The sequence below is a fragment of the Primorskyibacter flagellatus genome (genome assembly GCF_014638275.1).
Classification (GTDB): Bacteria; Pseudomonadota; Alphaproteobacteria; order Rhodobacterales; family Rhodobacteraceae; genus Pseudooceanicola; species Pseudooceanicola flagellatus_A.
Genome location: NZ_BMFJ01000001.1, coordinates 776,979 through 832,943 on the forward strand (window position 1 = coordinate 776,979; position 55,965 = coordinate 832,943).

Genomic DNA, 55,965 nt, shown 5'->3' on the forward strand with positions numbered 1-55,965 from the left:
GCCCGCGCGAAAGAGGCCGCGGCGCTGATCCGGGCGGGGGCGATCGACGGGCTGTCGATTGGCTACCGCACCCGGCGCGCGGTGAAGAACGCGGGGGGCGGACGCACCCTCATGGAACTGGAGCTGTGGGAGGTGTCGCTTGTCACCTTCCCCATGCTGCCCAGTGCGCGGGTGGCGGCCAAGGGGGATGCCCCGGACGCCGACTGGCGCGATCTGGCGGCCGTCTTCCGGGACGCGCGGCTTGAGATGGCGGGGCTGCGGCCCGGCCCCAACCCCCTATCGGAGAGATGACGATGGACATGACCGAGACCGGACCGGCGGGCGGAGAGGCACCCTCTCCGGCGGCGGAAATGAAGACCGCGGTGGCGGGATTCGTGGCGGAGTTCAAAGGCTTCCGCAACGAGATGACTGAACGCTTGAAACAACAGGAAAGCCGACTGACCATGCTTGATCGCAAGACGACCGCGGGCGCGCGCCCCGCACTGGCCCGCGAGGCCGACACCGCCGCGCCGCACCGCAAGGCGCTGACCGCCTATCTCCGCTCCGGCGACGATGACGGGCTGCGCGGGCTGGAGCTGGAGGGCAAGGCGCTTTCCACCTCGGGCGACGGCGGCTACCTGGTCGATGCGGTGACATCGGAGACGATCCAGAGCGTGCTGCATTCCGCCGCCTCGATCCGCCAGATCGCCAATGTGGTGACGGTGGAGGCGACCTCCTACGACGTTCTGGTGGACACCACGGACGTGGGGTCGGGCTGGGTGAGCGAGACCGGTACGGTTGCAGACAGCGACACGCCGGTGATGGATCGGATCTCCATCCCGCTTTACGAACTGGCGGCGCTGCCCAAGGCCTCGCAACGCCTTCTGGATGATTCCGCCTTCGACGTCGAAGGCTGGCTGGCGGGGCGGATCGCGGACAAGTTCGCGCGTTCCGAAGGGTCGGCGTTCGTCAATGGCGACGGAACGGACAAGCCGACAGGCTTCATGACACACGCCAAGGTTGCGGAAGCGTCGTGGGAGTGGGACAAGCTGGGCTATCTCGCGACGGGCACCTCGGGGGCGTTCGATGCCACCGATCCGGCGGATGCCCTGGTCGATCTGGTCTACGCGCTCGGCGCGCGTTACCGGGCAAACGGAACGTTCGTTATGAATTCCAAGACCGCCGGCGCCGTGCGCAAGCTGAAGGACGGCGAGGGGCGGTTCCTCTGGGCGGACTCCCTCGCGGCGGGGGAACCGGCGCGGCTCATGGGTTATCCGGTGCTGCTGTCGGAGGACATGCCGGACATCGGGGCGGGCGCCTTCGCCATTGCCTTCGGGGATTTCCGCGCGGGCTATACCGTTGCCGAACGCCCGGACCTGCGGGTGCTGCGCGATCCGTTCTCGGCCAAACCGCACGTTCTGTTCTACGCGACCAAGCGGGTCGGCGGGGATGTGACGGACTTCGCGGCGATCAAGCTGCTGAAATTCGGGGTGTCGTAAGGCGCTTTCGGATCGTCGGGGGCCGGATGGTCCCCGGCGGGTGCGTGGCCGTCCGTTCGGGCGCTGACCAGCTGCTCCCTCCGTCCGCATCAGTGCCGGGCGGCCACGTGCCGGAAATCAGGGGCGAAACGAAAGGGTCAAGGGATGTTGATCGAGGAAAGTCAGGTACTTGCGGCCGTCCTGCCGGTCGAGGATTTCAAGGCGCACCTGCGGCTCGGGCGGGGGTTCGCCGGGGATACGGTGCAGGACGCGGTGCTGGAATCCTTCCTGCGCGCGGCCATCTCGGCGGTGGAAGCGCGGACCGGCAAGTCGCTGATCACCAAGGGGTTCACCTGGGAAATCCCGTCCTGGACCGATGACACGGGCGAAGTGCTTCCCGTCGGGCCCGCGGTGGCGATCACGGAGGTGGTGCTGATCGACGGCGCGGGCGCGGAAAGCGTGGTGGAGCCGACGCGCTACCGGCTGGAACGCGATCTCAGCTTTCCGGTGCTGCGGCCGCGCGGCTATGCCCTGCCGCGCCCGGTGCCGGACGGTACGATCCGGGTGCGCTTCACCTCCGGGTTCGGCGAGACCTGGGAAAGCCTGCCGCCGGACATGGCGCAGGCGGTGATGCTGCTGGCGGCGCATTATTACGAGAACCGATCGGCCACGGGGCTGGGCGAGGGGTGCATGCCGTTCGGGGTGATCTCCCTGCTGGAACGGTATCGCCCGATGCGGCTGTTCTCCGGAGCAGTGCGATGAGCCCGCGCCGGACACCCGGCCTGTCGCGCCTGCTGGTGCTGGAGGACCCGCAGCGGGTGCCCGATGCCTCCGGCGGGTTCACCGAGGTCTGGGTGCCCCTGGGCGAGGTCTGGGGCGAGGTGACGCTGCGCACGGGGCGGTCGGCCGAATTCGGGCTGCTGCCCGTGGGGCGGACCAGTTACCGGATCGTGGTGCGCGGGGCGCCGGTCGGTGTGCCCTCTCGCCCCGAGGCGGGGCAGAGGTTCCGTGAGAACACAAGGATTTACCGGATCGAAGCGGTGGCGGAACGCGACCCCGAGGGGCGCTACCTGATCTGCTTCGCGACGGAGGAGGTGGCGGCGTGACCTATGCGCTTTCGCAGTCTTTGCAACAGGCGGTCTATGCCGCGCTGACCGGGGATGCGGCGCTGACCGCGCTGGTCGGCACGGCGATCTTCGACGCGCCGCCGGCGGGGTCGATCCCGGCGCTTTACGTGTCGCTCGGCCCGGAAACGGCGGTGGAACGGTCGGACCGGACCGGATCGGGCGCGCGGCATGACTTCGTGATCTCCGTCATCACCGACGCGGGCGGCTTCGGCCAGGCCAAGGCGGTGGCGGGCGCGGTGTCGGACGTGATGGCCGCTCCGCTGGCGCCGCTGACGCGGGGGCGGGTGGTGGCGCTGAGCTTTCTGCGCGCCCGCGCCAAACGCGACGAGGCGGGCCAGCAACGGCGCATCGACCTGACCTTCCGCGCGCTACTCGACGACGATTAACCCCTTAACAGGAGTACGAAAAATGGCAGCCCAGAATGGCAAGGACCTGCTGATAAAGGTGGACATGTCCGATGACGGACAGTTCCAGACACTCGCCGGGCTTCGCGCCACGCGGGTCAGTTTCAACGCGGAGGCGGTGGATGTGACGTCGCTGGAAAGCCAGGGCGGCTGGCGGGAGCTGCTTGGCGGCGCCGGTGTGCGCTCTGCCGCGATCTCGGGCGCGGGGGTGTTCCGCGACGAGGCGAGCGACGAACGGGCGCGGCAGATCTTCTTCGACGGGCTGACGCCTGATTTCCAGGTGGTGATCCCCGATTTCGGCATCATCGAAGGCGCGTTCCAGGTGACCTCCATCGAATATGCGGGCGCGCATGACGGGGAGGCGACCTACGAGATGGCGATGGCCTCTGCCGGGGCGCTGAGCTTCACGGCGCTCTGATGGTGAACCCGCATGCAGGCGAGGTCGCGCTGGTGATCGACGGGGAGGCACATGTGATGCGGCTGACCCTCGGCGCGCTGGCGGAGCTAGAGGCGACGCTTGGGTCGGGGTCGCTGGTGGAGCTTGTGCAGCGGTTCGAAACCTCGGCCTTCACGGCGCGGGACCTGCTGGCGCTGATCGTCGCGGGGTTGCGCGGCGGGGGCTGGCGGGGCCGGGCGGAGGACCTGATGGCGGCAGAGATCGGGGGCGGGCCGCTGGCGGCGTCGCGGGCGGCGGCAGAGCTGCTGGCCCGGGCCTTCACGCTGCCGGGAGAGGGCGCATGAAGTTCGACTGGGGCGCCCTGATGCGGGCCGGGATCGCGGGCCTGCGCCTGACCCCGGCGGAATTCTGGGCGCTTACCCCGGCCGAGCTGCGGCTGATGCTGGGGACCGGCGGGCCGGCGCCCCTTGGGCGGGCTCGGCTTGAGGATCTGATCGGGCAATACCCGGATGGAGGTAAGGATGATCGAGGAATTTGAAGGGCTTGGCGACCTGCACGGCCAGGTGGAGGCGCTTGAGGTGTCGCTTGGCGGGGCGGCGGGCATGGCGGCGGGGTTCGACAGTGAACTGCGCCGGATGCGTATCGCGCTGGCCGAGACGGGCAAGGATGTGCAGACGCTGGAACGCGGCCTGTCGCGGGGTCTGCGGCGGGCGCTGGATTCGGTTGTGCTGGACGGGGCGAAGCTGTCGGATGCGCTTGGGATCGTTGCGAATTCCGTCATCAACTCCGCCTATTCGGCTGCGGTGAAGCCGGTCACGGATCACTTCGGATCAGTCATCGCGCAGGGGGTCGGGTCGATCTTCGGCGGGCTGATGCCCTTTGCGAAGGGCGGGGCCTTTGCGCAAGGCCGGGTGATGCCCTTTGCCGATGGCGGGGTGGTGCGCGGGGCGACGGCGTTCCCGATGCGCGGCGGCACCGGGTTGATGGGCGAGGCGGGGCCGGAGGCGATCATGCCGCTGGCGCGCGGGGCCGACGGGAAGCTGGGCGTGCGCGCGGCGGGCGGGCGGCCGGTGACCGTGGTGATGAACATCTCCACCCCCGATGCCGAGGGTTTCCGCCGCTCCCAGTCCCAGATCGCCGCCCAGATGAGCCGCGCCATGGCGCGCGGGCAACGCAACCGCTGAGGGGGTTTCCATGTCCTTCCACGATGTCAGATTTCCCGCCGCTCTCTCCTTCGGGTCGACCGGGGGCCCCGAGCGGCGGACGGAGATCGTCACGCTCGCCAACGGGTACGAGGAGCGCAACAGCCCCTGGTCCCAATCCCGCCGCCGCTATGACGCGGGGGTGGCGATGCGCTCGCTCGACGATATCGAGGCGCTGCTCGCCTTCTTCGAGGCGCGGCAGGGGCAGCTTTACGGGTTCCGCTGGAAGGACTGGTCGGACTACCGGTCGTGTCTGCCGAGCGTCGATATTGCCTTTACGGACCAGTTGCTTGCGCGGGGCGACGGGTTGACCGACGCGTTTCAGCTGACGAAGGACTACCGGTCCGGGCTGGAGGTCGCGCGCCGCGTCATCACCAAGCCGGTGGCGGGTACGGTCAAGGTGGGCGTCGACGGGGTGGAGCAGCGGGAGGGCGTGGATTTCACCGTCGACCTGCTGACCGGCATCGTGACCTTCGAGGAGGCCCCGGTGCATGAGGCAGAGGTCACGGCGGGCTTTGAATTCGACGTGCCGGTGCGGTTCGATACGGACCGGATCGCGACCTCCGTCGCGGCGTTCCGGGCGGGGGACATGCCCTCTGTCCCGGTGGTGGAGCTGCGGGTCTGATGGCGTTCAACGACGCGCTGGCCGCGCATCTGGCCACCGGGACGACCACCGTCTGCCATGCCTGGGCGATCACGCGGGGGGATGGCGAGGTGCTGGGGTTCACCGATCACGACCGGGATTTATCCTTTGACGGCGTGGACTTCCGCGCCGGGACCGGGCTGACCGCGATGGCGCTGCAGCAGGAGACGGGGCTGTCGGTCGACAACTCCGAAGCGATCGGGGCGCTGTCGGACGCGGCGATCCGGGAGGCGGATATCGACGCGGGCCGCTTCGACGGGGCAGAGGTCCGGGCCTGGCTGGTGAACTGGGCGGATGTCACGGCGCGGCAGGCGATCTTCGCGGGCTCCATCGGGGAAATCCGGCGCGCGGGCGGGTCCTTCACCGCCGAACTGCGCGGGCTGGCGGAGGCGCTGAACCGGCCGACGGGACGGGTCTATCAGGCGCCCTGCGGCGCGGTGCTGGGCGATGCGTCCTGCGGGGTGGACCTCTCTGCGCCGGGGTACTTTGCCGAAACCGGGGTGGTATCGGTCGACGGGGCGACGCTGGTCCTGCCCGCCCTGCCGGATTTCGAACCGGGGTGGTTCGCGCGTGGCAGACTGGTCGTTCTTGACGGCGCGGCGGAGGGGCTGTCGGGCGTGGTCAAACGGGACCACGCCGACGACGGTGCGCGCCGGATCGACCTCTGGTCCGCGCTGCGGGCGGAGGTGGCGCCGGGCGACCGGGTCAGGATCGAGGCGGGCTGCGACAAGTCCATGGACATGTGCCGGTTCCGCTTCAACAACCTGCTGAATTACCAGGGCTTTCCCGACATCCCCGGAGAGGACTGGATGACCGCCTTTCCCGCGAACAGCCCTGAGATCAACGGGGGGAGCCGGCGATGAACCCGCATGTTACCGCCGCCCGCCGCTGGATCGGCACGCCCTACCTGCATCAGGCCTCCGTGCCCGGTGTGGGGACCGACTGCCTTGGCCTGCTGCGCGGCGTCTGGCGGGAGGTGCACGGTGCCGAACCGGAACACGTCCCGCCCTATTCGCGCGACTGGGCAGAACCGCAGGGCGATGAACGGCTCTGGCAGGCGGCGATGCGGCATCTCACGGTCAAGGCGACGGACGATCCCGCGCCCGGCGACGTGATCCTGTTCCGCATGCGCGACGGGGCGGTGGCCAAGCATGTCGGCGTGCAGGCGGAGACGGGTGCGCATCCGACGTTCATCCATGCCTATGCCGGTCACTCGGTGGTCGAAAGCGCGCTTTCTCTTCCCTGGCGCCGCCGCATCGTGGCGCGGTTTTCCTTTCCGGAGGTCTGATCCATGGCAACGCTACTCCTCTCCGCCGCCGGGGCGGCCATCGGCGGATCGCTTGGCGGGACGGTGTTCGGCCTGTCTTCCGTCGTCGCCGGGCGCTTTGTCGGCGCGGTGATCGGGCGGGCGATCGACCAGCGGCTCATGGGACAGGGGGCGGAACCGGTGGAGACGGGGCGCGTCGACCGGCTGCGCATCATGGGCGCGGGCGAGGGCGATCCGGTGGCGCGGGTGCACGGGCGGATGCGGGTCGCGGGGCAGGTGATCTGGGCGACGCAGTTCGAGGAGATCGTGACGCGGTCCGGCGGCGGCAAGGGCGCGCCGCAGCCCGAGGTCCGGCGCTATTCCTACCGGGTGTCGCTGGCGATTGCGCTGTGCGAGGGCGAGATCGGCGGCGTGGGCCGGGTCTGGGCGGACGGGGCGGAGATCGCGACCTCGGAACTGTCCATGCGGGTCTACACCGGGTCCGCCGACCAACTGCCCGACCCGAAGATGGAGGCGGTGGAGGGCACCGGCGCGGTGCCCGCCTATCGCGGTACGGCCTACATCGTGCTGGAGGATCTGGCGCTGGAGCAATGGGGCAACCGGGTGCCGCAGTTCAGCTTCGAGGTGGTGCGCCCGGCCCCCGCCGACGTGGCCCCGGACGATCCGGCGCGGGCGATCCGGGCGGTGGCGATGCTGCCGGGGTCGGGGGAATACGCGCTGGCGACGACGCCGGTGCGGTTCGATCATGGCGCGGGGCGGGTTGAGATGGCGAATGTCAGCTCTCCGTCCGGACGCGCGGATTTCCCGACGGCGCTGGACCAGATGGCGGTGGACCTGCCGGAGTGCGAGCACGTCTCGCTGGTGGTGAGCTGGTTCGGGGACGACCTGCGCTGCGGGTTGTGCACGGTGCGGCCGCTGGTGGAGCAGGCAGAGCGGGACGGGTCGATGCCGTGGTCGGTCGCGGGGGTGAGCCGGGCGGCGGCGGGGCTGGTGCCGCAGGATCAGGGCCGGGCTATTTATGGCGGGACGCCCTCGGATGCCTCGGTGATCGAGGCGATCCGGGAGATGGTCGCGCGCGGGCAGAAGGTGATGGTCTATCCCTTCCTGCTGATGACGCAGATGGCGGGGAACGGGCTGGTTGATCCGTGGACCGGCGCGGCGGATCAGCCCGTGTTGCCGTGGCGGGGGCGGATCACCGGGGCCCTTGCGCCCGGCGTGTCGGGGTCACCGGACGGGACGGCGGCGGCGGAGGCGCAGGTGGCGGCGTTCTTCGGCACGGCGTCGGCTGCGGACTTCAGCGTGGGCGAGGGGGTGGTGAGCTATACCGGGCCGGCGGAGTGGAGTTACCGACGGTTCATTCTGCATCATGCGGCGCTGGCGGCAGCGGCGGGCGGGGTGGACGCTTTCTGCATCGGGTCGGAGATGCGGGGGCTGACGACCCTGCGCTCGGACTCGGGCTTTCCGGCGGTCACGGCGCTGAAGGCGCTGGCGGCGGAGGTGCGGGCGATCCTCGGCCCCTCGGTCAAGATCGGCTATGCGGCGGACTGGACGGAGTATGCGGGTTACACGCCGGAGGGGACGGCGGACCGGTACTTCCACCTCGACCCGCTCTGGTCGGATCAGAACGTCGATTTCGTCGGGGTGGACAACTATGTCCCGCTGTCGGACTGGCGCGACGGAGAGGGGCATCTGGATGCAACCTGGGGGGGAGTGCATGACCTCGACTACCTGAAGGCGAATATCGAAGGGGGCGAGGGCTATGACTGGTTCTACCATTCCGATCAGGCGCGGACGGCGCAGATACGGACCCCGATCACCGACGGGGCACATGGGGAGCCATGGATCTGGCGGGTGAAGGATTTCCGGTCGTGGTGGCAGAACGCTCATTTTGAGCGGATCGGCGGGGTACGCCAACTTGCCCCGACGGGGTGGGAGCCGATGTCCAAGCCGATCTGGTTCACGGAACTCGGCTGCGCGGCGGTGGACAAGGGCACGAACCAGCCGAACAAGTTTCTCGACGCGAAGTCGTCGGAGTCGTCTCTGCCGTATCATTCCACGGGGCGGCGGGACGATGTTATCCAGATGCAGTACCTGCGGGCCATGCTGTCCTACTGGTCTGAAAACAATGCGGTTTCGGCGGTGGACGGGCGCCACATGGTGGAGATGTCCCGCGCCCATGTCTGGGCCTGGGATGCGCGGCCCTGGCCGTGGTTCCCGAACCGGCGCGATTTCTGGTCCGACGGGGCGAACCATGCGCGGGGGCACTGGCTGTCGGGGCGCGGATCGGCGCGCTCGCTGGCCGGGCTGGTGCGGGAGATATGCGAACGGTCGGGCCTGTTCGCGATTGATGTCAGCGGATTGCATGGCGTGGTCTGGGGCTATGAGGAACCGGCGGGGGCCACGGGCCGGGCGGCGCTGCAGCCGCTCATGCTGCGTTTCGGCTTCGACGCGGTGGACCGCGACGGGGTGCTGGCCTTTGTCATGCGCGACGGGGCGGTTGACGGCGATCTGGACCCCGACCGGCTGGCGCTGGTGAAGGAGATCGACGGCACGCTGGAGGAGACGCGCGCGGCGGAGGCGGAGATGGCGGGGCGCGTGCGCGTCCGCTTCACGCTCAACGGCGGGGATTTCGAGACGGTGGCGGAGGAGGCGATCCTGCCGCGCGTCGACAGCGATACGGCGGCGGGGCAGGAGCTGCGGCTCGCCATGCTGCGGGGCGAGGGGCGGCAGGTGGCGGAACGCTGGCTGGCAGAGGCGCAGGTCGCGCGCGATACGGTGCGCTTTGCCCTGCCGCCGTCGATGGCGATGCGGGGGCCGGGGGATGTGGTGCGGATCGGGGAGGCGCCGGACCTCTGGCGGATCGACCGGGTGGAGCGGGGCGCGTCCATCATCGCAGAAGCCGTGCGCATCGACGCGGAGAGCTATCGCCCGGTCGACGTGGCGGACGAGGTCGCGCGGGTGGCGGAGTTCGTGCCGCCGGTGCCGGTGTTTCCGCTGTTCCTCGACCTGCCGCTGATGAGCGGGGAGGAGGTGCCGTATGCGCCGCATCTGGCGGTGACCGCGCAGCCCTGGCCGGGGACGGTCGGGGTTTATTCCAGCGGCGAGGATGCGGATTACCTGCTGGACCGGGTGATCGACCGGCGGGCCGTGATCGGGGTGACGACCGCACCGCTGGCCGCCGCCGCGCCGGGGCGCGTGGACCGGGGGGAGCCGCTGGCGCTGCGGCTGACCTCCGGCGCGCTGGAGTCGGTGACAGAGGCGGGGCTGCTGGCGGGGAAGAACCTGATGGCGATCGGCGACGGGACGCCCGGCGGGTGGGAGCTGTTCCAGTTCCGCGATGCGGTGCCGGCGGGGGACGGGGTCTGGCTGGTGAGCCACCGGCTGCGCGGGCAGCTTGGGACGGATGCGGGGATGCCTCCGTTCTGGCCCGCGGGGTCCTATGTGGTGCTGATGGACGGGGCGCCGGAACAGATCGGGCTGAGCCCGGCGCAGCGCGGGCTGGTGCGGCATTTCCGGATCGGTCCGGCGCGGCGTCCCTACGCGGACGGAAGCTATCGCCACGAGGTGCATGCCTTCGACGGAATGGGTCTGCGGCCGCTGTCCCCGGTGCATCTACGGGCCGAGGGCACCGGGGATCTGACGATCCGCTGGATCCGGCGCTCGCGCATCGGGGCGGACAGCTGGGACGGGCTCGACGTGCCGCTTGGCGAAGAGGCGGAGCGGTATCTGGTGCGTGTGATGGATGGCCCGCAGATCCTGCGGGAGGCCGAGGTGGGGGTGCCGGAATGGGTCTGGTCCGCGGCCGATCAGGCGGCGGACGGCGGGGCGGCAGGCCGTCGGGTCGAGGTGGCGCAGGTGTCGGCGGTGACGGGGCCGGGGGGCTGGGGGCGGCTGACGCTCTGACCCATTCGCGACGGAGATGGACCAGTTCACACCATTGCGTTTTGGGACCGGGTTGCTATCTGCTAGGGTGGCGGGAGCAGCGAAAAGGATTTCCCCATGGCGAACGTGCGCGCAAAGGTCTCTTCCGTCGATCCGGTCTGGGAGCGGATGACGCAGGAAGCGGAGCAGGCGATCCGGGACGAACCGCTGCTTGGCGGACAGATCCATTCGGCGCTGCTGCACCACCCGTCGATCGAAAACGCGCTGGCCTATCGCATCGCAATGAAGCTGACGAATTCGGAGATGTCCGAGCAGCTGATCCGCGAGATCTGCGACGAGGCCTACCGCGCCGATCCGGCGCTGGCGGCGGCGGCGCGTGCCGATATCGTCGCGACCTATGAGCGTGACCCGGCCTGCCACCGCTTCATCCAGCCGATGCTGTATTTCAAGGGTTTCCAGGCGGTGCAGAGCTATCGCGTGTCGCACTGGCTGTGGACCGAGGGACGCCGCGACCTGGCCTATTTCTTCCAGATGCGCTGTTCCGAGGTCTTTGGCATCGACATCCACCCGGCGGCCCGGATCGGGCAGGGGATCATGATCGACCACGCCCATTCCATCGTGATCGGGGAAACCGCGGTCGTCGGCAACAACGTGTCGATGCTGCATTCGGTGACGCTTGGCGGGACCGGCAAGGAAGACGACGACCGCCATCCCAAGATCGGCGACGGTGTGCTGATCGGGGCCGGGGCGAAGGTGCTGGGCAATATCAGGATCGGGCACTGCTCGCGCATTGCCGCCGGGTCGGTGGTGCTGCACAACGTGGAGCCCTGCAAGACGGTCGCCGGCGTTCCCGCCAAGGTCGTGGGCGAGGCCGGGTGCGATCAGCCGTCGCTGTCGATGAACCATCTGTTCGGGGGGTGACGCCCCCGGAAGGACGGCTCTCGGGGCGGCCTTCGGTACAGGGTGAGGACGGGTTGTCAGACCCGTCCTTTTTTTATGATGGCTCAGCCGCCCCGCTCAGTACCGGATGCGGCGGCGCAAGGCGGCGAACCCGGTCAGGCCCGCAGCGAGAAGCCAGGCGGCCGCGGGCAGGGGCACCGCGCCATCGGTGCCGCCAGCGACGGTCCAGACAGCCGAAAACTGGAAGGCGGTTGTATTCAGGGGTGACGTGGATACGCCGTTGTAAGCGGTCGTCCAGGTTCCCGAGACCAGTCGCACCACCGTTCCGTAGGCGGTGGTGCTGTCATTCGAGTACCAGGTCGTCGCCGCGGAGTTGGCGTAGGAATAGGAGGGGCCGTAAGAAATCGCCGTGATGTTGGCGACGTTCAGCGCGTCGCCCAGAATCCCGAGCGCCGCCTTGGTCGTCGCATAGTCCGTGAACACGTATGTGGTCGGAATTTCCGACTGACGGACGGTCGTGAAGGCCACATCGTAAAGCGTGCCGCCAACGTCGACGTTTTCCACGCCGATGGCCGTCGTGGTGCTGCCGGAGAGATACTGGATGGTCGCTGCTTCGCCGGAAACCGGGGCCAGAAGAAATGCGCCGAGTGCAAGCGCGGGAAGAGTAAAATTCTTGGTCATCTGCCTACCTGTCAAAAATTGGGTGTCGTCGCGCCGGACCTGACAGATGCCGACGGACGATGGTTCTAAGAATAAGGCAACGGAATAACGGAAACGGTTGCCTGTCAACGGAACTTCGGTTTCGCCCGTGCAATTGGGCGTTCTTCGGATTTCGGATGCGGCTGTTGCCTGCAGGATGGGCAGTGGTCCTGACCGGAGGCGCGCGCAGAAAGGCAGAGGCGGGTGCTCCTTGTAGCGCTTCCCGGGCTGACTCATTCCATGGTGTGCACCCTCCCCAATTCTTCCCTATCCCCAACCCTCCCCCCGAAGGAGGAGGGGATCCGTCGAGTGGGGAGGAGGTCTTTCGCGTCGGCAAGGGGGCCGTCGTGTTGGGTGGGGGCTCTTGCGCCGGAAACGGGAGGTATTGCGCGCTGTGGGCCCCTCTCAGTTCAGGCGCGGCGGCGCAGCAGGGTCAGGGCGCCGAGGCCGGACAGGATCAGCAGGCCGCCGGCGGGCAGGGGGACCGCAGGCATCACCGCATCGGTGAAGGCATCGGCGAGGACGGTCTGCACCCGCTCCGTCACATGCACGTTGTCCTGGAACAGATAGCCGAGGTCGCCGCTGCACAGAGCGGGGTTGGCTTCGGCGTCGATGCAGCCCTCGGTCGTGTTGGTGAAGCCAAGCGCGGCGGCATCGGCGAAGACGCCTTCGAGCAGGGCGAAGGTGTCGATGTAGCGGATGTCATGCGCGCCGGTGAGCGTGCCGAAGCGGGCCGTCAACGCGGCGTTGTAGGCCAGCGCGGCGGCGGTTCCGGAGGCGGCATCCCCGGGGGCGGCGTTTTCCGGCAGGCGGCCGAGGTTGGGCATTCCGAACACGACGAAATCGCCGAGCCCGGCGTCGATCAGCCGCTGCATGCCGGTGCCGATGGCCCCGACGGTATCCGCGATGACGCCGGGCGCGCTGGCGGAGTCGGGGATTTCCCGCAGATCGTTGCCACCGATGAACATGCCGACGACGGGGGTCGGCCCGAGGCTGAGACCCCCCGCGAGACTGAGCAGGAAGCTGTCGATCTGCAGGCCGAAATCGGGGATCAGGTCGCCAGCTTCGCCCTGCGCCTCGGCCCCGCCGAAAGCGTAGTTCGTCCCCCCGGCAAGCGCCGCCGTCGCGCCGAGCTGGGTCGCCCAGACATCGCCGTTGGTGAACTGGCCGTTCGGGTATCGGGTCGGGTTCGGCACAAGGCCGAAGGTCGTGATGGAGGCGTTGCCGCTGTCGCTGTAGCTGTCGCCGAAGACGATCAGGTCGCTGAAGGGGCCGATGCCGACAGCGGCGGCAGGTCCGGCGAGCAGGAGGCCGAGGGCGGTGGCAGAAAGGGTGTGACTGAATGTGCTGAACAAGGGATTTCCTCCGGTCGGATAATGGGTCCGTGGGGGAAATGTAGCACGGGACGTGCCGATCGCCGGAGCGGCGGGGTGCACAGGCGGGGCTGCGTCGGTTAGCCGGCTGAGAGGGCTGGGAAAAAAAATCCGGGCCGGAATGGGGCGGCGGCGGTGTCATTCCCGGACGGGTCCGGGAATGACGATGGCGTCAGATGGTCATTCTGTCACGGTGACCTTCACCATGCGGTCGGGTTCGCCGGACACGGCGCCGTTCTGGCCCTGGCCGCGCTTGATCGCGTCGACGATCTCCATCCCTTCGGTCACCTGGCCGACCACGGTGTACTGGCCATTCAGGAAGTGGCCCGGTGCGAACATGATGAAGAACTGGGAATTGGCGGAGTCGGGATCCTGCGACCGCGCCATGCCGACGACGCCGCGGTCGAAGGGCGTGTCGGTGAATTCGGCGGCGATGTCGGGCAGGTCCGATCCGCCCATGCCGGCGCGGCGCATGTCGCCGCCGTCCCTGGCGAACTGCACGTCCCCGGTCTGGGCCATGAAGCCTTCGATCACCCGGTGGAACCAGACGCCGTCATAGGCGCCGGATTCGGCGATGGCGGTGATCTGGGCGACGTGGTTGGGCGCGAGATCCTCGAACAGGTCGATGTGGACCGTGCCGTTGGCCTGCCCCGCGATTTCGACGTCGAGGCCGGTGGCGAAGGCCGGGGAGGCCGTCAGCACCAGCGCGAGCAGCGCGTTACGCATCGGCGGCCACCTTGACGGAGATCATGCGGTCCGGGTTCGCGGGCGGCTCGCCCCGGGTGATGGCGTCGACATGCTGCATGCCGTCGATGACCCGGCCGTAGACGGTGTACTGGCCGTTGAGGAAGTTGTTGTCGGAGAAGTTGATGAAGAACTGGCTGTTGGCCGAGTTCGGGTTGGAGGAGCGCGCCGCGCCAAGCGTGCCGCGGTCATGGGGCAGCTTGGAGAATTCGGCGGGCAGGTCGGGCAGGTCCGATCCGCCGGTGCCGGCCATGCGGGGGTTGTAGTCCTTTTCCATGTTGGCGTGCTGGACGTCGCCGGTCTGGGCCATGAAGCCGTCGATCACGCGGTGGAAGGCGACGTTGTCGTAGGCGCCTGCGCGGGCGAGTTCCTTCATGCGGGCGGCGTGCTGGGGGGCGACGTCGGGCAGAAGCTCGATCGTGACGGTGCCGCCCTTGAGTTCCATGAGGATGGTGTTTTCGGGGTCTTTGATGTCGGCCATTTGGTCCTCCTGTTCCGGGTTGGGGGAAGGTGTATGCGGGGTTGGGGGGAATGTGAAGGGCGGGGGCGTCCAAGACGGGAGGGCCGGGGCCTGTCCGCCGGGCGGGCGAGCATCGGATGTGGTCGTCACTTTATGGCGTCTTCACGTCGAACGATCGTACGGCGCGGTCGGCAGACAAGCGCCCGCCCGAGGGGGCGGACGGGCGCTGGACCGGCGGCACTGCGTGCCTTGTTCCGGTCCGGGTGCATCTGCCGGGCCGGGGCGGGTCGTCCAGCCCGTTGGACTGCCCCAATCCGCGCCCCGGACCGCCCATTGTTTCGCCCTTTTCCGCCGGTGGCGCTACCAGTGTTGACGGCCCATGCTGCGCACGCGAAAAGGCGCGCGACCATATTTCTCAGGAGTTTACGGCATGGGGTGGAAGACGCTCGACGACATGGACCTTACGGGCAAGCGGGTCCTGCTGCGGGTCGACATCAACGTGCCGGTGGAGAACGGGAAAGTGACCGACGCGACCCGGATCGAGCGGATCGTGCCCACGGTGGAGGACATCCTGTCAAAGGGCGGCAAGCCGGTGATCGTCGCGCATTTCGGGCGGCCCAAGGGCAAGGTCGTGCTGGACATGTCGCTGCGCCAGGTGCTGCCGGAGCTGCGCCGCGCGCTTGGCCATCCGGTCGCCTTCATCGAAACGCTGGAAGCCGCCGAGAACCCGACGCAGGAACAGGCGGAGGCCGAAGTCATCCTGCTGGAGAACATCCGATTTCATGCGGGGGAGGAGGCGAACGACCCGGCCTTCGCCGCGCGGCTGGCGAAGCTGGGTGACGTGTTCTGCAACGATGCGTTCAGCGCGGCGCACCGGGCGCATGCCTCGACCGAGGGGGTGGCGCATCTGATGCCCTCCTGCGCCGGGCGGCTGATGGAGGCGGAACTGGTGGCGCTGGAACGCGCGCTTGGCGATCCGATGCGCCCGGTGGTGGCGGTGGTCGGCGGAGCGAAGGTTTCGACGAAGCTGGACCTTCTCGGCAACCTCGTCAGCAAGGTGGATCATCTGGTGATCGGCGGGGGCATGGCGAACACCTTCCTCGCCGCGCAGGGCAAGGCGGTCGGCAAATCGCTGTGCGAGCATGATCTGGCCGACACGGCGCGGCAGATCCTGCGCATCGCCGAGGCGACGGGCTGCGAGATCGTGCTGCCCGAGGATGTGGTCGTCGCGCGGGAGTTCAAGGCGGGCGCCGCCTCGGAGGTGGTCGCGGCGGAGGACTGTCCGGAGGATGCGATGATCCTCGACGCCGGGCCGGAGGCGGTGAAGAAGATCGGCTACGTTTTGCAGGGCGCGCGCACGCTGATCTGGAACGGCCCGCTCGGTGCGTTCGAGATCCCGCCGTTCGACACCGCGACGAATGCGGCCGCCGCGCGGGCGGCGGAGCTGACGGAGAAGGGCCTGCTGGTGTCGGTCGCCGGGGGCGGGGACACGGTGGCGGCGCTGAACGGGGCCGGAGCGGCGGAGAAGTTCACCTATATCTCCACCGCCGGGGGCGCGTTCCTTGAGTGGATGGAAGGCAAGGTGCTGCCCGGAGTTGCGGCTCTGGGCGGGTGAGCGCTTCCGTTAGTGCCAAAAGGCTGGCCAGACGGGGCGGCGGTGACTAGAACCGGGGCGAGGGTCCGAGGGACCGCGCATTTTTCAAAGAGACGGGTTTCGACATGAGCAAAGACCAGCAGAAACAGCAGATTGCCGCCGGGAAGGGCTTTATCGCCGCGCTCGACCAGTCCGGGGGATCGACGCCCAAGGCGCTGAAGCTCTACGGGATTTCGGAGGATGCCTATTCCGGCGAGGCGGAGATGTACGGGCTGATCCACGACATGCGTGCCCGGATCATCAAGTCGCCCGCCTTCACCGGCGACAAGGTGGTCGGGGCGATCCTGTTCGAACGTACCATGGACGGCGATATCGACGGCATTCCGACCGCGCAGTACCTGTGGGAGAAGCGCCATGTCGTGCCGTTCCTGAAGGTCGACAAGGGTCTGGCGGACGAAAAGGACGGCGTGCAGGTGATGAAGCCGATGCCGGATCTGGATGCACTGCTTGAAAAGGGTGTGGCGAAGGGGATCTTCGGGACCAAGATGCGGTCGGTCATTTCGGCGGCCAACCCTGCCGGGGTCAAGGCGGTGGTGGCGCAGCAGTTCGAGGTGGGCAAGCAGATCCTCGGACATGGCCTCGTGCCGATCATCGAGCCGGAGGTGACGATCTCCATCGCCGACAAGGCGGAGGCGGAGTCGCTGCTGCTGGCGGAGATCGGCGCGGCGCTGGACGCGCTGCCCGAGGGGCAGGACGTGATGCTGAAGCTGACGCTGCCAGAGCAGGACAACCTCTACAAGCCGCTGGTCGATCATCCCCGCGTCATCAAGGTGGTGGCCCTGTCGGGCGGCTATTCGCGCGAGGAGGCCAATGCGCGCCTGTCCCGCCAGACCGGCATGATCGCATCCTTCTCGCGCGCGCTGACCGAGGGGCTTTCGGCGCAGCAGTCCGATGCGGATTTCGACGCGGTACTGGCGGAGACGATCGAGGGGATCTATCAGGCGTCGGTCGCCGGGTGACACGCGCCGGGGGGCTGCCGCCCCCCGGACCCCCTGCGGATACTTCGGGCAAGATGAAGGGAGCGGCGATGCGGTGGTTGGTGGTGGTACTGGGACTGGCGGCGGCTCCGGTTGCGGCGCAGGGGCTGGACGTGGAGTTCGACGTGCCCCGGGACGGCGAGGCCGCGGGCTGTGCCAGCAGCGTGGTCAAGGGGCTGAAGGCCGGGGGCGACGGGTTCCTGGCGGTGCGCAGCGGGCCGGGGGCCTCCTACGCGGAGCTGGACCGGCTGCACAACAAGGATGTGGTGGCCTATTGCGCCAGGAACGGCAAGTGGATCGGTATCGTCTACGGCAATCCCAAGCGGAAGGGCTGGGTGCACGGCAACTGGCTGGTGGACCTGGCGGGATAGGCCCCGTCTTTGTGATGGGGAATTAACCGGGGTTTAATCGGAAAGGGTTTCACAGGGCGAATCGCCTGTGGCATAGTGCGTGCACCACCCGTCAGAGGTGGACGAGGGCAAAATGAGCAATCTGGGGCGCCCGGCTTTTTCGGGGCTGATCTACTTCGCAGGCGTTTTCTGTGCCGGTCTGTACTTCACCTTCTCTGCCGTGCAGGGGGATATGGGGCTGTTCCGGCGTGCCGAGATCCAGGCGGACCGGGATTCCCTGGCCGAACAGCTGGACGGGCTGAAGGCGGATGTGGCGCGGATGGAGAACCTCACCAAACGCCTCTCGGACGACTACCTCGATCTCGATCTCCTGGACCAGCAGGCGCGCGACGTTCTGGGCGTGATGCGCGCGGACGAAATCGTCATCCGGTGATCCGGGTCCACCGGCCCCGCGGGGCCGGTGCCGTCGGTTTTGCGGTCAGCCCCGGCGGCGCAGGGCGCCGAGCCCGAACAGCCCGGTCAGCAGCAGTGGCAGGCCGGCGGGCAGCGGGATGGCCGGGGCGGAGCCGCCATAGACCACATCGTCCATGCCGTAGCCGTCGTTCTCCACGCCCCGGAAGGTGATGGTGGAGAAGGCCGCGTCGGAGACGAAGCCGAAGAACCGGACCTCTCCGATGCCCGCGACGGCAGGTGTCAGCGTCGCGCCGGCGACGTCGATCTCGGTCCTGACCACACCGTTGTTGAGGTCCGCGAACATGGCACCGAAGGCGAAGATCGGGCTGTCGAAGGTCAGGGTGAGGGAGGTGCCGAGGCCGTAGAGGATGTTCGCCACGGTCGATCCGTTCACGTTGAATTCGGGGAACTGGAGGGGCTGCGCGTCGATGGTGTTGCGCGGCGCGTCGTTCGGGTGGTCACTGGACAGCGAGAAGCCGCCGACGTCGACGGAATTGCCGTCGCCGTAGTAGCTGCCGGGGGTGTCGTCCTCGAAATCCTCGGTGCTGAGGGTCATGCCGGCGGTCGCCGTGGCGAAGGCGGCGGCGGTGTCATAGGTGAAGACCGCGGACTGGGCCGTGCCGGCGAGCAGGGACAGGGCGAGGGTCGTGCCCAGAAAGGTGGGGTTCGTCATCAGATGGCTCCTGTAGAAATGATTGGCGGGCCGGGGCGGAGCGCGAAGGGACCTCCCCGGAAATGTCTTGGTCGTGCGAAATGCGCAGGTCCTTCATACCGGCCGGGTTCCCTTGGGTAAACTACTTTATGCCCCGGATGCGGAGCGGCGCGTCATATTGACTCTCGTCAGAGGGCGGGACATTCTTTATTGAATAGTTCAACGTTAAACTATCGCACGGGAGGAGGCCCCGGATGGCAACCCGCAAATCCGCAGCGGCGGCGAAGAGCAACGTCTCGGCCGAGGAGCTGAAATCCTACTATCGCGACATGCTGCTGATCCGCCGGTTCGAGGAGAAGGCCGGCCAGCTGTACGGCATGGGGCTGATCGGGGGGTTCTGTCACCTCTACATCGGGCAGGAGGCGGTTGTCGTCGGGCTCGAAGCCGCGGCTGAGGAAGGGGACAAGCGCGTCACCTCCTACCGCGATCACGGGCACATGCTGGCCTGCGGGATGGACCCGGACGGGGTGATGGCGGAACTGACGGGGCGCGAGGGCGGCTATTCCAAGGGGAAGGGCGGCTCCATGCACATGTTCTCAAAGGAGAAGCATTTTTACGGCGGGCACGGAATCGTCGGGGCGCAGGTGCCGATCGGGGCGGGGCTGGCCTTTGCGGACAAGTATCTGGACAACAGCCGCGTGACCTTCGCCTATTTCGGCGACGGGGCGGCGAACCAGGGTCAGGTCTACGAGACGTTCAACATGGCCGCGCTGTGGAAGCTGCCGGTGGTCTTCGTGATCGAGAACAACCAGTACGCCATGGGGACGTCTCAGCAGCGCTCGACCTCGTCTCCGGACATCTACAAGCGGGGGGAGGCCTTCGGCATCCCCGGGCAGATGGTCGACGGGATGGACGTGCTGGCGGTGAAGGAGGCGGGGGAGACCGCGGTCGCGCACTGCCGCTCGGGCAAGGGGCCCTATATCCTGGAGGTGAAAACCTACCGCTATCGCGGGCATTCCATGTCGGACCCGGCCAAGTACCGGACCCGCGACGAGGTGCAGAAGATGCGGGAGGAGCGCGACGCGATCGAGCGGGTGCGCCACATGCTGATCGACGGCGGCCATGCGTCGGAAGACGACCTGAAAGCCATCGACAAGGAGATCAAGGACATCGTCAACAAGTCCGCCGACTTCGCCAAGGACAGCCCGGAGCCGGACGTGAGCGAACTGTGGACCGACATCTACGCCAGCGAGGTCCCGCAGGGCGAGGCGGCGGAGGCCTGACATGCCGCATTTCGAGATACATGTCAGCGACGGCGCGCGGGCGCGGGCGTTCTACACGGGTCTGTTCGGCTGGTCCTTCGCGGCCATGCCGGGAGGCGAGGAGATCGGGTACCAGCTGATCGAGGGCGCGGATATCGGCGAGGGCAAGGGCGTAACCGGCGGCATGATGAACCGCATGGGCGCGGCGCCCGCGGCCGGGTCCCCGGTGCGGGGCGGAACGATGACGTTCGACGTGGCCGATTGCGACGCCAGCTACGACTGGGCCCTTGCGCATGGCGGGGCGGAGGCGCTGCCGCCGATGGATTACCCCGGGGTGGGCCGCTGTGCCTATGTCGAGGACGGGGAAGGCAATATCGTGGGGATGATCTCTCCGCTCAAGGAGGACTGACATGGCGACCGAAGTGCTGATGCCCGCGCTGAGCCCGACGATGGAAGAGGGCACGCTGGCGAAATGGCTGGTGAAGGAGGGGGACAAGGTCTCCTCCGGCGATATTCTTGCGGAGATCGAGACCGACAAGGCGACGATGGAGTTCGAAGCCGTGGACGAGGGCGTCGTCGGCAAGATCCTGATCGAGGCCGGGACCGAGGGCGTGAAGGTCAACACGCCGATCGCCGTGATGGTCGAGGAAGGCGAGGAGGTCGGCGACGTCCCCGCGCCGACGTCCGAACCCGAGGCGAAGGACGAAGCGCCGAAGACGGAGGAGAAGACGGAGAAGGCCCCCGCAGAGGCGAAGGCGTCGGGAGGTTCCGCATCGGGTGCGGAACAGGTCCATTCGCAGGCCGGACCGGACTGGCCCGAGGGCACCGAACTGCGCCAGCAGACCGTGCGGGAGGCGCTGCGCGATGCCATGGCCGAGGAGATGCGGCGCGACGGCAATGTCTACCTCATGGGCGAAGAGGTGGCCGAATACCAGGGCGCCTACAAGGTATCTCAGGGGCTGCTGGACGAATTCGGGGCCAAGCGGGTCATCGACACGCCGATCACCGAACACGGGTTCGCGGGGATCGCGGTCGGCGCGGCCTTCGGGGGGCTGCGTCCGATTGTCGAATTCATGACCTTCAACTTCGCGATGCAGGCGATTGACCAGATCATCAACTCGGCCGCCAAGACTCTTTACATGTCCGGCGGCCAGATGGGCGCGCCGATGGTGTTCCGCGGTCCGAATGGCGCGGCGGCCCGCGTGGGCGCGCAGCACAGCCAGGACTACGCGGCGTGGTATTCGGCCATTCCGGGGCTGAAGGTGGCGATGCCCTATTCGGCCTCGGACGCGAAGGGGCTGCTGAAGTCGGCGATCCGCGATCCGAACCCGGTGATCTTCCTGGAAAACGAGATCATGTACGGCAAGTCCTTCGACGTGCCGGTGATGGAAGACTTCACCGTCCCCTTCGGCAAGGCCCGGATCTGGCGCGAGGGGAGCGATGTCACCATCGTCAGCTTCGGCATCGGCATGACCTATGCCCTCGAGGCGGCGGACCGGCTGGCGGAGGAGGGCATCAGCGCCGAGGTCATAGACCTGCGCACGCTGCGCCCGATCGACTATGACACGCTGATCGCGTCGGTCCGGAAGACCAACCGCTGCGTGACGGTGGAGGAGGGCTTCCCCGTCGGCTCCATCGGCAACCATTTGTCGGCCTACATCATGCAGAACGCCTTCGATTACCTCGACGCGCCGGTCATCAACTGCACGGGCAAGGACGTGCCGATGCCCTATGCGGCGAACCTCGAGAAGCTGGCGCTCGTGACCACGGACGAGGTGGTCGCGGCGGTCAAGCAGGTGACCTACCGATGATCCGCCTGTCCCTTCATCTTGCCGTAAATACTCCGGGGAGCGCGAGGGGCTGGCCCCTCGCCGGTGGCCCCGGTTCCCGCGCCGACAACAGGAGCTGATCCCATGCCCACGGAAATCCTGATGCCCGCCCTGTCCCCGACCATGGAGGAGGGGACGCTGGCGAAATGGCTGGTGAAGGAGGGGGACACGGTGTCCTCCGGCGACCTGCTGGCGGAGATCGAGACGGACAAGGCCACGATGGAATTCGAGGCCGTGGACGAAGGCGTGATCGGCAAGCTGCTGGTTGCCGCCGGAACCGAGGGGGTGAAGGTCAACACCGCCATCGCCGTGCTGCTTGAGGACGGGGAGTCCGCGGAGGATATCGGGTCGACCGCGAAGGCGGAGGCGGCGCCGGCGAAGGAGGATGCCACCGAGGGTGACACGGCTCCGGCCAAGGCAGAGGCGAAACCGGCGGCCCCGGCCGACGCGGCTGCGGCCCCGGCGGCGCCGAAGAAGGATGGGGAGCGGGTCTTCGCCTCTCCTCTGGCGCGGAGGATCGCGGCGGAGAAGGGGCTGGATCTGACGCAGATCGCCGGGTCGGGCCCGAAGGGACGGATCGTGAAGGCGGATGTGGAGGGGGCGAAGGCTCCGGCGGCGGGGACGGCTGCGCAGAAGGCGGATGCGCCTGCGGGCAAGGCGGCCTCGGCCAGGGTCGCGCCGGCCGGTCCGTCGACGGAGACAGTCCTCAGGATGTATGCCGACCGTGAGGTCACCGAGGTCAAGCTGGACGGGATGCGCAAGACCATCGCCGCCCGCCTGACCGAGGCCAAGCAGACCATCCCGCATTTCTACCTGCGCCGGGACATCAGGCTGGATGCGCTGATGGCCTTCCGGTCGCAGCTGAACGGCCAGCTCGAGAAGCGGGGCGTGAAGCTGTCGGTCAACGACTTCATCATCAAGGCCTGCGCGCTGGCGCTGCAGCAGGTTCCGGCGGCCAATGCGGTCTGGGCAAATGACCGGATATTGCAACTCACGCCGTCCGACGTCGCGGTGGCCGTGGCGATCGAAGGCGGGCTGTTCACCCCGGTTCTCAAGGATGCGGACAAGAAAAGCCTGTCTTCCCTGTCGGTTGAGATGAAGGACCTGGCCGCGCGCGCCCGCGACCGCAAGCTGGCGCCGCATGAATACCAGGGCGGGTCGTTCGCTATTTCCAACCTCGGAATGTTCGGAATTGATAATTTTGACGCGGTCATCAACCCGCCGCACGGGGCCATTCTCGCGGTCGGTGCGGGGGTGAAGAAACCGGTCGTCGGGGCGGATGGCGGGGTCGAGGTGGCGACGGTCATGTCCGTCACGCTCTCCGTCGACCACCGGGTGATCGACGGCGCACTCGGGGCGGAGCTTCTGGCGGCAATCGTCGACGGGCTGGAAAACCCGATGGCCATGCTGGCCTGAACGGCGCGAGGGGCCGGGGCGCGGGCCTGATCCGCGGCGCTCCGGTCGGCGTCGGGGGGGGCGGTATTGGCGTCGGGTTTTACGGAAGTTGAATGCCCGGTATTGCCTCGTCCCGCGATCAGACGGAACCGCCGGCGCACGGCCCGCATTTTCAGACCGGGGGCGTTTCGCGATGGCGCGACTGAAACCGCGCTCTTGCAATTGGGCCTTTCTTGCGACTGGATATTGGAAACGACCGGTGCCAATCTGCGCCGGTCCGGTTCTTCGGTTCGTTTCCATGGTCGGGAGCATTCATGAAACTACTTTCCACATCCGCCATTGTTTTTATCCTGACATCCGGCGCGTCCTTGGCCGCGACCTGCACCATGCCAATGCCGCTGGCTGACGGCGATACAATCACCTGCTCGGCAAGCACCCTGACCTATTTCGACCGGATTGACGCCGGATCGTTCCACGATCTCGATATAATCGTGACCGGTTCGGCGGTGGTCGGCGACGATATTTCCGCACCGCCGTCGTCAGGCGGCACTCCGGTCATCGGTGCCGGAGACCGGGCTGACATACACGTAACCGAAAAGGCAGCGGTGTCGTCCACGGGTCCGAATGCGCCGGGCATCGTGGCGGGACAAGATGTCCGCTTCATCAACAATTCCGGGACAATTACCACCGTCGGCGCGAACTCGGGCGGGATCCGTGTGGGTGTAGATGCGGAGGTCTGGAACGACAGAACAGGCATCATTCACGCGCTTGGTACTGGCTCGGTCGGGATTGAGGCGCATGACGATTCCGTCGTTGTGAACTACGGTAAGATCATCGCGGGTGGGAACGGGATCAATACCGGCGATAGTTCATATATTGCAAATGAGAGCTCAATCGAGGCCGCCGCTGTAGGGGTCCAGACGGGCAACAATTCTTTTGTGGAGACCTGGGCCTTTGTGGACGCGGGGAGCGTCGGGGTCGTTTTAGGTGATTATGCATCCGTTGCGAATCGCGGTCGTATCAGTGCCATCGGCGACGGTGTTCAGGCTGGATATTCGAGCGTGGTCTACACAACCGCCGGAATCGTGGCAGGCGCGAACGGAGTCGTCGCAGGGGATATGGCGGTTGTTCGGAACCTGGGTGGCATCTCTGCGGGGATGGATGGGATCAAAGTGGGCAATGGGGGGGGCAGTGCTGAACGTCTGAGTTACGTCTATAGCGACATCAGTATCCGCGCGGGTAAGAGAGGAGTAACGGGCGGCGACAATTTAGTGATTGAAAACCACGGGACGATTGTGGCGCAGGAAGACGCTGTCCAAGTCGGCGAGAATGCTTCTATTTACAATGGAGGCACCATCGAAAATGACGGCCCCGGCGGTGAGGATGCCCAAGACGCCATCGATCTCAAGAGCGGTAAAATACACAACTACAGAACGATCCGCTCAACTGTGGGGGCGGGTATCCATTTCCAACAGAGCACCACCGACAGCTCCATCTACAACGATGGTACGATCAGCGGAACCACAGGCGTGCTGGTCGAAAAGGACGAAGCCGCCGGTGCCAATACCGCCGCGCAGGTCATCGACAACAGCGGGCTGATCGAAGGTACGGGTGGTCTCGCCCTCGACCTGGGGGCGGGCAACGACAGTTATACGCAGAACGGCTACAGCAGGCTGATCGGCGGTGCGGATTTCGGTGCGGGCGAGGACGCGTTTATCATGCACGGAAACCCGTTCGGAATTCTCGGCGGATCGCAGAGCGCTCTTTTCGATGGTGGTGACGGAGTCGACCTGTTTCATTTTACCGTCTACAGCTTTTCGGAGCTGACCTCTCTCACCTACACCTCGGGCATCTTCAGCCTGACCTTCACCATCGGGGCGGATGAGCTTTTCCTGCGGATCACCTCGTGGGAGAACATCTTCTTCTCCGACCGCAAGTTCACGGCGGCGCAGCTGGCGGCAGAGGCGACCCCGGCGGTGCCGCAGCCGGCGGGCGCGGTGCTGATGCTGGGGGCGCTTGGCGGTCTGGGGCTGATGCGCCGCAAGGGCTGAGGCACGGGCGGGTATCGCAACGGGCGGCTCCGGGGGACCGGGGCCGTTTTCTTTTCGGGTGGGGGCGGGCGCCGGGCCGGGGGGCGTTTGCGGTACAGCGCGGTGGGCGCAGGGCGGCATGGTCCGCGTGGCATCGCCACAAGGCGCCGCACATCCCAGCCTGTCGTGTTCGCGCTCTGCCGAAAGGCGGATTACCCCATGAATTTCCGCAGCATCGCGTCGACCTCCGAACCCGGCACCGTCTTCTTGAGCATGGCAAAGCTGCCGTCCTCCACGATCTCCTGGAAGGCGTCCATGATGCGGCGCTGTGCGGCGCGCAGCAGGCCGCCGCCGAGGGAGATGCGGGCGACGCCGATGCGGGCGAAATCCTCGCGCGTGTAGCTGGCAAAGTTCCCGGCGGCGAGCGCGTTGACCGGCGTCTTCGTCATCGCGCAGATGGCGGCGAGGTCGTCGAAGGTGGGCGGGATCGGGGCGTAGAGGCAATCCGCGCCGGCCTCGTCGAAGGCGCGCAGGCGGGCGGTGGCTTCCTCCATCCCATATGCGCCGTTGAGGATTCCGTCGGCGCGGGCGACCAGAACGAAGTCGCGGGGCAGGGCGCGGGCGGCGGCGATGGCGGCCTTTATGCGCTCGATGGCGAGGTCGCGGGCGTAGGGGGTGCGGTCGGCGGGATTGTCCTCGATCGAGATACCGGCGAGGCCGATCTCCGCCGCGAGGCGCACGGTTTCGGCGACGGTGTCGGGATCGGCGCCGAAGCCGTCCTCGAAATCGCCCGAGACGGGAAGGGGCGTGGCGGAGACGAGGTCCTGGGCATGGGCCAGCGCCTGGTCCCGGGTGATGTTGCCGTCGGGCAGGCCGAGCGTGAAGGCATAGGCGGAGGAGGAGGTGGCCAGCGCCTCGGCCCCCATGGCGGCGAGCATGCGGGCGGAGCCGATGTCCCAGGCGTTTGCCAGAACGAACGGTTTTCCGGGCTGGTGAAGGGCGCGGAACGCGGGACCGGGATCGTGCATGGGAACCTCCACTGAATAACCGACCTGAGTGCGCGCAGGATTGGCCGGGGCCGGGACAGTTGCAAGGACAAAGCGTGACGGTTCGGGCGGGGCCGAAGGGTCAGCTCTCCGCGTCGCGGTCGTGAAGGGCCATGCCGGGGAAGGCGGGCAGCCAGGGTTCCCGGCGGATCGTCCAGACCTCGTAATCCGGGACAAGGGCGCCGGGGGTATCCAGGGTGCCGAGGTGGAGTTCGCAGGTGTCCCCGTCCATGGCAAAGACGGAGGACCCGCAGGTCGGGCAGAAGTGCCGCCCGCGGAAGCTGCGGGTGTCGCCGGTGATCTGCACCTGCGCGGCGGGGTACATGGCGGCGGCGTAGAAGACCGCGCCGTGATGCTTGCGACAGTCGAGGCAATGGCAGATGCCGATGCGGTCGGGCTGCCCCGTGGCGGTGATGCGGACGCCGCCGCAGAGGCAGCCACCCTCATGTCGTGAAACGGTCATTCCGGATGCTCCGGGCGGGGTGGCAGGGCAGCCTGAGCCTTTTTCGTCAGGCCGGAGCGGATGATGTCGTAGGAGACGAGAAGGCGGTCGCGGAGCAGGCGTTCTTCCGTGCCCCAGGGCAGCAGGACCCAGCTCTTGTGGAAATAGGGCGCGCGTTGCGCATCGCCGTTTTCGATCATCATCGCCGCGAACTCCGGATCCGCCGTCTTGACCGCGACGCCCGGCGTGACGGAGCCGATGCAGGCGAACATCTTGCCGCCGACCTTCCAGGCGTCGTGGCCGCCGCCCCAGGGGTCGGAGACCTCGGCGCCGGGCAGGGTTTCGCAAACGGAACGGACGAGGTCACGGGTCATGGCGGCAGGGTGGCAGGCCGGTCGCGGGGGCGCAAGCACGGCGTTTGCGCACGCAGGGCCCGGGCCGCGTGACGCTCTGTGCGGCGGCGCCGGGATGCTGGCGGAAGATTGCCGAAAGGCGGGGCGCTTCTGGCCCGCAAGAGCGCGGCGGAGAAGGATTTTCCTTTTTGTTTCAGCGACTCGGATATGATGGGGCCGTTACCAACTTTTTTCAGGACAGATTATGATCAGACAGACTCTCGGCGCGGCGCTGGCCGTGCTGCTGCTTGCCGGTGCGGCCAGGGCAGCGAGCTATTACGCCACGGGCGATTTCCAGGGCAGCGATTTCGACACGGGTGCGACCTATTCCGCGTCCGGCCCGGTGCGGTTCGCCCTGTCCTTCACGGCCGACCGGCTGGAGCCGAACCGGGTGGAAGGCACCATGAGTCACCTTACACCGTTCTCGATCTCGGGGACGGAGATGACCTTGGCCAATACCGGATTCGCCGTGGTCGGCGCGCCCGTACTGACAAACAGGCTGGCGCTGGTTCTCTACGGCCAGATGCTTGGCGGGGCCATCGGCAGCAACACGGTCGATTTCCAGGTGACGTTCGGTGCAGACGGCGCGGTTCTGCCGGATTTCGGCGACACCATCACGATGCCGGTCGCCGCTTTCTTTCTGACCAACCCCGGTGTGACAGGTGTCGGCCAGGCGCGGCAGTTTTCCGGCGTGGTGCGGATCTTGAACACGGACACCGGGGTGGTGCCAGTGCCGGCGTCGATGCCGCTGATCCTCGTGGCATTTGGCGGGCTTGCACTGGCCAGACGGCGGCGCTGAACCGGAAGGGGCTTGGCGGGGCGGGGGGAATCTGGGCTGATGGCGGCATGAGCCTCTCCGGTCCCCTTGCCGTCATCGCCGACATCCACGGAAACGCGCTTGCCCTTGCGGCGGTGCTTGACGATATCGCGGCGCTTGGCGTGACACGGGTGGTCAATCTGGGCGACGTGTTCTCCGGCCCGATGGATCCGGCGGGGGTCTGGGACCTGCTGAAGGGGCGGGACATCCTGACCGTGCGGGGCAACCATGACCGCGCGCTGGTCGACTTTGCCCCCGAGGAGATGTGGGAGACCGACCGCCTGACCCATGGGTTGTTGCCTGCCGAGGCGTTCGACTGGATCCGCGCTCTGCCGGCGGAGGCGCGGCTGGAGGGGGTCTACCTCTGCCACGGCACGCCCGGACAGGACGATGTCTACTGGGCCGAGCTGGTCGAGGGCGGCCGGATGGTGCCCGCCCCGCCGGACCGGATCGAGGCGCTGGCCGGGCCGGTGACGGAGGGGCTGATGCTTTGCGGGCATACGCATATCCCGCGGGTGGTACGGCTGCGCGACGGGCGGCTGCTGGTCAATCCCGGCTCGGTCGGCTGCCCCGGCTACACGGACGACCGGGCGCCCGCGCATGTGATGATGACCGGGACCCCGACGGCAAGCTATGCGGTGGTCGAGGCCGGGACGGCGGGCTGGTCGGTGACGCATCGTTCGGTCTGCTACGACTGGGATGCGGCGGCAGAGCAGGCGCGGGGGCACGGGCGGGCGGACTGGGCGAAGGTGGTCGGAACGGGATGGTTGTGACCTGGTTTCGGGGGCAGGACGGGAATCCCGGGGGCTGGTCCGGGGATGGCGCTTGAGTGGTGGCAGGAGCACCGCTGCGCGGACCGTTGTTCCTCCTCAATGGGCGAGCCGCCTTGTTTTTACAGATCGCTCGTTCCGCTACATGCTCGGGCGCGTGACCGGGAGGACGGGTCTTTTTTGATGACCCGCGACCGCCGATGGCCTAGACTGCCTTCAGTTTTTAAGTTCCGCCATTCGCTCACGAGATTTTCCATGCTTCGTTCCCTGATCCTTGCCGCCACCGTCTGCGCCGGTACCGGCATCGCCCATGCCACCCCTGTCACGCCCGTCACCTACGAAATGTTGAACGGCACGACGGGCAGCTATGAGTACTGGGACGAAAGCTATTCCGGCTCCGGCAATCCGCTGGTCAGCCTTTCGCCGCTTACCGGCGGGACGGGCGACCTGACCGACGGCTATATCGAGACGCGGAACTGGAACGCGCCGGGGGTGGAGAGCGCGGCAGGACCTGGGCCCTATGTGGGGTGGGAGAACTTCAGCCCGACCATCGCCTTCCAGTTCGCCCAGGTCCATGATTTCACCGGCATCACCTTCTACTTCGACACCTCCAACTCTGGCGGTGTCTCGCGTCCGCTGTCCGTCGGGGTGACCGGGGTCGGGGTGTTCGGCGTGCCGAACGAAACGGTCAATCCCGCGCCGTTCGCCTTTACCATCCCGCTGGCGGTCAGCACCGACTTCCTGATGGTGGAGATCCAGCGACGCACCTCCTGGTTCATGCTGAGCGAGGTGACGTTCGAGGCCAACATGCCCGCCGTGCCGCTGCCCGCGACGGGACTGCTGCTGGCCGGGGCGCTCGGCGCGATGGCGCTGCGCCGCCGGGGCTGAGCTTTCCGCTTGGCAGACTGCCCGTTCCGCGCTATGCCTGCGTCATGAAGACCGCACGCATCATCATCTGCTGCATTTGCGCCTGCTGAGACATCTCGCGGGCCGCTTCTTCGTTTCCTAACCCTGACGATCCTGATAAGCCGCCCGCGGACCAACCGCGAGGGACCGCCATGGTCGAGATACGCCTGACCAATTCGAAGACCCGCCGCAAGGAGGCGTTCGCGCCTTTGGACCTGGACAATGTGCGGATGTATGTCTGCGGGCCAACTGTCTATGACCGGGCGCATCTGGGGAACGCGCGGCCCGTGGTGGTGTTCGACGTGCTCTACCGGCTGCTGCGGCATGTCTACGGTGATGGCGCGGTGACCTACGTGCGCAACTTCACCGACGTGGACGACAAGATCAACGCGACGGCGCTGGCCCGGAAGGAAGCCGGGGCGGCGGGGACCCTGGAGGATCTGATCCGCAAGCGGACCGAGGAGACGATCGGCTGGTATCACGCGGACATGGACGCGCTCGGCACCCTGCGACCGACACATGAGCCCCGCGCGACCGGGTTCATTCCGCAGATGGTGGCGATGATCGGCGGGCTGATCGAGTCCGGTCACGCCTATGAGGCGGAGGGGCACGTGCTGTTTTCCGTCAGTTCCTACCCTGAGTATGGCGCGCTGTCGGGACGCACGGTCGAGGACATGATCGCGGGCGCGCGGGTGGAAGTCGCCCCCTACAAGCGCGACCCCATGGATTTCGTGCTGTGGAAGCCGTCGACGGATGACCTGCCGGGGTGGGAGTCGCCCTGGGGCCGGGGGCGTCCGGGGTGGCATATCGAATGTTCTGCCATGGCGGACGAGTTGCTGGGCGCGGCCTTCGATATCCATGGCGGCGGCATCGACCTGCAGTTCCCGCACCACGAGAACGAGATCGCCCAGAGCTGCTGTGCGCGTCCCGGCGCCGGCTTCGCCTCGGTCTGGCTGCATAACGAGATGCTGCAGGTGGAGGGGAAGAAGATGTCGAAATCGCTCGGCAACTTCTTCACCGTGCGGGATCTGCTGGATCAGGGCGTACCGGGAGAGGTGATCCGGTTCGTGTTTTTGGGCACGCATTACCGGAAGCCGATGGACTGGACGGCTGAGCGGAGGTTTACGGCTGAGAGCAAGATCGACGGCTATTTGGCCACGATCGAGCAGTTCGGCGATCTGGCGAAGGCCAAGTCGTTGCCGCCGATGCAGGCGATTGTCGAAGCCCTCTCCGACGACTTGAACACGGCACTTGCATTGACCGGTCTGGATGCTTCTGCACGGAGCACCGATGGCTCGCAGTTGGCGAGAGACATGGTGTTTCTTGGCATCCATGACTGGACTTCACTAGAAGCCGCTCTGACGGATCGTTCGTCGAGCAAAGCAGGTTTGGAAGCCTTGGCAACCCGGCTTGGTGACGCGCGAGAGACGGCGATGATCTCGAAGGATTTCGGCGAGGTGGACGCCTTGAAGTCTGCTCTGGTCGCGGCCGGCGTAGAAGTGCGCATGTCGAAAGCTGGTGTGGAACTGGTTCCGGGACCGGGGTTTGACCCCGCCAAACTGGAGGGCCTTTTGTGACGTATGCTCGAGAGAATGGTGGCCTGAAGCCCATCCTACAGCCTGTTTGCGGCGTCACCCTTGCAACGCAGGGCGGCGCCCGTCCGCGGGGGGGCGCTCGTCCTTGTGAGGTCATCGCTTTATCATGTCGTGGTAGCTCGCGCTCATTTGTCGCGCATGCGGTGACGAAGCGCCCGCCCGGGGGGCGGTCGGGCGCTGCCCGGGACGCTTCGCGTCCGTATCGGGCATGGCGCGAACCACAGGCGGCTTCCGAGGGGCTGTCCACTTTCGGGCGATTGCCTTGCAATCCCCTGCCGGGGCACCGTGGCGCTTTGCTGGATGCTTCGCGTCCGTACAGGGCCTGGCGCGGGTCCTGTAGGGAAACCACGAAACCAGAAAACGCAGGCCGGGCTTCAGCCGGGCATCCGCTTTGCCGGGGGTCCACTGCATGACCCGCGAAAAGCTCTACATCTACGACACCACGCTGCGGGACGGGCAGCAGACGCAGGGGGTGCAGTTCTCGGCCCATGAGAAGCACCAGATCTGCGCGATGCTCGACCGCCTTGGCGTGGATTATATCGAAGGCGGCTGGCCCGGGGCGAATCCGACGGACTCCGCCTTCTTCGCCGAGGCGCCGCGGACCCGTGCCACGATGACCGCCTTCGGGATGACGAAACGCTCCGGGCGGTCGGCGGCGAATGACGATGTGCTGGCCGCCGTCATCAACGCGAATACGCCAAGCGTCTGCCTTGTGGGGAAGACGCATGATTTCCACGTCACGACCGCGCTTGGCGTGAGCCTTGAGGAGAACGTGGAGAACATCCGGGCCTCTGTCGCGCATCTGGTTTCGCTTGGCCGGGAGGCGCTGTTCGATGCGGAGCATTTCTTCGACGGGTATCGGGCGAACCCCGGCTATGCGCTCGATTGCCTGTGGGCGGCGCTTGAGGCGGGGGCGCGGTGGATCGTGCTTTGCGATACCAACGGGGGCACGCTTCCGGTCGAAATCGGGCGGATCGTGACGGAGGTGATCGCGGCGGGGATACCGGGCGATCACCTTGGCATTCACACCCATAACGATACGGCCAACGCGGTGGCGGGATCACTGGCGGCGGTGGACGCGGGGGTGCGCCAGATCCAGGGCACGCTGAACGGGCTGGGGGAGCGGTGCGGCAATGCCAACCTCATTACCCTGATCCCGACGCTGCTGCTGAAGGAGCCGTACCGGAGCCGGTACGAGATCGGCACGACGGAGGCGGCGCTGGCCGGGCTGACCGCGATCTCGCGTCAGCTGGACGACATCCTGAACCGGGTGCCGGTAAAGCAGGCGCCCTATGTCGGGGCCTCGGCCTTTGCGCACAAGGCGGGGCTGCATGCGTCGGCGATCCTGAAGGACCCGTCGACCTATGAACATGTCGATCCGGGTCTGGTCGGCAATGCGCGGGTGATCCCGATGTCGAACCAGGCTGGGCAGTCGAACCTCCGGCAGCGGCTGGCGGAGGCCGGGCTGTCGGTGGCCGCAGGCGATCCGGCGCTGGCGCGGATCCTGGAGGAGGTGAAGGCGCGGGAGGACCGGGGGTATACCTACGACTCCGCGCAGGCTTCGTTCGAGCTGCTGGCGCGGGAGGTTCTGGGCCAGATGCCGGATTTCTTCGAGGTGGAGCGGTATCGCGTGACGGTCGAGCGGCGCAAGGACGCGAAGGGCCGGATGGTGTCGCTTTCGGAGGCGGTCGTGGTGGTCGACCTCGCCGGGGAGAAGCGGCTGTCGGTAAGCGAGAGCCTGGACGAGACGGGCAGCGACCGGGGGCCGGTGAACGCCCTGTCGACGGCGCTGGCCAAGGACCTTGGCCAGTATCAGGACGCGATCGCGGACATGCACCTGGTCGACTTCAAGGTGCGGATCACGCAGGGCGGGACCGAGGCCGTGACGCGCGTCATCATCGACAGCGAGGACGGAGCAGGGCGGCGGTGGTCGACCGTCGGGGTGTCGCCGAACATAGTCGACGCCTCGTTCCAGGCGCTGCTGGATGCGATCAACTGGAAGCTCTTGCGGGAGACGCGGGTCGCCGAGGTTGCAGAATGACTGTTAGCCTGCGGGCTGAGTCCGGGGCGTGCGGTGTCGCCATGGCAACGTCTTGACGGCGGAGGCGTGCGGCGTGGCGACGGGCCGGATTTCCTGCGGAACGCACGGTTTGCTTCCTGAGGTGGTTCTGTGACCTTTGGAACGGGTGATTTTCGCAGAAATGCAGGGGCTTGCGGAGATTTCGGGCCGGACGATACGCGTGATCTGCCTGGGGTTGTGTCTGGGTGGGAGTGGCGGGCCGAGGGAAGCCGGTCAGTGAGTGCTGGCCGTGATCTTCCAAGCGCACGGGGTATTCAGAATTTGCCCTTTATTCAGTATGTTGATGACACTTCCGGAGGCAGGTTCCAAGCTGTGATGCCATGCTTTCTCAGCCACATTAACGGAGCGCATTCGCATGGATGACGACCTCAACGCCTGCGCCGCGCTTGTGGAACGCGGGGACCCGGTGCGGTTCCGGGCGGCGATGGCCTCTCCGGTGGCGGCGCGGCGCGTGCTGTTTCCACTCTATGCTTTCAATCTGGAAGTGGCACGGGCGCCCTGGGTGACGCAGGAGCCGATGATCGCGCGGATGCGGCTGCAGTGGTGGCGGGACGCGCTGAGCGAGATTGCGGCGGGCGGGGTGGTCCGGCGGCATGAGGTCGTGACGCCGCTTGCGCTGGTCATCCGGGCGGAGGACGCCGTGGCGCTGGACCGTCTGGTCCAGGCGCGGGAGCGCGATGCGGATCGTGAGGACTGCGCGACGGAGGAAGAGCTCCTCGACTATATCGATGTGACCTCGGTGCCGCTGATCGCCGTGGCGGCGCGGCGGCTCGGCGGGGGCGAGGCGATGGCCCCGGCAGCGGGCCGGGCGCTTGGCCTTGCGAACTGGCTGATGGCGGTTCCTGCGTTGGAGGCGGCCGGACGGCGGCCCTTGCCCGAGTCGGGGGATGCGGCGGTGGTGCGGCTGGCCCGGGCGGGGCAGGCGGCGCTGGCAGAGCTGCGGTCTGGCTGGCGCTCGGTCCCGGCTGTCGCGCGTCCGGCGTTCTATCCGCTGGCCGGGGCCGGGGCGGTTCTGGCGAAGGCGGTGCGCGATCCCGGGCGGGTGGCTGAAGACCGGCTGGACCTCGGGCCGTTCGCGGCGCGGGTGCGGATGGCGCTGACGGCGGGGACCGGGCGGGTCTGGTAGGGGCGGCAGCGCGGAAGGTTGCGGCGGGCGTGGGTGCCGGGCTGAAGCCTGCGATCGGTTCTTTCCGGATGGATCGGGTAACAGGTGCGGGTCCGCCGTTGACCCGAGCGGATGGTTTGAGTGGTGGGGTGAAACCCCACCCTGCCGCGCTCGGGTCGGGTGGGGCGTTACTCCGCCGTCCCCTTACACCGCCTGTTCCTTGGGGCGCATCACCAGCCAGATCAGCGCGCCGCCTGCCAGCACCAGCATCGGCGCCATCGCGAGGTTGACCGCGGCCCAGCCCGTCTGCGCGTCCCCGCCGGAGCAGTTCATCAGACCGCCGGAGGAGAGGGAGGCGAAGGTGACGCCGCCGAACACGATGAGATCGTTGAGCCCCTGCATCCGGCCGCGTTCATGCGGTGCATGCGCCCCGGCGAGCATCGTGGTGGCCCCGATGAAGCCGAAGTTCCAGCCGATGCCGAGCAGGACAAGTGCGCCGAAGAAGTTCGCCAGTTCAACGCCCTGCAGGGCGACGGCCCCGGCAGCGGCGAGAATGGCGAGGCCCGCGCCCATGATCTTTTCGACCCCGAAGCGGGCGATCAGGTGGCCGGTGAAGAAGCTGGGGACATACATCGCCAGCACATGCGCCGACACCACGTCCGCCGCGTTGGATTTCTGGAACCCGCAGCCCACGACCGCCAGCGGGGTGGAGGTCATCACAAGGTTCATCAGCGCATAGGAGACCATGGCGCAGATCACCGCCACGGCGATGCGCGGGGTGGCGAGCAGTTCGGCGCGGCTGCGGCCCCGCGGCGCGTCCTGCGAGGGGATCGGGGGTTTCGGGATGTCGAGCCGGGTGAAGAGGAGGGAGCCGAAGACGTTCAGAGCGATTACCGCCAGATAGGTGCCCATGAAGGGCACGACCATGGCGTCCGCCGTCACCTTGACCAGCTGCGGGCCGATCAGCGCCGACACGAGCCCCCCGGCCATGACATAGGAGATCGCCTTGGGCCGGTAGGCGTCCGACGCGGTGTCGGCGGCGGCGAAACGGTAGAAGCCATGCGCGGACATGTAGAGCCCGGTGAAGAGCGAGCCGAGCAGGAACAGCGGGAAGGAGGCGTGGTAGAGCCCGATGGCGCCGATGATCCCGCCAAGCGTCCCTCCGCCCGCGCCGAGGAAAAAGCCCGCGCGACGGCCGTAACGCTGCATGATCGCGGAGACCGGCGTGGCCGAGAGCATGGAGCCGAGCACGATCAGCGAGATCGGCAGCGTGGCGAAACAGGGGTTCGGGGCCAGCGACTGCCCGGCGAGCCCGCCGATGGTGAAGATCATCGGCATCTGCGCCCCGAGGATCGCCTGCGCCATGACCAGCACCGCCACGTTGCGTTTCGCGCGGGAGTCGTCGGGAATATATTCTGACGTGCTCATGTGTCAGCGGTAGACCCGGCGGCGGGGGTCCGCAAGGGGCGGCGTGCGTGCGGGGGTGCTCAGACCCGGTCGATGAGATGTGCGAAGGAGCCGGAGACGTGGCCTTCGCGGATACCCATGGCAGGCAGCGCGGTGCCCTCGGCATCGGTGGCGTCGAACAGGGGGTCGCCGCCTTCGTGCAGGGTCGTGGCGTAGTGGAATTCATGCGCCGCCCATGTGCCTGCGAAGGGGCCGCCGGGCGCGGTCACGGTGCGGTAGCCGAGGTGGAGCCTGCGCGACTTGAACGAGGTGGCGAGGGGCAGCAGCCCGGCCATCTGGTGCGGCGTGCCCTCGGCATCGGTCAGCACGTCGCCCAGCACCATGTAGCCGCCGCATTCGCCGTAGACGGGTTTCGTTTCGGCATGGCGGCGCAGGGAGGTGAGGAAGCGCCCGGCGTTCGCGATGCGTGCTGCGTGCAGTTCGGGGTAACCGCCGGGCAGGAAAACGAAATCCGCTGGCGGGACGGCGTCGTCGTTGAGCGGTGAGAAGGGGTAAAGCGTGGCCCCCGCGGCCTGCCAGTCGGCCAGCATGTGGGGGTAGGCGAAGGCAAAGGCCTGATCCTGCGCGATGGCGATTGACTGGGCGGGCGGGGGCAGGCGTTTGGCGGCTCCGGCGGCGGGCAGGGGGGCGGCATTGGCCAGCAGCGCTTCGATATTCGGGGGACGGTCGCCCCTGATGCCGGTGGCCAGCGCATCGGCGGCACGGTCGAGAAAGGCGTCGAGATCGGGGCGTTCGCCCGCCTGTACCAGCCCGAGGTGGCGGGACGGCATGGCAAGGTCGGCGCGGCGCGGCATGACCGCCATCACGGGGAGCCCAAGCGGGGCGAGGGCGCGGCGCAGCATCTGCGCGTGGCGGAGCGAGCCGACGTTGTTCAGGATCACCCCTTTCACCCGGACGGCCGGGTCATGGGCGGCGAAGCCCGCGACAAGGGGCGCGACGGACTGGGCCATGCGGCCCGCGTCCACCACGAGGATCACGGGGAGGGAGAGGATGCGGGCAAGGTCGGCGACCGCGCCGCGCCCCTCCGGCGGGGCGCCGTCGAAAAGGCCCATTGCGCCCTCGATCACCAGCAGGTCGGGCGTGGCGGCGAGCGCCGTGATCCGGTCGGGCGACATGGCCCAGGCGTCGAGGTTGAGGCAGGGCGCACCGCAGGCGGCTTCGTGAAAGCGGGGGTCGATGTAGTCGGGGCCGGATTTCGCGCCGCGCACCGCGACTCCGTGGCGGGCGAGCAGGCGGAGCAGGGCCAGCGTCAGGGTCGTCTTGCCCGCCCCGGAGGACGGCGCGGCGAGGATCAGGCCGGGCACAGGGTCAGGACACTTCGGCCGGACGGCCCCGGTTCAGCGGGTCAAGGTTGCGCGGCTGTTGTCCGGCGGCCAGGCCCTGCCAGTCAAGCACCTGGCGCATCAGCACCGACCGGCCCACGCAGAGGATCGCGGGCGGTTCGAGGGCGGAGGCCGCGATGTCCGCGGTCATCCTTGCCAGCGTCGTTTCCAGCACCTGCTGGTCGGGCGTGGTGGCGTTGCAGACGACGGCGACGGGTTCATCCGCAGGGCGGCCCGCGTCAAGCAGGGCCGTCGCGATGCGTTCGACGTGTTTCATGCCCATGTAGATCACCAGCACCTGCGCGCCCTCGGCAATCGCCTTCCAGTTCAGCGAGGTCGGGGTTTCGCCGGACTGGTCGTGCCCGGTGACGAAGGTCACGGACTGGTTCACGTCGCGATGCGTGACCGGGATGCCGGCGTAGGCGAGCCCGCCGATTCCGGCGGAGATGCCGGGGATGATGCGGACGGGCACGCCGTGCTGGATGAGGGTCTGCGCCTCCTCTCCGCCGCGGCCGAAGACAAAGGGGTCGCCGCCCTTGAGGCGCAGCACCCGTTTGCCCTCTTTCGCCAGATCGACAAGGCGGAGCGAGATGTCGCGCTGTTTCGCGGAGGGTTTGCCGCCGCGCTTGCCCGCGTAGACGCGTTCGGCCTGCGGGGCCCAGTCGAGGATCGTGTCTTCGACCAGTGCGTCATAGACCACCACGTCGGCCTGCCGGAGTGCGTTGAGTGCGTGCAGGGTCAGCAGGCCGGGGTCCCCGGGCCCCGCCCCGCAGAGCCAGACCCATCCGGGTTCAAGCTGCGGCCACTGGCCCATGGGCCCGGCGGGAAGGGAGAGGGAGTCGGTCATGGGGTGTATATGGCCTGTTTGGCGGGCTGTGGGAAGGGTTTGGGGGGTGATTGGGTACAGGAGCAGGGTGGAAGCGCGCTGTAGGGTCACTGCCCGATGCGGACGTGTTGCGACTGCGGCAAGTTATGCGGGCAATCCCGGTAGGCGCGCGTAAAATCCCCGCCTTATTGGGCACCAAGCCCGGAACAAGGCACGCAGTGCCGCCGGGCAGCGGCCGACCGCCCCCCGGGGCGGCCGCTTCGTCACCGCTTGCGCGACGATTGATCAGACGGCTAACACGGAGGGATAAAGTGGCGACCACAATCGGAGCGGCGCCCCTCCGCGGACGGGCGCTGCCCTCTGGCGAGGCAGGGCGTCATCCTCGGGCTTGATCCGAGGATCTGGTGGTGGCGCGCGCGGGGGTGACCGGAGATCCTCGGATCAAGTCCGAGGATGACGGGGGGCCAGGACGGCAAAGGGGTCGTCGGGATAGCCCACGCCGACCAGATACAACCCCTGCGGCGGGCTGACCGGGCCGCAGGCGGCGCGGTCCCGCGCCTCGAGCGCCTCGCGGACGCGGTCGGGGTGCCAGGTGCCGGTGCCGACCCTTTCGAGCGTGCCGACGATGGAGCGCACCTGGTTGTGCAGGAAGGACCGGGCCCGCAGGTGAAAGCGGATCTCGGGTCCGGAGAAGGTCTCGACCTCTTCGATCCGGATCTCGTCCATCGTCTTCACCGGGGATTTCGCCTGGCAGATCGTGGAGCGGAAGGTGGTGAAGTCGTGATGGCCGACCAGATGCGCCGCCCCCGCGCGCATCAGCCCGGCGTCCAGCGGATGACCGACCTGCCAGACCAGCCCGGCGTCGTGGGTCGCGGGGGCGCGGCGCATCAGCAGGCGGAATAGGTAGCGGCGCTCCACGGCAGAAAACCTCGCGTGCCAGTCATCGGCCACGCGGGCACAGGCGCGGATGGCGACGGGGGCGGGCTTGAGGTGGTAGTTCAGCGCCTCGGACAGACGGAAGGGGTCCCAGTCCCTTGTCAGATCGCAGTGGGCGACCTGCGCGGTGGCATGCACCCCGGCGTCCGTGCGGCCCGCGGCGGCGATGGTATGGGGCCCGGGTTCGAGTTTCCCGAGCGCGGCCTCGATCGCGCCCTGCACTGAAGGCTGGTCGCTCTGACGCTGCCACCCGGCGAAGGGGGCGCCGTGATATTCGACCTGAAGGGCATAGCGTGGCATGGACGGGGTGTTAGCCTCTGGTTCAGGTCCGGTCCAGTGGGGAGGTGGCCGGGGGCGCCGCCCCCCTTGCTCCTGCGGAGCAATTCCCCCCGGGATACTTGCGGCAAGATGAAGCCGGGGCCGATTGGACTGGCGGGGCGCGGCTGCCGCCCCTACATTCGGGACCAATGGCAAGGGGACACGAGCAGTGGTGATCGGGGCGATAGCCGAGGGCGTGGCGCGGCAGGTGGAGGCCGTGGGGGACACCGTGTCGGGCGTATTCCTAGACCCGGTGATCCGGCTTGGCGTGACCGGGCTGGCGCGGTCGGGGAAGACGGTGTTCATCACATCGCTTGTCGCGAACCTGCTGGACCGGGCCCGGATGCCGGGGCTTGTCGCGCAGGCGGACGGGCGGATCGCTGCGGCCTATCTGCAGCCGCAGCCCGACGACACGGTGCCGCGGTTCGATTACGAGACGCATCTGGGTGCGCTGACATCTGCCGCGCCGCACTGGCCCGACAGCACGCGGGCGGTGAGCGAGCTGCGGCTGTCGTTGAAGGTGCGCCCTTCAGGCTTGCTCGGCGGGCTGCAGGGGCCGCGGACGGTGCATCTCGACATCATCGATTATCCCGGCGAATGGCTGCTGGACCTCGGGCTGATGGATCTGAGCTATGCCGAGTGGTCCGCCGCGACGCTGGAGCGGCTGGCGGCGCGGGAGGCGGCGGCGGGGTTCCTTTCGGCGGCGCAGGGCTTCACCGGCCGCGACGCCTGGGAGGAGCCGGATGCGCAGGCGCTGGCGCGGGCCTATACCGCCTATCTCGAGGCGGCGCGGGCGGCGGGCTATTCGGACCTGACGCCGGGCCGGTTCCTGCTGCCCGGAGAGATGGCCGGATCGCCCGCCCTGACCTTCGCACCCCTGCCGGTCGAGGAAAGGCCCGCGCGCAAGGGGCTGTGGCGGGAGATGGAGCGGCGGTTCGAGGCGTACAAGTCCCAGGTCGCCAAGCCTTTCTTCCGCGATCACTTCGCGCGGATCGACCGGCAGGTCGTGCTGGTCGACGCGCTTGGCGCGATCCACCAGGGGCCGCGCGCGGTGGAGGATCTGAGGCGCACGCTTGGCGATATCCTCGGCGCGTTCCGGCCCGGGCGGAACAGCTTCCTGACGCGGCTGCTCATGGGGCAGCGGGTGGAGAAGATCCTCTTCGCCGCAACCAAGGCGGACCATCTGCATCACGCGCAGCATGGTGCGCTGTCGGGCATCATGCAGGCGCTGGTGCGCGACGCGGTGGACCGGGCGCGCTTCGCCGGGGCGGAGACGCAGGCGATGGCGATCGCCTCGGTCCGGGCGACGGTGGAGGAGACGCTGAACCACGAGGGGCGACCGCTGGACTGCGTGCGCGGAACCTTGCTGGCCGAGGACGGGACGCGGGGGCGCATGGCGGCGATGTATCCCGGGGAGCTGCCGGAGGACCCGGGGCGGCTGCTGAACCCGGCGCGTGCGGGGGAGGCGGCCTGGCTCGACGGGGAATATGCGCTGATGAAGTTCGCACCGGCCGTGCTGCGGCTGAAGCCGGGCGAGGGCCCGCCGCATATCCGGCTGGACCGCGCGACGCAGTTCCTGATCGGGGACCGGCTGTGAGCGGGGTCACGATCCGGGTCGCGGAGCCGCTGGATGCAGGGTCCGTGGGCGCGATCCTCGGGCAGGGGGTGCGGGATCACCGCTGGATGCCGCATCTGCATTCGGAGGCCGAGAACATCGCCTTTGCCGGCCGCATGATCGACCATGGCTGGGTCTGGGTGGCGGCGGACGGCGCGGCGATCCGTGGTTTCCTGGCGCGGGAGGGCGGCTATGTGCATGCCCTTTACGTTGCACGGGGGGCGCGGGGGCGCGGTATCGGCGCGCGGCTGATCGCGGCGGCGCAGGCGGACTGCGACCGGCTGGAGCTTTACACCTTTGTCGCCAATACCGGGGCACGGCGGTTCTACGCGCGTCACGGTTTCACGGAGGCGGAGCGGTCGGACGGGTCGCGCAACGACGAGGGGCTGCCGGACATCCTTTTCGTCTGGGAGAGCGGAGGCGGGAATGGCTGACGAGAAACGGCGCGGGCCGGTGGTGATCGAGATGGAGGGCGCGGGGCCGGGCCCGGCAGAGGCCCCTCCCGTACCTGATTTGGGCGGCGCGGCAGAGGCCCCGACTGGACGCGCGATGCAGGTGGCGGCGACGTTGGCGGCGCGGCGCCCCTCGCGGCTGGCGCGGTGGTTCTGGGGGCTGCTGACAGCGCTAGTCGGGGTGGTCGTTTCGGCCTTCGCGTGGAATTTCGTGACGTCGCTGGTGGCGAGCACGCCGTGGCTGGGCTGGGCCGTGGCCGCGCTGATGGCGGCCTTCCTGCTGGTGGTTCTGGCGATCGTGGTGAAGGAGGCGGCGGCGTTTTCGCGACTGTCGCGCATGGACCACCTGCACGCGCTGGCGGAGGAGGCGCTGTCGCTTGACGATCTGGCTAAGGCGCGGGACTACGGCGCGAAGATCGCGGCGATGTACCGGGGACGGGAGGAGCTTCGCTGGCATCTCGACCGGTTCGAGGCGCGGCGGGAGGAACCCTTTGACGCGGTGACCCTTATGGCGCTGGCGGAGGCCGAGCTGGTGTCCCCGCTGGATGCGCTTGCCCTGCGCGAGGTCGAGGCGGCGGCGCGTCAGGTGGCGACGGTGACGGCGCTGGTGCCACTGGCCTTTGCGGATGTGGCGGCGGCAATGACGGCAAATATCCGGATGATCCGGCGGATCGCGGAGGTCTATGGCGGCCGCTCCGGCACGCTCGGGTCTTGGCGGCTTTTGCGCGCGGTGATGACGCATCTGGTGGCGACGGGTGCGGTGGCCGTGGGTGATGACATGGTCGGGTCGGTGCTGGGCGGCAACGTGCTGGCGCGGCTGTCGCGCAGGTTCGGCGAGGGCGTGGTGAACGGCGCGCTGACCGCCCGGGTCGGGGTCGCGGCGATGGAGGTCTGCCGGCCCATGCCGTTCGGCGCGGGGCGGCGGCCGAAGGTGACGGGCGTGCTGCGGCGGGCGTTGACGGGTCTGTTCGGGGACAAGACGGAATGAGCTGGTGTCGGCGGCTGTTCGGACGGCGGGAGGCGCCGCGCGTGGCCGACGTGTCGGATCCGGCGGTGGCGGCGGCGATGCGGATCATGCAGGCGGAGTCGCGCCCGGACCTCGAACGGATCAGCCAGGAGCTGATCGCGGCCAAGATGCGCCATGACGCGGCCACCGGGGCGGAACGTGAGGCGGCGCTGGTCGAGGTCGGGCGGCTGTCCTTCGAGAAGGCGGTGGCAGAGGCGGCGCGGCGGAAGTTCGGCGGCGATTGACCGGGTCTGTCGCCCCCGGTCATGCCGGAGGGTCTTGTGGCTCCGGGAAGTCCTCCGGGGAGATCCTCCGGTCATGCCGGAGGATGACCGTGTTCGGGCGACGAGGTCCTTGCCCTGCCGATGTGGACGCGACAGCGGCCCGGGCAGCGCCTGTCCGCCCCCGGGACAGGCGCTTCGTCACCGCAGGCGCGGGGATTGAGCGGGGGGCTTTCACGGCGGGATAAAGCGGCGACCTCCGGTGTCGCGAGCGCCTCTCCGCGGACAGGCACTGCCCTCTGTGGTGCCGGGCGCAGTCTCGTAGCTTCGGGAGATCCTCGGGTCATGCCGGGGGATGACCGTGTGCGGGCGACGAGGTCCTCACCCCGCCCGAAGCGGCCGCGCCAGCGGCCCGGATAGGCGCTGCCCTCTGTTGCGATGTGCTGTCATCCTCGGACTTGATCCGAGGATCTCGTGGCTTCCTTAGACCTCCGGGTCAAGTCCGAGGATGACGGGAAGCTCACCGTCGCACCGTCTCTCCACCTCACACCAACCCGAACCCCGGGACGTTTCGCCGCTTTACCCTCACCGGGGGCGGGCCTATAAGGCGGGCGAGATGGGATATTTCGCGATCATCCTCCGAATTAGCGGCCCGGCGCTCTGAGCAGAGACGCCGGGACAAGGCGCATGGGACACCGCGCCGCCCCTCATCCCAGACCTGACGATCAAGAGACGGACCGCAAGACATGTGCGCCGACACGCCCGATACGACACCCGACTACAAAGACACCCTGAACCTGCCGAAGACCGATTTCCCGATGCGCGCGGGACTTCCCAAACGCGAACCGGACTGGCTGGAGCGCTGGTCCCGGATCGGGGTCTACGACCGGCTGCGCAAGCTTGAGGGGCGGAAACCCTTCGTGCTGCACGACGGCCCTCCCTATGCCAACGGGCATCTGCATATCGGGCACGCGCTGAACAAGATCCTCAAGGATATGGTCGTGCGCTCGCACCAGATGATGGGGTTCGATGCGCGCTACATCCCCGGATGGGACTGCCACGGCCTGCCGATCGAGTGGAAGATCGAGGAACAGTACCGCGCCAAGGGGCTCGACAAGGACGCCGTCCCGGTCGTGGACTTCCGCCAGGAATGCCGCAAGTTCGCCGAGGGCTGGATCGACGTGCAGCGGGAGGAGTTCAAGCGGCTCGGCGTCACCGGGAACTGGGCGGATCCGTATCTGACGATGGATTTCCATGCGGAACGGGTGATCGCGGAGGAGTTCATGAAATTCCTCATGAACGGGACGCTCTACCAGGGGTCGAAGCCGGTGATGTGGTCTCCGGTCGAGAAGACCGCGCTGGCCGAGGCGGAGATCGAGTATCACGATCACAAGAGCCATACGATCTGGGTGCCGTTCCGGGTTGTGAAGGCAGGGCCTGCCTCTCCGGCGTCGGACATGCTGGGGATGAAGGTTGTGATCTGGACCACGACGCCCTGGACGATCCCGTCCAACAAGGCCGTCGCCTATAATCCCAAGATCGCCTATGGGCTTTACGAGGTCACCGGGCGGCCCGAGGAATGCTGGGCGACCATTGGCGACCGTTACCTGCTGGCCGACGCGCTGGCGGAAGAGGTGCTTGGCCGGGCGCGGCTGGAACCGTCAATGTACCGCCGCCTGCGCGATGTGAGCGCGGAGGAACTGGAGGGGCTGGTTCTGGAGCACCCCCTCGCCGGGGCCGAAGGCGCTGACGGCTTCTGGGACTACGAGGTTCCGATGATCGACGGCGACCATGTCACCGACGACGCGGGGACCGGGTTCGTGCATACCGCGCCATCGCACGGGGCGGATGACTACGAATGCTTCGTCAAGCGGAACTGGCTGGACCGGATGACCCACAACGTGGGCGAGGAATCCGAGTTCCTGCCGCATGTGCCGTTCTTCGCCGGTCTCCATGTGCTCGACGCGAAGGGCAAGGAGGGTAAGGCCAACACCGCCGTCATCGACAAGCTGGTCGAGGTCGGGGGGCTGCTGGCGCGCGGACGGGTGACGCATTCCTACCCGCACAGCTGGCGGTCGAAGGCACCGATCATCTTCCGCAACACGCCGCAATGGTTCGCCGCCATCGACAAGCCTGCCGGGGGTGACGACAGCTATGGCGAGACGATCCGCCAAAGGGCGCTGACCTCCATCGACCAGTTGGTGAAGTGGTGGCCGAAGACCGGACGCAACCGGCTGTATTCGATGATCGAGGCGCGGCCGGACTGGGTTCTGTCCCGCCAGCGGGCCTGGGGCGTGCCGCTGACCTGCTTCGTGAAGAAGGGCGCTCTGCCGACCGATGCGGATTTCCTGCTGCGGGATGCGGGCGTGAATGCCCGGATCGCGGAGGCGTTCGAACAGGGCGGCGCGGATGTCTGGTACGCAGAGGGCGCGAAGGCGCGGTTCATCGGGGATGCGGCGAACCCGGACGACTATGAACAGGTGTTCGACGTTCTCGACGTGTGGTTCGATTCCGGCTCCACCCATGCCTTCGTGCTGCGTGACCGGGCCGATGGTGCGCCCGAGGGGATCGCGGATGTCTACCTTGAAGGCACCGACCAGCACCGGGGATGGTTCCATTCCTCGATGCTGCAGGCCTGCGGGACGAAGGGGCGCGCGCCTTACCGGAACGTGGTGACGCACGGGTTCACGCTGGACGAGAAGGGCAACAAGATGTCCAAATCGCTTGGCAACACCATCGTGCCCGAGAAGGTGGTGAAGGAATACGGGGCGGATATCCTGCGGCTCTGGGTGGCGCAGGCGGATTATTCCGCCGACCAGCGCATCGGGCCGGAGATCCTCAAGGGGACGGCGGACAGCTACCGGCGGCTGCGCAACACGATGCGCTTCATGCTCGGCTCTCTCGGGGATTTCCGGGAAGAGCACCGGGTCGCGCCGGAGGAGATGCCGGAACTGGAACGGTGGGTCCTGCATCGGCTGGCGGAGCTGGATCAGCAGGTGCGGGAGGGCTATGCCTCCTTCAACTACCAGGGTGTGTTCCGCGCGGTGTTCGACTTTGCCACGGTGGACCTGTCGGCCTTCTATTTCGACATCCGCAAGGACGCGCTCTATTGCGACGGCGACACGGCTCGCGCCAAGGCGGCGCGCACCGTGCTCGACATCCTGTTCCACCGGCTGACCACCTGGCTTGCGCCGGTTCTGGTCTTCACGATGGAAGAGGTCTGGCTGGAGCGGTATCCGGGCGAGGAGTCTTCGGTGCATCTGGTCGACTTCCCCGACACTCCGGCGGACTGGCGGGACGATGCGCTGGCGGCCAAATGGAGTAAGGTGCGTTCCGCCCGGCGCGCGGTCACGGCGGCGCTTGAGATCCAGCGGACGGAGAAGGTGATCGGTGCCTCGCTCGAGGCGGCGCCGGTGGTGCATGTCGAGGATGGCGCGATGCTGGAGGCGCTGAAGACCGTGGCGTTCGAGGATATCTGCATCACCTCGGACATCTCGCTGACCGGCGATCCGGCCCCGGCAGAGGCGTTCCGCCTGCCGGAGGTGCCGGGCGTGGCCGTGGTCTTCGAGGAGGCGGAGGGCGAGAAGTGCCAGCGCTGCTGGAAGATCCTTCCGGACGTCGGCACGCATTCCCACCCCGGCACCTGCGCGCGGTGTGACGCGGCGCTTGGCTGATCTGACGGTCTGTTCCCCCGGTTCCGGGCCGGGGGAATGCGCTAAGGGTCAGGGGAAAAGGGCGTTCATCGTCGGCAGGTCGGGCAGGCCGCTTTCCGGCAATCCGGCCTTTTTCTGATAGCTCTGCAAAGCCCTGGCAAAGGCGTCGTCAAAGCTGCCCTCGGGCGTCGGGACGTCGATGCCTTCGGCGATCAGGCGTGCACGGACGCGGGTCAGGACGCTTGGGTAGATATAGACGCCCCGGTCGCCGACACGCACGGACACCAGTTCCTCGGCCGCCGTCATGCGCTGCGGCTGCAGCGCGCCGACCAGCTTTCCGGTGGCGGTGACATAGGCGTCTTCGGGGTTCTCGCGGCAGTATTTTGCGAGCTTGGCCTGGATCAGTTCGGACGCCTGCCAGGGGGTCAGATCGTAGGTGTCCTGCGCAAACACGTTGGAGCCGGAGACAAAACCGTCCGTCCAGCTGGAAAAGGCTATGATCTGGTCGCGGTTGCGGTCGTCCAGCGCCCTGGTGAAATCGGCGCAGCTGCGCAGGCCGATGCCATCGATCGCGAAAGCGCCGTTGTTGTCGGCGGCCTCAGCCGGGAGGGCAGAGAGGAGCAGGACAAGCGCGGGGCCGAGACAGAGAGAGGGCCGCGCGACGGCGGCCCTCCGTGTCGTTCGAGACAGGTCTCCGGTCAAATCGATACCCTGCGGCGGCGCATCAGGCCCAGACCGGCAAAGGCGGAGCCCATGAGCAGCAGACCGGCGGGCAGCGGCACCGCGCCGACAACTTCGGTGATCGGGGTCTGGACGATCGTGACGAAGGTATTGGCCTGTACGTTGGTCAGGGCGATGCCGGTCACGAAGGCGAGGTTGTTGTCGGGGTCGAGCATCAGGTCCGGGTCGATGCCGGTGATGGTGAAATATTCGACCGGGGTATCGAAGGTGTAGATCTGTCCCGACAACAGGGTGACGCTGGTCGCGCCGAAGGTCAGCGTGTACTGGCCGTCGCCGTCCGCCACGGTGCCGATGCTCGGCGCCTGCACGGCAGAGAAGCTCGCCCCGGTGACTTCGTAGGTGTAGCCGGTGGCGATGACCGGGTCGATGAAGATCACCTGACCGGTCACGATGTCGCTTGCGGGGATGTTGAACTCGAACCCGCCCTGCGGACCGACGTTGTCGGGCAGCAGCGGTGCGGCCTCGGACGACCCGGGGGCCGGGGGCACGGCGTTGCCGAACAGCGTGTTGGTCGTGTAGGTGATCGTCTGGTTCGGCGCCAGCACGACGTGGTTCAGCTGCGCCATGGTGATGTCGTAGACGCCGTCGGTGAAGCCGTCGTTGTCGTTGTCGCCGGCCACCGTGTTGTCCAGCGGGCTGCCGGACGCGATGCGGGAGCGGAGGCCGGAGTAGGAATCGATCTCGAAGGACTGGCTGCCGCCGGGCAGGGTCATGCCGGTGACGGTGCGGCTGATGCCGACGAAGGTATCGGTGTTGGACCCGTTGGTGGTGCTGTCGGTTTCGAAAAGCACTTCGCGTCCGGCGAGGGAGATCCGGCCACCGGCATCCGCGATGCTGCCGTCGAAATCGAGGTCCCCGTCGATGTAGCGGACGATGTCGAAGCTGTTCTGCACGTCGGCGTTGGTGATGGAAAACTGCTGGCTCAGGACCGTGCCGACCCGCGTCGAGCCTTCGAAGGAATCGAGCAGGCGCTGCGTCAGGGTGATGTTCAGCAGGTTGACGCCGAAGTTCGTGACCAGTTCCGTCCCGCTTTGCGAAACGACGGTTGCGGTGCGTGTCGCGGCGCTGCCAGCGGGAACGCGGCCGTTCACGAAGGGGAAATAGACGAAGCTTTCGAACACGGTGGTCGCCGGTCCGTTGGCGCCGATCGGGTCGTAGATCGCGCCGCCGGCCTCGGTCCCGATGAAGGCGGTGCCGAAGGAGCCGTAGGCGTCCACCTCGACCGTGAGGGTGCCGTCTCCGGTCCCGTTGGAGAGGGTGAAGGCGTTGGCGGGGGACGCGAGGATGCTCGCACACAGCAATGCGGCGAGCGGTTTCAAGGGGAATGTCATCGGAGAGACTCTCGGATATCTATGCGGGAAATAGTGGAAGAATTTGGAGTTAACGCCGGGTAATGCTGCGCCCAATTCTGCTGAGTCGTCAATCATTGTTGATCGTCCGGACAAAAATACCGCTCTGGGTTGCGGCCATTTGTGAGGGGCTCATACAAGAGGTTGTGTCTGCCGCGGTTCCGATGCGCAGGACGGTGAGAGCCGCCCGGCTTGCGGCGGATCAAGGCGCTTGTGCCGCAGGGGGATGCGGGTATCGTGCCCCCGATTGATCGGAGTGATTTGCCGGTATCTGTATGCGCGGATTCGAAAATTCCGGTTCCCTTGCGGAGATGAGCGCCGCGCCCGCGGGACCTCCTCCCGCGGCGAAACTGGTGTGCGGCGATCCGGTCGACCCGCTGGACATGCAATTCGGGGTCATCGCGCCGAAGTCCGTTCCCGACAATCTGCACGACATGGTCTTCGGGCCGGTTGCGGGTGAGGACTGCCCGACCTACGCCATTCTGAACGGCGCCAAGATCGACGCGCTGCCGCAGAGATTGGCGATGTCGGGGCTTGAACACGCCTGCCTGTTCCAGGGCGAGGCCTTCGAGGAGATGGGAGAGGTCGCGCCCTGGGTCGTGCGGATCGAGGACGGCAACCGGCTGGTCCAGCAGATGTTCACGGCGGCGGATTCTCCGCTGTTCCTGTGGGCGCAGGAGGCTTTCGTCGTGCTGCGCAGCCCGGCCCCGCTGTCAGCGCTTGTCCGGCACCTGCGGAGATACACGCGGATCCGCGACGAGGCCGGGGCGTGGTTCTACCAGTGCTTCTGGGAGCCGGCGACGCTTGGCGCATGGACGGACGGGCGGCACACGCCGTTCCTCGGCGCGGAGGAGGCGGTGATCCGGCGGGTGATCGGCATCAGCGACAACCGCCCGCTGGTGATCGACCTGCCCGAACGGGCGTGGGAGCGCGCGCCGGGCCCGCCTCTGCTGACGGCGGAGGACCGGGCGCGGTTCGATGCGGTGGTGCGGGATGCCTATGCGCGCAAGCTGGCGGGGGATCTGGTTGCTGTCACGCCGGGGCAATGCGCGGCGCTTGGCCTGTCGGGTCCCGGTCCGCTGGCGGAGAGCATCGTCTGGCTATCCGGGCAACTGGCGCATGTCGGGTTCACGCGGCGGTCGGACATCGGGCGGGTGGCGGTTTGTGCGCTCTACCTCGGCACATATTTCCTGAACGACCCGCGGCTGCAGGCCCTGGTGGCCGGGACGCTGCTGGTATCCGGCCCGGCGCCGGGCCTGCGGGCGCTGCGGCTTGAACAGGCGCTCAAGCAGGTGCCGCTGTTCCAGGTGGCGATTGCGGGGCGGGCGCTTCCTGCGGTGGTCGCGGACCTCGCCATGCTCGAGGAAACCGGCGCGCTTCCCGCGACCTGCTGGCCGGCAGCGGGGCTGGAGCGTTCGGAGATGCGCGACCGCTTCGTCGCGGAGTGCGGGGCGCAGGCCGATCTGGCGGGCCTGTCGCCGGACCGTCCGGTGCGGCTGGCGCATCTGCGGCTGGCGATGACCTGGGGGCCCTGGGTGCTGTCGGACCCGCTGCACCGCCCGCTGCTCGCCGCGCTGCATCAGCCGGACCCGGTGGCGGCGCTGCGTGCGGTGCTTGGCAGGAGGACGGCGGCATGACCGACCAGTCCGGCGAATATGCCAACGCACAGGCCGTGGCGGCGGGCCAGTCGGGGGAGGGCACGGGCGGCGGCTGCGCGGCCTGTCACCTCGGCAACTGGGTGCATGTGCGCTACGAATATACCGACAAGTCCCCGGTGACCGACGCGGTCTACGTCGTCCAGAAGCCCAACAACGGTGAGCCGGGCGGCGAGATCATCGCCGAGGGGCCGCTCACCGTCACCGAAGGCTCTGCCCATTCCTACGTGCATGTCGACCTTGGAGACTACGACGGCGAGGTGGAGGTCTATTTCTACGACGACCCCGACGACGTGATCCCCTACGAGGAGCCGAACCCCGTCAAGGACGAGCGCGGCTGGTTCGAGAAAAGCGTCGACTATATCACCGAGACCACAAAGGACGGGCTGAGCTGGGTCGGCGGCACGCTCATGGGCGATTTCAACGAGGACATGACGACCTCTCAGATCATCGCCAATACGGTGGTTACCATGGTGCCGGTGGTGGACCAGATCGGCGACGCGCGCGACCTGGCCGCCCATGCCAAGATGCTGATCTGGGACAAGCGACACAACGATCCCTGGGTCTGGGTCGGGGTGGTGGCCTGCCTGATCGGGCTGATCCCGACGCTCGGGTCGCTGGCCAAGGGGATCGTGCGGCTGACGTTCAAGAACCTCGGCAATATCGGCGAGATCCTGATCCTCATCAATCGCTGCGCCAACAAGCTGGGGTTCAAGATCAACGGCGTGCGGACGATCAACAAGGTCGCCGACGAACTCGTTGCGCGCTCGGGCGATTTCGTGAAGCAGTTCCAGGACTATCTCGACATCCTGTCCGGGCGCATCACCTCGACCGTGGGCTGGGTGAACAAGGCGGCGGTGGCGCAGCTTGTGGCGCAGATCGAGGTGGTGAAGAAGCTGGCCGCCGACAAGATCCCCGAAAGCGCGAAATACGTTGCCGACCTGCTGAGGAAGGGACTGAAGGAGGCGGCGTCCTTCGTGGCGAAAGGACAGAACCGCAGCGCCATCATCGTGCGGCGGGTGACCGAGGCGGTGATCGAAATCAAGGTATTCAAGACCTGGAAGGAGTTCGCGGAGAAGTTCAAACGCGCGGATTTCGATCCGAACGCCCCCGACGTCGGCGCCGTGCCGATCGACCTGCGGAAGTTCGAGCAGGACGAACTCGTCCGCAAGAAGGAACTGCGTGCGCTGCTGCCCGAGCTGAAGAAAGAGCTGGACGCCCTGGGGCCGGATAACCCGTTCAAGAACTACTCGACCGGGGAACTCTACGATGTGCTCAGGACTTTCGACGGAAAACCGCGCCTGCGGAACTTCGAGGAGGACCCCTGCGAAATCTACCGCGTGGTCCAGAGCGACTATTCAGCGGGCGGCGAATTCTGGTCGCCGCGCAAGCCGGCCCAGACCGAGGCCGAATGGCGCAACGGCAACGCGGTGCTTCAGGAATGGAACAGCGCGGACGGTTACGTGAAGATGAAGGCCCCGCCGCCGAAATACGGCATCATGGGCGACATCGCCGCGCAGCGCAGCAAGAAGCACCCCGATCTGCTGCTCGAGGGCGGGCAGCCGCAGATTTACTTCCCCAAGGCGGGCGGGCCGAGCGCGAAGTATGACACGATCGCGCCCTTCGGCAGCGTGGCCGAGATCGAGGCGAAGATGGCCAGGGACGGCGGGGGATACTATCCGACGCCCTGGAACGAAAAGAACCAGTCCGTCGCGCTGAAGGGGGCGGTCCGGGCCGGCACGGCGACGGAATGCGACAAGTAGGATGACACGATGACACCGCGCGAGGCGCTTTATTCCGAGGTCGATCAGACCCTGTCCGCCGGAGAACGGCTCTGGTCCGACATGGTCCGCCGGGTGATCTGGGAACTGGAGGAACCGGACCGCCCGCGCGACACCTATGCGACGATTGCGGACGAGAGGGAAACCGGGCCCGCGGCGTTGCTGGCGCGGCTGCGCGAAACCGGCAACCCCTTCGGCGCGGCCCTGCGCCGGCTTCGTCGCGCGCTGGCCGAGGGGGATTACGACGCGGCCTTCCTCTGTATCACGCAGCCGGTGGACGAGGTCTCGGACCTCAAGCATTTCGGGATCTACATCTTCGCGCTCGACGCCTTCGTGCCGATCCGGGAACGGCTGGTCGAGCTGTGGCTGCAGTCCGCCGATGTCGAAGGCTGAGGCCGCCTAAAGCTCCCGCGTCGCTTCAACCGCCTGAAGGATTCCCGTCGCCAGCTCCAGCATGGGGCAGGGGACGCCGCGCGCACGGCCGACGGCCGCGGCGGCGGCAAAGATCGGGTCGATCTCCATCGGGCGGCCCTTTTCCAGATCCTGCAGGGTGGAGGCCTTGAACGGGTTGCGCATCGCCAGGTCCAGCCGCTTGTCGGTCGGCATGGCGATGGTCGCGCCCTCCGCCGCGGCAATGGCGCGGACCTCCTCCATGATGGCGGCGGTGAAGGCGCGGATGGCGGGGGTCTTCAGGTTCTCCGCGCTGGCGGTGCGGGTGATGGCGGCGACGGAATTGAGCGCGCAGTTCGACATCATCTTGGTCCAGAGCGCATCGGCGAAGGGGTCGGTTTCCCGGATGTTCCAACCGGCGGCGCGCAGCAGTCCGGCGATGCGGGCGACGTCGCTGCGGTCCTGTCCGGGCAGGCGGCCGAGGTCGAGATAGCCCTCGATGTCGTAGGAGATCAGCCCCGGTTCCGGGTTCGACGCGCCGAGATAGGCGATGGAGCCGATCGCGCGCTCCGGTCCGATGTCGCGCCAGAGCACACCGCCGGGGTCGACCTCCCCGACGCCCTTCACGCCGCCGCTGCCATCGGGGACCGGGTACCACCAGGGAACGCCGTTCACGACCGGAAGGATGCGGCCATGCGGGGCGAGAAGACGGGCGAGGGTGCCGGAAAGCGGCGCGATCTGGTGGCCCTTCAGGGCGGTGATGACCACGTCCTGCGGTGGCAGGCTGTCGGGATCGCCGGTGGCGGTGACGGGGATCGTCTCCACCGTTCCGTCGGGGCGCCGCAGGCGCAGGCCCGCGTCCTGCATCGCCGCCAGATGCGCGCCGCGCGCCACAACGGTCACCGCGCCCAGATCGCCCTGGTTCCGGGCGTTGGTCAGCAGGGCGGCAATGACGCCGCCGATGGCACCGGCGCCGTAGACGCAGACATCGAGCGGGCGGTCGGGGAGCGGGGGCAGTGTCATGAGGGGTCTCTCGTCTGTGGGTCGCGGGCGACCTTAGGTGCAGGACCGGGCGGGGTCGAGGGGCCATCGACCGGTCCGGGGGCTCTCTGCCCCTCGCCGCGCGCCGCGGCGCCCGCCGAGCATATTTGACGGACCAGAGAGGGGGCTTTCATCTTGCCTGAAATATCCCGGGGTGAGCCCCGGACGGGGCGAGGGGCAGCGCCCCTCCGGCGACCCATTTACAAGGGGCAGGCGGCTTGGTACTCCTGCCGCGTTGAACAAGAGGGACGTGCCATGACCGGCATCCTGTGGCAGGGCGATCAGATCGGAGGGCGATGGCGCGGCGTGAACCGCAGCTGAGCCTATTTCCTGCCATCGTGGCGGCCGACCGGGCCAGCCGCATCCGAATGCGAGACCACCCATGACCGATCTGACCTACCAGACCGCCGGCGGCCTGACCGTCACCCGGCGCGAGATCCCCGCCGATTACCACAACGACACCAATCGCCTTGCCGAACAGCTCGACGCGCATCGCGGGGCGCTGTTTTCGTCGAATTACGAATACCCCGGCCGTTACACGAGGTGGGAGTTCGGCTTTGCCGAGCCCCCGGTGATGATCGAGTCGCGCGGGCGGGACATGGCGATTTCCGCGCTGAACCCGCGCGGGGGCGTTCTGCTGTCGCTGCTGCGACCGGTGATCGAGGGGCTGCCGGAGGTCGCGGCCTTCGAGGCGGGAGAGAACCGGCTGCGGCTGCGCATCCGCGATCCCGAACGGGTCTACAACGAGGAGGAGCGCTCGCGTGCGCCCTCCGTCTTCTCGGTGCTCAGGGCCATCGTCGGGCTGTTCCGGTCGGAGGAGGATCATCACCTCGGGCTTTACGGCGCGTTCGGCTATGACCTGGCCTTCCAGTTCGAGCCGATCGCGTATCACCTCGATCGTCCCGCCGACCAGCGCGACCTGGTGCTGTTCCTGGCCGATGACCTGCTGGTGGCGGATCACTACTCGGCCAGCGCCGTGCGCTATCGATATGAAATCGCCGGCAACGGGCTGAGCACCGAAGGGCTGGCCGGGGGCGGCGCGGAAGAGCCGTTCGAAACCGGGCGGCAGGACGTGCCGCGCGGCGATCATGCGCCGGGCGAATATGCGGAGCTGGTGCGGCAGGCCAAGAAGAGCTTTCTGCGCGGCGACCTGTTCGAGGTGGTGCCGGGACAGGTGTTCTATGAACCCTGCAAGGACAGCCCCTCGGCCATCTTCAAGCGGCTGAAGAAGATCAACCCGGCGCCCTTCGGTTTCATCATGAACCTTGGCGAGCGGGAATATCTGGTCGGCGCGAGCCCCGAGATGTTCGTGCGCGTTACGGGGCGGCGGGTGGAGACCTGCCCGATTTCCGGCACCATCAAGCGGGGCGCGGATGCGATCGAGGACAGCGAGCAGATCCTGAAGCTTTTGCAGTCCAAGAAGGACGAGAGCGAACTGACGATGTGTTCCGACGTGGACCGCAACGACAAGTCCCGGGTCTGCGATCCGGGGTCGGTGCGGGTGATCGGGCGGCGGCAGATCGAGATGTATTCGCGCCTGATCCACACCGTCGATCATATCGAAGGGCGGCTGCGTGCCGGCATGGACGCCTTCGACGCCTTCCTGTCCCACGCATGGGCGGTGACGGTGACCGGGGCGCCGAAGCTCTGGGCGATGCGGTTCATCGAGAAGCACGAGAAGAGCACACGCTTCTGGTACGGCGGCGCGGTCGGGGCCATCGGGTTCGACGGCGACATGAACACCGGGCTGACCCTGCGCACCATCCGCATCAAGGACGGGGTGGCGGAGGTGCGCGCCGGGGCCACGCTTCTCTATGACAGCGACCCGGACGAGGAAGAGGCGGAGACGGAGCTGAAGGCCAGCGCCATGCGGGCGGCCATTCGCGGTGACGTGCCCACCAACACCGGTGGCGGCGATGGCTGGAGAGTTGCGAAGGGCAGGGGGCGGCGCATTCTGCTCGTCGATCACGAGGACAGTTTTGTCCATACTCTTGCGAATTATTTCCGCCAGACCGGGGCGGAGGTTCTGACCGTACGGACTCCGGTCGCGGGGCCGGTTTTCGACGATTACCGTCCGGACCTCGTCGTATTGTCCCCCGGACCCGGCACGCCGGGTGATTTCGATTGCCGGGGGACGCTCGAGAATGCGCTGTCGCGGGGCATGCCGGTTTTCGGCGTCTGTCTCGGGCTGCAGGCAATTGCGGAATATTTCGGGGCGACGCTCGGTCAGCTGGAGGTGCCGATGCATGGCAAGCCCTCGCGCATCCGGGTGAGCGACCCCGGTCTGGTTTTCGACGGCCTGCCCGAGACGGTGACGATCGGGCGGTATCATTCACTGCACGCGCGGATGGACACGCTTCCCGAGGCGCTGCGGGTGACCGCGACGACATCCGACGGCATCGTCATGGGGCTGGAGCATCGCGACCTTCCGGTGGCCGCGGTGCAGTTCCATCCGGAATCCATCATGTCTCTCGGGCAGGATGCCGGGATGCGGATGGTAGAAAACGTGGTCAGTCTTCTGGTTCCACGAAATTCGGATTCTTTAACGTCAGTTTAAAGGATGAGGATAATGCCCGGGTTTTCCCGGGCATTATCATTTCGGCAAGGCCTCGCCGGTAATGGGATCTGACACAAATTGCATCTTGCGACCTTAAATCCGCGGTCATACTGCGATAGAATGTGAGTGATTGGGGGGTAATTAAACGCTGCGGTCGCAGCATCCGATTAAGAAAGAGGACCCGATGACAACTGTCGACCTGAACGCCCTGTCGCTGGAAGACCTTAAAAAACTTCGCAAGGACGTCGATTCCGCAATCAAGAACTTTGAAGAACGGAAAAAGAAATCCGCTCTGGCCGAGCTTGAGGCGAAAGCCGCCGAACTT

The 55,965-nt window shown here is 67.5% G+C and carries 54 protein-coding genes (2 of these 54 running past the window's edge); 39 read left to right on the top strand and 15 right to left on the bottom strand.

Annotated features, from left to right (window positions below; translation table 11 throughout):
* From IEV87_RS03885 to cysE, 14 genes are all read left to right on the top strand, one after another.
* Positions 1-291 carry the 3' portion of an HK97 family phage prohead protease gene (locus IEV87_RS03885; RefSeq protein ID WP_188476355.1) on the top strand. 267 nt of this gene lie to the left of the window's left edge, so 291 of the gene's 558 nt are visible here — the last part of the coding sequence; its start codon lies beyond the left edge, outside the window; the stop codon is at positions 289-291.
* A gap of 2 nt (positions 292-293) precedes the next feature.
* Positions 294-1,478 carry a phage major capsid protein gene (locus IEV87_RS03890; RefSeq protein WP_188476356.1) on the top strand — a complete coding sequence of 395 codons (1,185 nt, stop codon included), beginning with the start codon at positions 294-296 and terminating at the stop codon, positions 1,476-1,478.
* 144 nt (positions 1,479-1,622) lie between these two features.
* Positions 1,623-2,219 carry a head-tail connector protein gene (locus IEV87_RS03895; protein ID WP_188476357.1) on the top strand — a complete coding sequence of 199 codons (597 nt, stop codon included), beginning with the start codon at positions 1,623-1,625 and terminating at the stop codon, positions 2,217-2,219.
* On the top strand, positions 2,216-2,563 hold the full coding sequence (locus IEV87_RS03900; RefSeq protein WP_188476358.1) for a head-tail adaptor protein: 348 nt from the start codon (positions 2,216-2,218) through the stop codon (positions 2,561-2,563). The genes IEV87_RS03895 and IEV87_RS03900 overlap by 4 nt, the downstream gene beginning before the upstream one ends.
* Positions 2,560-2,970 carry a DUF3168 domain-containing protein gene (locus IEV87_RS03905; protein WP_188476359.1) on the top strand — a complete coding sequence of 137 codons (411 nt, stop codon included), beginning with the start codon at positions 2,560-2,562 and terminating at the stop codon, positions 2,968-2,970. The genes IEV87_RS03900 and IEV87_RS03905 overlap by 4 nt, the downstream gene beginning before the upstream one ends.
* A 22-nt stretch (positions 2,971-2,992) precedes the next feature.
* Complete coding sequence (locus IEV87_RS03910) at positions 2,993-3,406, top strand: phage major tail protein, TP901-1 family (protein ID WP_188476360.1); 414 nt, start codon at positions 2,993-2,995, stop codon at positions 3,404-3,406.
* Positions 3,406-3,729 carry a gene transfer agent family protein gene (locus IEV87_RS03915; protein WP_188476361.1) on the top strand — a complete coding sequence of 108 codons (324 nt, stop codon included), beginning with the start codon at positions 3,406-3,408 and terminating at the stop codon, positions 3,727-3,729. Before IEV87_RS03910 ends, IEV87_RS03915 begins: the two co-directional genes overlap by 1 nt.
* Positions 3,726-3,923, top strand: a complete 198-nt coding sequence (locus tag IEV87_RS03920) for a rcc01693 family protein (RefSeq protein WP_188476362.1) — start codon at positions 3,726-3,728, stop codon at positions 3,921-3,923. Before IEV87_RS03915 ends, IEV87_RS03920 begins: the two co-directional genes overlap by 4 nt.
* Positions 3,907-4,569, top strand: coding sequence for a phage tail tape measure protein (locus tag IEV87_RS03925; RefSeq protein WP_188476363.1), 663 nt, complete (start codon positions 3,907-3,909; stop codon positions 4,567-4,569). Before IEV87_RS03920 ends, IEV87_RS03925 begins: the two co-directional genes overlap by 17 nt.
* Positions 4,570-4,579: 10 nt before the next feature.
* A complete protein-coding gene (locus IEV87_RS03930; RefSeq protein ID WP_188476364.1) occupies positions 4,580-5,212 on the top strand; it encodes a DUF2460 domain-containing protein in 633 nt (210 codons plus the stop codon).
* Positions 5,212-6,093 (top strand): DUF2163 domain-containing protein, encoded by an 882-nt coding sequence (locus IEV87_RS03935; protein ID WP_188476365.1) that lies wholly within the window; start codon positions 5,212-5,214, stop codon positions 6,091-6,093. The genes IEV87_RS03930 and IEV87_RS03935 overlap by 1 nt, the downstream gene beginning before the upstream one ends.
* Positions 6,090-6,518 (top strand): NlpC/P60 family protein, encoded by a 429-nt coding sequence (locus tag IEV87_RS03940; protein WP_188476366.1) that lies wholly within the window; start codon positions 6,090-6,092, stop codon positions 6,516-6,518. The genes IEV87_RS03935 and IEV87_RS03940 overlap by 4 nt, the downstream gene beginning before the upstream one ends.
* Before the next feature lie 3 nt (positions 6,519-6,521).
* Entirely contained in the window at positions 6,522-10,400 is a 3,879-nt protein-coding gene (locus IEV87_RS03945) for a baseplate multidomain protein megatron (RefSeq protein WP_188476367.1), read from the top strand.
* 96 nt (positions 10,401-10,496) lie between these two features.
* A complete protein-coding gene (cysE, locus tag IEV87_RS03950) occupies positions 10,497-11,300 on the top strand; it encodes a serine O-acetyltransferase (protein WP_188476368.1) in 804 nt (267 codons plus the stop codon).
* Positions 11,301-11,396: 96 nt separating this feature from the next.
* On the opposite strand, the gene IEV87_RS03955 is transcribed toward cysE, so the two are convergent.
* The 4 genes from IEV87_RS03955 to IEV87_RS03970 form a co-directional block, all read right to left on the bottom strand.
* The gene (locus tag IEV87_RS03955) at positions 11,397-11,960 is read right to left on the bottom strand and encodes a VPLPA-CTERM sorting domain-containing protein (RefSeq protein WP_188476369.1); all 564 of its coding nucleotides are present in this window, start codon (positions 11,958-11,960) and stop codon (positions 11,397-11,399) included.
* Positions 11,961-12,388: 428 nt separating this feature from the next.
* Positions 12,389-13,333 carry an SGNH/GDSL hydrolase family protein gene (locus IEV87_RS03960; protein WP_188476370.1) on the bottom strand — a complete coding sequence of 315 codons (945 nt, stop codon included), beginning with the start codon at positions 13,331-13,333 and terminating at the stop codon, positions 12,389-12,391.
* 198 nt (positions 13,334-13,531) lie between these two features.
* Positions 13,532-14,077 (bottom strand): peptidylprolyl isomerase, encoded by a 546-nt coding sequence (locus IEV87_RS03965; protein ID WP_188476371.1) that lies wholly within the window; start codon positions 14,075-14,077, stop codon positions 13,532-13,534.
* Positions 14,070-14,576: a peptidylprolyl isomerase gene (locus IEV87_RS03970; protein ID WP_188476372.1), complete on the bottom strand. Its 507-nt coding sequence runs from the start codon at positions 14,574-14,576 to the stop codon at positions 14,070-14,072. The genes IEV87_RS03965 and IEV87_RS03970 overlap by 8 nt, the downstream gene beginning before the upstream one ends.
* A 409-nt stretch (positions 14,577-14,985) precedes the next feature.
* Here IEV87_RS03970 and IEV87_RS03975 point away from each other — a divergent pair, with 409 nt between their 5' ends.
* From IEV87_RS03975 to IEV87_RS03990, 4 genes are all read left to right on the top strand, one after another.
* Positions 14,986-16,170, top strand: a complete 1,185-nt coding sequence (locus IEV87_RS03975) for a phosphoglycerate kinase (RefSeq protein ID WP_188476373.1) — start codon at positions 14,986-14,988, stop codon at positions 16,168-16,170.
* Positions 16,171-16,274: 104 nt separating this feature from the next.
* Entirely contained in the window at positions 16,275-17,168 is an 894-nt protein-coding gene (locus IEV87_RS03980) for a fructose bisphosphate aldolase (protein ID WP_188476374.1), read from the top strand.
* Between the two features lie 68 nt (positions 17,169-17,236).
* Positions 17,237-17,557, top strand: a complete 321-nt coding sequence (locus tag IEV87_RS03985) for an SH3 domain-containing protein (RefSeq protein WP_188476375.1) — start codon at positions 17,237-17,239, stop codon at positions 17,555-17,557.
* Between the two features lie 112 nt (positions 17,558-17,669).
* Positions 17,670-17,969, top strand: coding sequence for an FtsB family cell division protein (locus IEV87_RS03990; protein WP_188476376.1), 300 nt, complete (start codon positions 17,670-17,672; stop codon positions 17,967-17,969).
* 45 nt (positions 17,970-18,014) lie between these two features.
* On the opposite strand, the gene IEV87_RS03995 is transcribed toward IEV87_RS03990, so the two are convergent.
* Positions 18,015-18,662, bottom strand: a complete 648-nt coding sequence (locus tag IEV87_RS03995) for a VPLPA-CTERM sorting domain-containing protein (protein ID WP_188476377.1) — start codon at positions 18,660-18,662, stop codon at positions 18,015-18,017.
* A gap of 233 nt (positions 18,663-18,895) precedes the next feature.
* Here IEV87_RS03995 and pdhA point away from each other — a divergent pair, with 233 nt between their 5' ends.
* From pdhA to IEV87_RS04020, 5 genes are all read left to right on the top strand, one after another.
* Positions 18,896-19,924, top strand: a complete 1,029-nt coding sequence (gene pdhA, locus IEV87_RS04000; RefSeq protein WP_188476378.1) for a pyruvate dehydrogenase (acetyl-transferring) E1 component subunit alpha — start codon at positions 18,896-18,898, stop codon at positions 19,922-19,924.
* A 1-nt stretch (position 19,925) separates the two neighbouring features.
* The gene (locus tag IEV87_RS04005; protein ID WP_188476379.1) at positions 19,926-20,312 is read left to right on the top strand and encodes a VOC family protein; all 387 of its coding nucleotides are present in this window, start codon (positions 19,926-19,928) and stop codon (positions 20,310-20,312) included.
* A 1-nt stretch (position 20,313) separates the two neighbouring features.
* Positions 20,314-21,714, top strand: coding sequence for a pyruvate dehydrogenase complex E1 component subunit beta (locus IEV87_RS04010; protein ID WP_188476380.1), 1,401 nt, complete (start codon positions 20,314-20,316; stop codon positions 21,712-21,714).
* 102 nt (positions 21,715-21,816) lie between these two features.
* Positions 21,817-23,148 (top strand): pyruvate dehydrogenase complex dihydrolipoamide acetyltransferase, encoded by a 1,332-nt coding sequence (locus tag IEV87_RS04015; RefSeq protein ID WP_188476381.1) that lies wholly within the window; start codon positions 21,817-21,819, stop codon positions 23,146-23,148.
* Between the two features lie 293 nt (positions 23,149-23,441).
* A complete protein-coding gene (locus IEV87_RS04020) occupies positions 23,442-25,178 on the top strand; it encodes a VPLPA-CTERM sorting domain-containing protein (RefSeq protein ID WP_188476382.1) in 1,737 nt (578 codons plus the stop codon).
* 191 nt (positions 25,179-25,369) lie between these two features.
* On the opposite strand, the gene IEV87_RS04025 is transcribed toward IEV87_RS04020, so the two are convergent.
* The 3 genes from IEV87_RS04025 to IEV87_RS04035 all read right to left on the bottom strand — a co-directional run bounded on the left by IEV87_RS04025 (position 25,370) and on the right by IEV87_RS04035 (position 27,019).
* On the bottom strand, positions 25,370-26,185 hold the full coding sequence (locus tag IEV87_RS04025) for an isocitrate lyase/PEP mutase family protein (RefSeq protein ID WP_188476383.1): 816 nt from the start codon (positions 26,183-26,185) through the stop codon (positions 25,370-25,372).
* Positions 26,186-26,285: 100 nt separating this feature from the next.
* Positions 26,286-26,666, bottom strand: a complete 381-nt coding sequence (locus IEV87_RS04030; RefSeq protein WP_188476384.1) for a GFA family protein — start codon at positions 26,664-26,666, stop codon at positions 26,286-26,288.
* Positions 26,663-27,019: an MmcQ/YjbR family DNA-binding protein gene (locus IEV87_RS04035; RefSeq protein ID WP_188476385.1), complete on the bottom strand. Its 357-nt coding sequence runs from the start codon at positions 27,017-27,019 to the stop codon at positions 26,663-26,665. Before IEV87_RS04035 ends, IEV87_RS04030 begins: the two co-directional genes overlap by 4 nt.
* Positions 27,020-27,242: 223 nt before the next feature.
* Here IEV87_RS04035 and IEV87_RS04040 point away from each other — a divergent pair, with 223 nt between their 5' ends.
* From IEV87_RS04040 to IEV87_RS04065, 6 genes are all read left to right on the top strand, one after another.
* Positions 27,243-27,836, top strand: a complete 594-nt coding sequence (locus tag IEV87_RS04040; RefSeq protein WP_188476386.1) for a VPLPA-CTERM sorting domain-containing protein — start codon at positions 27,243-27,245, stop codon at positions 27,834-27,836.
* 47 nt (positions 27,837-27,883) lie between these two features.
* Entirely contained in the window at positions 27,884-28,627 is a 744-nt protein-coding gene (locus IEV87_RS04045) for a metallophosphoesterase family protein (RefSeq protein ID WP_188476387.1), read from the top strand.
* A 252-nt stretch (positions 28,628-28,879) separates the two neighbouring features.
* Positions 28,880-29,512 (top strand): PEP-CTERM sorting domain-containing protein, encoded by a 633-nt coding sequence (locus tag IEV87_RS04050; RefSeq protein WP_188476388.1) that lies wholly within the window; start codon positions 28,880-28,882, stop codon positions 29,510-29,512.
* A 170-nt stretch (positions 29,513-29,682) separates the two neighbouring features.
* Positions 29,683-31,107 carry a cysteine--tRNA ligase gene (gene cysS / locus IEV87_RS04055; RefSeq protein WP_188476389.1) on the top strand — a complete coding sequence of 475 codons (1,425 nt, stop codon included), beginning with the start codon at positions 29,683-29,685 and terminating at the stop codon, positions 31,105-31,107.
* A gap of 427 nt (positions 31,108-31,534) precedes the next feature.
* A complete protein-coding gene (gene cimA / locus IEV87_RS04060; protein WP_188476390.1) occupies positions 31,535-33,166 on the top strand; it encodes a citramalate synthase in 1,632 nt (543 codons plus the stop codon).
* 394 nt (positions 33,167-33,560) lie between these two features.
* Positions 33,561-34,331 carry a squalene/phytoene synthase family protein gene (locus IEV87_RS04065; RefSeq protein ID WP_188476391.1) on the top strand — a complete coding sequence of 257 codons (771 nt, stop codon included), beginning with the start codon at positions 33,561-33,563 and terminating at the stop codon, positions 34,329-34,331.
* 183 nt (positions 34,332-34,514) lie between these two features.
* Here IEV87_RS04065 and IEV87_RS04070 read toward each other — a convergent pair whose 3' ends face one another.
* From IEV87_RS04070 to truA, 4 genes are all read right to left on the bottom strand, one after another.
* Entirely contained in the window at positions 34,515-35,738 is a 1,224-nt protein-coding gene (locus IEV87_RS04070; protein ID WP_188476392.1) for an MFS transporter, read from the bottom strand.
* Between the two features lie 59 nt (positions 35,739-35,797).
* Positions 35,798-37,081: a cobyrinate a,c-diamide synthase gene (locus IEV87_RS04075; RefSeq protein ID WP_188476393.1), complete on the bottom strand. Its 1,284-nt coding sequence runs from the start codon at positions 37,079-37,081 to the stop codon at positions 35,798-35,800.
* 4 nt (positions 37,082-37,085) lie between these two features.
* Positions 37,086-37,946, bottom strand: a complete 861-nt coding sequence (gene cobA / locus IEV87_RS04080; protein ID WP_188476394.1) for a uroporphyrinogen-III C-methyltransferase — start codon at positions 37,944-37,946, stop codon at positions 37,086-37,088.
* Between the two features lie 420 nt (positions 37,947-38,366).
* On the bottom strand, positions 38,367-39,161 hold the full coding sequence (gene truA / locus IEV87_RS04085) for a tRNA pseudouridine(38-40) synthase TruA (RefSeq protein ID WP_188476395.1): 795 nt from the start codon (positions 39,159-39,161) through the stop codon (positions 38,367-38,369).
* 187 nt (positions 39,162-39,348) lie between these two features.
* Here truA and IEV87_RS04090 point away from each other — a divergent pair, with 187 nt between their 5' ends.
* From IEV87_RS04090 to ileS, 5 genes are all read left to right on the top strand, one after another.
* Complete coding sequence (locus tag IEV87_RS04090) at positions 39,349-40,776, top strand: YcjX family protein (protein WP_188476396.1); 1,428 nt, start codon at positions 39,349-39,351, stop codon at positions 40,774-40,776.
* Complete coding sequence (locus tag IEV87_RS04095; RefSeq protein WP_229737421.1) at positions 40,773-41,228, top strand: GNAT family N-acetyltransferase; 456 nt, start codon at positions 40,773-40,775, stop codon at positions 41,226-41,228. The genes IEV87_RS04090 and IEV87_RS04095 overlap by 4 nt, the downstream gene beginning before the upstream one ends.
* A complete protein-coding gene (locus IEV87_RS04100) occupies positions 41,221-42,234 on the top strand; it encodes a YcjF family protein (protein WP_188476397.1) in 1,014 nt (337 codons plus the stop codon). The genes IEV87_RS04095 and IEV87_RS04100 overlap by 8 nt, the downstream gene beginning before the upstream one ends.
* Positions 42,231-42,497: a hypothetical protein gene (locus IEV87_RS04105; protein WP_188476398.1), complete on the top strand. Its 267-nt coding sequence runs from the start codon at positions 42,231-42,233 to the stop codon at positions 42,495-42,497. Before IEV87_RS04100 ends, IEV87_RS04105 begins: the two co-directional genes overlap by 4 nt.
* Before the next feature lie 722 nt (positions 42,498-43,219).
* On the top strand, positions 43,220-46,147 hold the full coding sequence (gene ileS / locus IEV87_RS04110) for an isoleucine--tRNA ligase (protein ID WP_188476399.1): 2,928 nt from the start codon (positions 43,220-43,222) through the stop codon (positions 46,145-46,147).
* Between the two features lie 48 nt (positions 46,148-46,195).
* Here the strand turns inward: ileS and IEV87_RS04115 are convergent, their stop codons facing one another.
* Positions 46,196-46,828, bottom strand: coding sequence for a peptidoglycan-binding domain-containing protein (locus IEV87_RS04115; protein WP_188476400.1), 633 nt, complete (start codon positions 46,826-46,828; stop codon positions 46,196-46,198).
* A complete protein-coding gene (locus IEV87_RS04120; protein ID WP_188476401.1) occupies positions 46,825-48,198 on the bottom strand; it encodes a VPLPA-CTERM sorting domain-containing protein in 1,374 nt (457 codons plus the stop codon). The genes IEV87_RS04115 and IEV87_RS04120 overlap by 4 nt, the downstream gene beginning before the upstream one ends.
* 293 nt (positions 48,199-48,491) lie before the next feature.
* Here IEV87_RS04120 and IEV87_RS04125 point away from each other — a divergent pair, with 293 nt between their 5' ends.
* Genes IEV87_RS04125 through IEV87_RS04135 form a run of 3 tightly spaced genes read left to right on the top strand, consistent with a single transcriptional unit; the run spans position 48,492 to position 52,045 of the window.
* Positions 48,492-49,853 (top strand): DUF4123 domain-containing protein, encoded by a 1,362-nt coding sequence (locus IEV87_RS04125; RefSeq protein WP_188476402.1) that lies wholly within the window; start codon positions 48,492-48,494, stop codon positions 49,851-49,853.
* A complete protein-coding gene (locus IEV87_RS04130; protein ID WP_188476403.1) occupies positions 49,850-51,634 on the top strand; it encodes a hypothetical protein in 1,785 nt (594 codons plus the stop codon). Before IEV87_RS04125 ends, IEV87_RS04130 begins: the two co-directional genes overlap by 4 nt.
* A gap of 9 nt (positions 51,635-51,643) precedes the next feature.
* Positions 51,644-52,045 carry a hypothetical protein gene (locus IEV87_RS04135; RefSeq protein ID WP_188476404.1) on the top strand — a complete coding sequence of 134 codons (402 nt, stop codon included), beginning with the start codon at positions 51,644-51,646 and terminating at the stop codon, positions 52,043-52,045.
* 6 nt (positions 52,046-52,051) lie between these two features.
* On the opposite strand, the gene IEV87_RS04140 is transcribed toward IEV87_RS04135, so the two are convergent.
* Positions 52,052-53,065, bottom strand: coding sequence for a ketopantoate reductase family protein (locus IEV87_RS04140; RefSeq protein ID WP_188476405.1), 1,014 nt, complete (start codon positions 53,063-53,065; stop codon positions 52,052-52,054).
* A gap of 400 nt (positions 53,066-53,465) precedes the next feature.
* Between IEV87_RS04140 and IEV87_RS04145 the strand changes: the two genes are divergently transcribed.
* Both IEV87_RS04145 and IEV87_RS04150 read left to right on the top strand, forming a co-directional pair.
* Positions 53,466-55,640 (top strand): anthranilate synthase component I, encoded by a 2,175-nt coding sequence (locus IEV87_RS04145; protein ID WP_188476406.1) that lies wholly within the window; start codon positions 53,466-53,468, stop codon positions 55,638-55,640.
* A gap of 184 nt (positions 55,641-55,824) precedes the next feature.
* Positions 55,825-55,965 carry the 5' portion of an H-NS histone family protein gene (locus tag IEV87_RS04150; protein ID WP_188476407.1) on the top strand. It continues 186 nt past the right edge of the window, so the window shows 141 of its 327 coding nt (coding positions 1-141); the start codon lies at positions 55,825-55,827; the stop codon falls past the right edge of the window.

Excerpts from the sequence above, each read along its gene's own strand:
- IEV87_RS03890 (WP_188476356.1), top strand. The coding sequence starts at position 294 with ATGGACATGACCGAGACCGGACCGGCGGGCGGAGAGGCACCCTCTCCG.
- IEV87_RS03895 (WP_188476357.1), top strand. The coding sequence starts at position 1,623 with ATGTTGATCGAGGAAAGTCAGGTACTTGCGGCCGTCCTGCCGGTCGAG.
- IEV87_RS03900 (WP_188476358.1), top strand. The coding sequence starts at position 2,216 with ATGAGCCCGCGCCGGACACCCGGCCTGTCGCGCCTGCTGGTGCTGGAG.
- IEV87_RS03910 (WP_188476360.1), top strand. The coding sequence starts at position 2,993 with ATGGCAGCCCAGAATGGCAAGGACCTGCTGATAAAGGTGGACATGTCC.
- IEV87_RS03915 (WP_188476361.1), top strand. The coding sequence starts at position 3,406 with ATGGTGAACCCGCATGCAGGCGAGGTCGCGCTGGTGATCGACGGGGAG.
- IEV87_RS03920 (WP_188476362.1), top strand. The coding sequence starts at position 3,726 with ATGAAGTTCGACTGGGGCGCCCTGATGCGGGCCGGGATCGCGGGCCTG.
- IEV87_RS03925 (WP_188476363.1), top strand. The coding sequence starts at position 3,907 with ATGATCGAGGAATTTGAAGGGCTTGGCGACCTGCACGGCCAGGTGGAG.
- IEV87_RS03930 (WP_188476364.1), top strand. The coding sequence starts at position 4,580 with ATGTCCTTCCACGATGTCAGATTTCCCGCCGCTCTCTCCTTCGGGTCG.
- IEV87_RS03935 (WP_188476365.1), top strand. The coding sequence starts at position 5,212 with ATGGCGTTCAACGACGCGCTGGCCGCGCATCTGGCCACCGGGACGACC.
- IEV87_RS03940 (WP_188476366.1), top strand. The coding sequence starts at position 6,090 with ATGAACCCGCATGTTACCGCCGCCCGCCGCTGGATCGGCACGCCCTAC.
- IEV87_RS03945 (WP_188476367.1), top strand. The coding sequence starts at position 6,522 with ATGGCAACGCTACTCCTCTCCGCCGCCGGGGCGGCCATCGGCGGATCG.
- cysE (WP_188476368.1), top strand. The coding sequence starts at position 10,497 with ATGGCGAACGTGCGCGCAAAGGTCTCTTCCGTCGATCCGGTCTGGGAG.
- IEV87_RS03955 (WP_188476369.1), bottom strand. The coding sequence starts at position 11,960 with ATGACCAAGAATTTTACTCTTCCCGCGCTTGCACTCGGCGCATTTCTT.
- IEV87_RS03965 (WP_188476371.1), bottom strand. The coding sequence starts at position 14,077 with ATGCGTAACGCGCTGCTCGCGCTGGTGCTGACGGCCTCCCCGGCCTTC.
- IEV87_RS03970 (WP_188476372.1), bottom strand. The coding sequence starts at position 14,576 with ATGGCCGACATCAAAGACCCCGAAAACACCATCCTCATGGAACTCAAG.
- IEV87_RS03975 (WP_188476373.1), top strand. The coding sequence starts at position 14,986 with ATGGGGTGGAAGACGCTCGACGACATGGACCTTACGGGCAAGCGGGTC.
- IEV87_RS03980 (WP_188476374.1), top strand. The coding sequence starts at position 16,275 with ATGAGCAAAGACCAGCAGAAACAGCAGATTGCCGCCGGGAAGGGCTTT.
- IEV87_RS03985 (WP_188476375.1), top strand. The coding sequence starts at position 17,237 with ATGCGGTGGTTGGTGGTGGTACTGGGACTGGCGGCGGCTCCGGTTGCG.
- IEV87_RS03990 (WP_188476376.1), top strand. The coding sequence starts at position 17,670 with ATGAGCAATCTGGGGCGCCCGGCTTTTTCGGGGCTGATCTACTTCGCA.
- IEV87_RS03995 (WP_188476377.1), bottom strand. The coding sequence starts at position 18,662 with ATGACGAACCCCACCTTTCTGGGCACGACCCTCGCCCTGTCCCTGCTC.
- pdhA (WP_188476378.1), top strand. The coding sequence starts at position 18,896 with ATGGCAACCCGCAAATCCGCAGCGGCGGCGAAGAGCAACGTCTCGGCC.
- IEV87_RS04005 (WP_188476379.1), top strand. The coding sequence starts at position 19,926 with ATGCCGCATTTCGAGATACATGTCAGCGACGGCGCGCGGGCGCGGGCG.
- IEV87_RS04010 (WP_188476380.1), top strand. The coding sequence starts at position 20,314 with ATGGCGACCGAAGTGCTGATGCCCGCGCTGAGCCCGACGATGGAAGAG.
- IEV87_RS04015 (WP_188476381.1), top strand. The coding sequence starts at position 21,817 with ATGCCCACGGAAATCCTGATGCCCGCCCTGTCCCCGACCATGGAGGAG.
- IEV87_RS04020 (WP_188476382.1), top strand. The coding sequence starts at position 23,442 with ATGAAACTACTTTCCACATCCGCCATTGTTTTTATCCTGACATCCGGC.
- IEV87_RS04025 (WP_188476383.1), bottom strand. The coding sequence starts at position 26,185 with ATGCACGATCCCGGTCCCGCGTTCCGCGCCCTTCACCAGCCCGGAAAA.
- IEV87_RS04030 (WP_188476384.1), bottom strand. The coding sequence starts at position 26,666 with ATGACCGTTTCACGACATGAGGGTGGCTGCCTCTGCGGCGGCGTCCGC.
- IEV87_RS04035 (WP_188476385.1), bottom strand. The coding sequence starts at position 27,019 with ATGACCCGTGACCTCGTCCGTTCCGTTTGCGAAACCCTGCCCGGCGCC.
- IEV87_RS04040 (WP_188476386.1), top strand. The coding sequence starts at position 27,243 with ATGATCAGACAGACTCTCGGCGCGGCGCTGGCCGTGCTGCTGCTTGCC.
- IEV87_RS04045 (WP_188476387.1), top strand. The coding sequence starts at position 27,884 with ATGAGCCTCTCCGGTCCCCTTGCCGTCATCGCCGACATCCACGGAAAC.
- IEV87_RS04050 (WP_188476388.1), top strand. The coding sequence starts at position 28,880 with ATGCTTCGTTCCCTGATCCTTGCCGCCACCGTCTGCGCCGGTACCGGC.
- cysS (WP_188476389.1), top strand. The coding sequence starts at position 29,683 with ATGGTCGAGATACGCCTGACCAATTCGAAGACCCGCCGCAAGGAGGCG.
- cimA (WP_188476390.1), top strand. The coding sequence starts at position 31,535 with ATGACCCGCGAAAAGCTCTACATCTACGACACCACGCTGCGGGACGGG.
- IEV87_RS04065 (WP_188476391.1), top strand. The coding sequence starts at position 33,561 with ATGGATGACGACCTCAACGCCTGCGCCGCGCTTGTGGAACGCGGGGAC.
- IEV87_RS04070 (WP_188476392.1), bottom strand. The coding sequence starts at position 35,738 with ATGAGCACGTCAGAATATATTCCCGACGACTCCCGCGCGAAACGCAAC.
- cobA (WP_188476394.1), bottom strand. The coding sequence starts at position 37,946 with ATGACCGACTCCCTCTCCCTTCCCGCCGGGCCCATGGGCCAGTGGCCG.
- truA (WP_188476395.1), bottom strand. The coding sequence starts at position 39,161 with ATGCCACGCTATGCCCTTCAGGTCGAATATCACGGCGCCCCCTTCGCC.
- IEV87_RS04100 (WP_188476397.1), top strand. The coding sequence starts at position 41,221 with ATGGCTGACGAGAAACGGCGCGGGCCGGTGGTGATCGAGATGGAGGGC.
- IEV87_RS04105 (WP_188476398.1), top strand. The coding sequence starts at position 42,231 with ATGAGCTGGTGTCGGCGGCTGTTCGGACGGCGGGAGGCGCCGCGCGTG.
- ileS (WP_188476399.1), top strand. The coding sequence starts at position 43,220 with ATGTGCGCCGACACGCCCGATACGACACCCGACTACAAAGACACCCTG.
- IEV87_RS04120 (WP_188476401.1), bottom strand. The coding sequence starts at position 48,198 with ATGACATTCCCCTTGAAACCGCTCGCCGCATTGCTGTGTGCGAGCATC.
- IEV87_RS04125 (WP_188476402.1), top strand. The coding sequence starts at position 48,492 with ATGCGCGGATTCGAAAATTCCGGTTCCCTTGCGGAGATGAGCGCCGCG.
- IEV87_RS04130 (WP_188476403.1), top strand. The coding sequence starts at position 49,850 with ATGACCGACCAGTCCGGCGAATATGCCAACGCACAGGCCGTGGCGGCG.
- IEV87_RS04135 (WP_188476404.1), top strand. The coding sequence starts at position 51,644 with ATGACACCGCGCGAGGCGCTTTATTCCGAGGTCGATCAGACCCTGTCC.
- IEV87_RS04140 (WP_188476405.1), bottom strand. The coding sequence starts at position 53,065 with ATGACACTGCCCCCGCTCCCCGACCGCCCGCTCGATGTCTGCGTCTAC.
- IEV87_RS04145 (WP_188476406.1), top strand. The coding sequence starts at position 53,466 with ATGACCGATCTGACCTACCAGACCGCCGGCGGCCTGACCGTCACCCGG.